The organism is Allofournierella sp. CML151 (genome assembly GCF_027853465.1).
Lineage (GTDB): Bacteria > Bacillota > Clostridia > Oscillospirales > Ruminococcaceae > Allofournierella.
Genome location: NZ_JAPNNW010000007.1, coordinates 55,405 through 113,075, shown reverse-complemented (window position 1 = coordinate 113,075; position 57,671 = coordinate 55,405). Strand labels below are relative to the sequence as shown.

The following is a 57,671-nucleotide window of genomic DNA, read 5'->3' as shown; positions in this document are numbered from 1 at the left end:
GCATCAACGCCTTTTCCGCGGCAGCACTGTTCAGTGTGGCGGTTCCACTGCTGTTTAATGCACTGATTCGGATGGACCGGCTGAACCTGAGCCCGGAAACGCTGAAAATGCTGGTGGCTTCCTATACCCACGGTGCGGTGGATGTATTCTTCTATTTCGCGTTGATCTATGTGGTGGTTGTGGCTGCGTTGGCCATTGCCTGGCGTGCGGGCCTCAAAAAATACCGTATGGTTTACCGCCGCGCAAAGGAAGAGCGGGAAGAAGCGTAAACAGATACGGGAAGAACACGGTATAAGGGGGGCAAACAATGCCGCACGAGATGAAATATTTTACTCCGGAAGAGGAGGAAAAAATGCAGCAGAGCGCTGCGCAGCCAACGGACCCGGCGCAAAAGGTTCGCTGGTCCGCCGAAGGAGGGCCGTCGCTGGAAAAAGGCGGTTCGGGTGGGCGCAAAGGCTGGATTATTGCCCTTGTGGTCATCGTGCTGGCAGTGGCAGCTCTGATTGTTGCTCTTGTTTGGGGTGGCGGTGCAGGACAGAAAGGTGAGGCGGATAGCCTCCCGGCTTCTTCGCAGGCAAGTGCTTCGGCACAGCCCACGGCGGAGCCCTCTCCCACGCCGGTGCCGGGTCCCGCAGTGACGGCAGAGGACTGGTTTGCGGTGCTGAACGGCCCGGGTAATCCGCTGCCGGAGGACTTTGACCCGCAGACGGATGCCATTGACGGCGCAGGCTATTATCTGGACAGCCGGGCGGTGGAGGATTTCTTTGCCATGCAGCAGGCGGCCCAGGAGGCGGGATTGCAGCTGAAGATCATCTCCGGCTTCCGCAGTACCCAGCGCCAGCAGCAGTTGTATGAACAGGAGGTCCAGGCGCTGCTCAGTCAGGGGCTGGACCAGGCTGCCGCAGAGGAGCAGGCCCAGCGTGTGGAACAGAAGGCTTACGAGTCGGACCACAACACCGGCCTAGCAGTGGATCTGGTACCCCAGTACCGTCAGACCAAGGATGCCGCGACCATCGTGCAGACTCCGGAATACCAGTGGCTCAGCGAGCACGCGGCGGAATACGGCTTCGTGCTGCGCTACCCGGAGGACAAGCAGGAGATCACCGGCGTGGAGTTCAAGCCCTGGCACTGGCGCTATGTGGGCAAGGAGCTGGCTTCCTTCCTGAAGGAACAGAATCTCACATTGGAAGAGTACTGGCAACAATATCTGAGCTGACAAATACAATTTGTAAACAGAATTCAAACAGGAAGAACGTCGAAAACCGTGTTCTTCCTGTTTTTTTGCAGGCAGGCAGCAAAAAAAGCTTGCATTTTGGAATTCGGCGTGATATACTATTTTGGCAATCGTTCCGACGGCCGCTCCATACGCACAGGATGGTGTATGCTGGTGGCCTCCTATTGAAGGTTGTGATGGGCGCATGTATCAAGCATGGCCCCTTTAGTCATTAACCAGAAAGAGGTGAAAAGAATGAAACAGGGCATCCATCCCAAGTATGTGGACTGCACCATCACCTGCGCTTGCGGCGAGGTCATCCACACCCGTTCCACTAAGCCTGAGATCCACGTTGAAGTTTGCTCCAAGTGCCATCCTTTCTACACTGGCAAGCAGAAACTGGTTGACACCGGCGGACGTGTTGATCGCTTCAACCGTCGTTTCGGTCTCAAGAAGTAAGATCCAAAAGCCAAAAAGGCGGTTTGTTTCAAACCGCCTTTTTTGTTGTCTGTAAATCACAAGAAAAGGAGCGCCGCCCATGCAGGATTACCGCACCATCCAGGGCACCGCCACGGCCGAGATTGAGGAAAAACGCAGCCGGTTCATTGCCAACGTGTCCTTTGCTGACACCGAGGAAAAGGCGGTGGAATTTTTGAACAGCATCCGCGCCCAGCACCGCACCGCACGCCACAACGTATATGCCTATATCCTGCGGGAGGGCGGCCGGATGCGCTATTCCGATGACGGCGAGCCCGCCAAGACCGCGGGCCTGCCGGTGCTGGAGAGCATCCAGCATGCCGGCCTTACCGATTGCATCGTGGTGGTAACCCGGTACTTTGGCGGCATTCTGCTGGGCACCGGTGGTTTGGTCCGGGCCTACACCGAAAGCGCCGCCAGCGGACTGCGGGCGGCGAAGATCGTCACGGTGCGCTCCTGCGTGAAGCTCACCGTGGAGGTGGATTACGCCCTCTATGAGCGGGCCATGCTGCTGCTCCAGGGGGCAGGAGCCCAGGTGGACGAGCCGGTCTTTGCGGATAAGGTCACCCTCACCGCCACCCTGCCCGCCGGGCAGGAGGTGGGTCTGCCCACAGCTTTCCAGGAGCTGAGCCGGGGCGCGGTGACGCCGCATATCTCCCAGCCTTTTTACACTCCCTTTTAAACGTTGCCCGCCTAAAGAAGCGTTGACGTAATTTTGGGGCTTTTGCAAAAAATTCACAAAATTCAAAGAGGGTTTTGTGCGTTTGTGTCGTATATATTATTACAGAGCGTATCCGCAAAAGGCGGATTGCGCACAGGGGAGGGATACGGCATGGATGAGATCCGCAAGCGTACAGAACAGATTGAGCGTCAGATTCTGGCACCGGAAGCGGCTCTCAGCGAGAACAGCCGGGGCCGGATACGGCCGGAGGAGCACTGCCCCATGCGCACCTGTTACCAGCAGGATCGTGACCGGGTGATCCATTGCAAATCCTTCCGGCGGCTTAAGCAGAAGACCCAGGTGTTCCTCTCCCCGGAGGGGGACCATTACCGCACCCGACTGACTCATACCCTGGAGGTGAGCCAGATTGCCCGCACCATTGCCCGGGCGCTGCGGCTCAATGAGGACCTGACTGAAGCCATTGCCCTGGGCCATGACCTGGGGCATACCCCCTTCGGTCACGCGGGGGAGCGGGCATTGAACCAGCTGAGCCCCCATGGCTTCCGCCATTACCAGCAGAGCCTGCGGGTGGTGGACCGCCTGGAGCGCCGTTTTGCCGGGCTGAACCTGACCTGGGAGGTGCGCAACGGTCTGGTGTGTCACACCAAGGGCACCTGGCCTGTCACCCTGGAGGGCTGTGCGGTGCGCTATGCGGACCGCATCGCCTATATGAACCACGATATCGAGGATGCCATCACCGCCGGTGTGCTGCGTCCGGAGCAGCTGCCCCGGGACGTGGTGGAGGTGCTGGGCGACACCAAGAGCCAGCGCATTTCCACCCTGATCGCCGATCTGGTGGCTCACAGCAGCCAGACCCAGCTGGCCTTCAGCCCGGAGGTGGGCGAAGCCTATGAGGCGCTTCACTCCTTCATGTATTCCACGGTTTATGTGGATAAAACCGCCAAGAAGGAGGAGGAAAAAGTGGAGCGGGTGATCGGCGCGCTGTACGAGCGGCTGTGCACCCACATCGACCTTCTGCCGGAGGGCTTTCTGCAGATTGCCTACCAGGAGGGCGTGGACCGGGCGGTGACCGATTATATCAGCGGCATGAGCGACGAGTTCGCCATCCGTACCTTTGAAGAATTCTTCGTGCCCCGCAAGTGGCACGTTCTGTAAGGGCAGCTTTGCCGCCCGATAGTTTGACTCGGAAAGGAGGGGCTGCCTGTGATTCCCCATGAATATGTGGAGGAAGTGGTGCGCCGCAACGACATCACCGACGTGGTGGCCAGCTATGTGCAGCTGCGCCACCGGGGCCGCACCCACACCGGGCTGTGCCCCTTCCACAGTGAAAAGACCCCCTCCTTCGTGGTCTACCCGGAGACCCAGAGTTTCTACTGTTTCGGCTGCGGAGCGGGCGGCGATGTGATCACCTTCATCAAGAAGATCAACAATCTGGACTATGTGGAGGCGGTCAAGTATCTGGCGGGCCGGGCGGGAATGCCCATGCCCGAGGAGGACGACAAGGTGGGCCGCCTGCGCAGCCGGGTGCTTTCGGTGAACAAGGAGACCGCCCGCTTTTTCTACGAGCAGTTGAACGCCCCCACTGAGGAGGCCGCTGCCGCCCGTGCTTATTGGCGGGGGCGCGGTCTGTCCGATTCCACCATCCGGCGGTTCGGTCTGGGTTATGCACCCAACGATTTCCGGGCGCTGCGCATGCATCTGCGGGCCAAGGGCTTCACCGAGGAGGAGATGCTCGCCGCAGGCGTGGAAAAGCGCAGCGAAAAGGGCAACGTGTACGATGCCTTCCGGGGCCGGGTAATGACCCCCATCTTCGATCTGCGGGGCAACGTGATTGCCTTCGGCGGGCGTGTGCTGGGCAACGAGAAGCCCAAGTACATCAACAGTCCCGAAACACTGGTCTACAAAAAGAGCAAGGCCATGTTTGCCTTGAGTATTGCCAAGAAGAGCACCAGCCGCCGTTACATTCTGTGCGAGGGCTATATGGATGTGATCAGCCTGCATCAGGCCGGATTTGATACGGCGGTGGCCGCCTGCGGCACCGCCCTCACCGCCGAGCAGGTGCGGCTGTTGGCTGAGTACGCCGACGAGGTGGTGCTCTGCTACGACTCGGACGAGGCGGGCCAGAAGGCTACCGCCCGCAGCTTGGGCCTGTTCAGCGAAAGCCCGGTGAAGGTGTCGGTGCTGAACATCCCCAACGCCAAGGACCCGGATGAGTTTATCAAAAAATTCGGGCGCGATGCCTTCGACCGGCTGCTCAACGGCACCAGCAACGCCATTGAGTACAAGATCCAGAAGGTGAAGAGCAAATACGACATCACCCGGGCGGCGGATCGGGTGGAATACATCAAGGAGGTTATCCGCATTCTGGCAGACGGCGTCTCGCCCACCGAGCGGGACATTTATGCCGGACGTCTGGCGGAGGAGACCGATGTGGCCAAGGCCGCAATCCTGAACCAGCTGGATGCAGCGGTGAAGGCGGGCCGCCGCCGCAAGCAGCGTCAGTTCGAGCGGGACCTGCTGAATCAGGGCCTGGGGTCGGACATCAAGCTGCCCTACAACACCATGAACAGCGAAAAGGCGCTGGGCGTGGCCAGTGCGGAGCAGCAGCTGGTGGCGGCCATGGTCAAGAACCCGGATTTCATTGCCACGGTGGAAAAACGTCTTGCCCCCGAGCAGTTCCTAATGGAGGATATGGGGGAAGCCTACCGGGCCATCCTGCGCTGCAAGGCCCAGGGCATCCGGCCGGACCTGACCGCCCTGACCACCCAGCTGCCGGAGGATACCGTGAACCGCATTTCCCACCTGCTGGCCCGCAACTACGATGTGGGCATCGGTCCCCGGGATGTGGAGATGTATCTGAACCGCATCGAGCAAAGCGCCCCAAAAAGCACCGAGGCCGCCCGCATGAGCGGCCAGGAACTGGAAGATTACCTTGCCGGGCTGCGCCGTCAAAAAGCGTAAACTTCGGCAGTATTACATATTACACAGGTCAAAAGTCCAAATGTATCCAAACCAGGAGGAAGTAAAAGTATGGCAGAAAAGAAAATCACCATCCGCGAACTGATCGAGACCGGCAAGCGCAACGGCAAGCTGACCACCAAGGAGATCAACGACGCCATTGAGGAAACCGGCTTCGACGTGGAGCAGATCGACAAGCTATATGAGACGCTGGAAGGCCACAATGTGGAGATCGTGGATGAGCCGGATGCCGATTCCGATAACTTCGCCCTCACCGAGGACAGTGTGGATATGTTCGAGACCGCCCTGTCTGCTGAGGGCGTTGCCATCGACGACCCGGTGAAGGTCTATCTGAAGGAGATCGGCCGGGTGCCTCTGCTCAGCGGCGACGAGGAAATCCGCCTGGCGCTGGACATTCTGGACGGCAACAAGGCCATTGAGGAAAAGAAGGAGAAGTTCGCCAAGATCTGTGAGATCGAGGACGACAAGGAGCTCTCCAGCGACGAGAAGCGCATCTGGCTGACCCAGACCAAGGACGCGCTGCCCACCGAGGAGCGCATCGAGCTGCGTAACCTGGAGACTGCCATCCGCAAGGGCGAGCGGGCAAAGCAGCGCCTGAGCGAGGCCAACCTGCGTCTGGTTGTTTCCATTGCCAAGCGGTATGTGGGCCGCGGCATGCAGTTCCTGGATCTGATTCAGGAGGGCAACCTGGGCCTGATCAAGGCGGTGGAGAAGTTCGACCACACCAAGGGCTTCAAGTTCTCCACCTACGCCACCTGGTGGATTCGTCAGGCCATCACCCGCGCCATTGCGGACCAGGCCCGTACCATCCGTATCCCGGTTCACATGGTGGAGACCATCAACAAGGTGAAGAAGGTTTCCAGCCAGCTGCTGCACCAGAACGGCCATGAGCCCACCGCTGACGAGATCAGCGAGGCACTGGACATGCCGGTGGAAAAGGTGCGCGAGATCATGCGGGTCGCTCAGGAGCCCGTGAGCCTGGAGACCCCCATCGGTGAGGAGGAGGACAGCCATCTGGGCGACTTCATCCCCGATGAGGATGCTCCCGTGCCCGCCGAGGCTGCCAGCCACACCCTGCTGAAGGAACAGCTGTCCACCGTGCTGGGCAGTCTGACTCCCCGTGAGGAGAAGGTGCTGCGCCTGCGCTTCGGCCTGGAGGACGGCCGTCCCCGTACTCTGGAGGAAGTGGGCCACGAGTTCGAGGTTACCCGTGAGCGTATCCGCCAGATCGAGGCCAAGGCCCTGCGCAAGCTGCGTCATCCCAGCCGCTCCAAGAAGCTGCGGGATTTCCTGGATTGATTGCCGGACAGGCAGAGAAACAGGCGGTAAAAGAGAAAAGGAGAACCGTATATGCTGGCGAACTGGAATGTGAACGAGGAACAGATCCGCAAACAGCAGGAAGAGCTGAAGGCGAAGATGAATTTTACCTATGTGGGCCATGGCCCCAAGGCCACCGGCTTTATGGCGAAGGAATTCAAGCGCAAGCCTGGCCTGTATGCCCGCTGCACCACCTGTGGCTACTACATGCCGCTGGATGGCAAGGGCGAGGAGACCTGCATCTGCGGCAACCTGAAGCGCACCGAGCGGGAATTCCGCCACGAGCTGCCCGCCACCGAGGTTGAGATCTTCAAGGCACAGAAGAAATAAACATAGAAAAAAGCCATCCGGGTATTTCGGACGGCTTTTTTGGATTTAAAAATAGGTGACCAGGTCAAGAGCGGTTTCCAGCAGATTGCGGCGCACGGTGTGCTGCCGGTCCCAGCCGCGGCTGTCCCAGGTGTCTGCGCTCAGATCGTCGCCCGCATAAAGCAGCTGGGCCAGCGGCAGGCCGTGGAACTGCGCCGCAGCAAAAAAGCCCGCGCACTCCATCTCCACAGTCAGGCAGCCCTCGGCGGCCCGGCGGGCAATCTTTTCTTCGGTTTCCCGGTACAGGGCGTCAGTGGTCCAGGTCTTGCCCTCCAGCACCGGAATCCCCAGCGAAGCAAGACCTCGGCGGGCAGCAGCAAGGCCTTCGGCCGGGCAGGCGGCTTCCCGCCCGGGCTCCAGATAATGATAGGAGGCCCCCTCATCCCGTACTGCGCTCACCGGCAGGATGATCCGCCCCAGTTCCAGCCCGGGAGTCAGGCAGCCTGCGCCGCCGCAGACCACGAATTTTTCCGCGCCCAGGGCGTGCAGCTCCTCCAGCGTGCAGACCGCGCCCGGCGAGGTGGCAAAGGGAAGAGCGACGCACACCGGCTCACCGTCCCGCTTCAGCCGGTAGATGGGAAGATCCGCAATTTCGGAATGGAGATAGGCGATGGGGTCCAGCTTCTGCTCCCGGACCAGTTCCTCTAGGGCCTCCCGGAAGAAGGTGATCACGCAGCGCTGGGGCAGCAGGGGAGTATCCGGATGTTCCGGGGTGAGCTTGGCCCGGCGGTCCGGGTCGAACTCCAGAATGGGAAAAGGGGGGTGGTTCACAGCAGTCGCCTCCGTTTCGTTTTCGCTGTAATATTTCTTTATTATAGAAGAAGGGGGAAGTGATGTCCAGAAAAAATACTTGCGAAGGTGCGAAAAATGTGGTACCATAATCGACGCTGCCCAAAAACGGACAGCGCGCAAAACGTTTGGTTTTATTGGAAACGACACCGGAGCAGCTGTGCTTTTTAAGAGGGCTGCGCGGCAAACGAACAACACAGCGTTGCGGACACAAACATCCGAGAAAACAATGTGAAGGAGTATTCGTTATGCCGAAAACCAAACTGGAAAATGTCATTTTTACCCTGCTGATGGCCTTTGTAATGGTCTATGCCATGATCTGCTACAACATCGCCCTGAATGTGGGCGGTATGAGCAATCAGGTCTTTGCCATGGCCTTTGGCGAGATGGTCATTATGTGGCCGGTGGCCTTCATCCTGGAGTTCTTCGTGGTGGAGCGTCTGTCCCAGAAGCTGGCTTTCCGCCTGGTTACGCCCGGCGTGGATAAGCCCGTCTTCGTGATTCTGGCCATCTCCTGCATGATCGTCTGCCTGATGTGCCCCATGATGAGCCTGGTGGCCACCATCCTGTTCAAAAACCCGGGCAGCCAGATCGTGGCCGTATGGCTGCAGACTGCGGTGATGAACTTCCCCATGGCCCTGTGCTGGCAGGTATTCTTCGCCGGTCCGCTGGTGCGCCTGGTGTTCCGGGTGCTGTTCCGCCGGGGCGAAAAGGCTGCGGCCAACGCGTAATCAAAAGAGCCCGGGTGGTTCCTTCTTGAGGAGCTGCCCGGGCTTTCTGTATGCGGTGAGATTTGACAAATTCACCCAAATCTGATATATTTAACTATATCATTAAAGTATAGTTATTGCGGGGTGTACCCGTGCGGCGGGCCCCGCGCCCGCGGGAAAGGAGAAGGCGTTATGCACATCACGCAGGAATCGGATTACGCCATCCGTATCATCTACTGTCTGGCAAAAAATCAAAAGCGGATGGACGCTCGTTCCATCAGCCAGGAGATGAGCGTTTCGCTGCGCTTTTCGCTGAAGATCCTGGGCAAGCTGGTGGCCAGCGGTCTGGTGGCCAGCTTCAAGGGCAACCGGGGCGGCTACGAGCTGGCGCGGCCCGCGGCCGAGATTACTATGCTGGATGTGATCCGCGCGGTGGAGGGACCCTATCAGCTTTCCCGCTGCCTGGAGGAATGCGGCGAGTGCAACCGGGGAGCCTCCGGCATCTGCGCCTTTCAGCAGGTCTTCCGGCGCATCAGCGAGCAGGTGAACCGGGAACTGGAGGCGGTGGACTTCGCCCGGATCGTGGCCAGCGAGGAGCAGTGCCGCTGAAAATCATCAAAAGCATAACACTGGCCCGGGCGTATCACGTCCGGGCCAGTGTTTTTGAAAAAAGCGAAAAAATGGCTTGACACCGGGCTTTTTGGCCATTATACTGTTCTGGTATACCATAATTGGATCAACACGCCCTAAAAAAGGCAGCATGTACAAAAAACTTGCAAAAGTTTGTGAAAGTTACACAAAATTCTGTGAGCGGACTTGTTGCCCCGGCGGGGTGTGCTCAATCATGTAAGTAGAAACAGGATAGGAGTGGAAGCTTTTTATGATGAAGGTCAAGCCCACAACCCTTGGCAAAACCGAACGCATGAGCTTTTCCCGCATCGATGAGGTTATCACCATGCCCAACCTCATCGAGGTGCAGAAGAACTCGTACCGCTGGTTTTTGGACGAGGGTCTGAAAGAGGTTTTCCGCGACATTGCCACCATTGAGGACTTCACCGGCAATCTGGCTTTGGAATTCGTGGATTACCATCTGGGAGAGCCCAAATACACCATCAAAGAGTGCAAGGAACGCGACACTACCTACGCGGCGCCTCTGCGCGTTACCGCCCGGCTGCTGAACAAGGAGACCGGCGAGGTAAAGGAGCAGGAGATCTTCATGGGCGATTTCCCGCTCATGACCGACGCAGGTACCTTCATCAACAACGGTGCGGAGCGTGTCATCGTCAGCCAGCTGGTTCGTAGCCCCGGCGTTTACTTCGGCGCCAGCTACGACAAGACCGGTAAGAAGCTGTACACCGCCACCATGAACCCCAACCGCGGTGCATGGCTGGAGTACGAGACCGACTCCAACGATGTGTTCTATGTGCGCATCGATAAGAACCGCAAGCTGCCCGTCACTGTGCTGCTGCGTGCTCTGGGCATGGGCAGCGACGCTCAGATCCGGGAGTTCTTCGGTGAGGACGAGCGCATCCTGGCCACTCTGGACAAGGATACCACCCACAACGAGGAAGAGGGCCTGCTGGAGACCTACCGCAAGCTGCGTCCCGGCGAGCCCCCGACGGTGGAGAGCGCCCAGACCCATCTGAACAACCTGTTCTTTGACCCCCGCCGGTACGATATGTCCCGGTTCGGCCGGTACAAGATGAACAAGAAGCTGGCTCTGGCCCGCCGCATCACCGGCTTTGTGGCCGCCCGCGACATCATCGCCCCCCTGACCGGCGAGCTGCTGATCGCCGCCGGCGAGAAGATCAGCCGTGAGGCCGCCGAGGCTGCCGAGGCCGCCGGTGTATCCGTGGCCTTCATCATGGCCGACGACCGGGAGCGCAAGGTTATCACCAACGGCACCGTGGATGCCCAGAACTTCTTCAACTTCGACGTTCTGGAGTGCGGCATCAACGAGCGCGTGACCTTCGCCGAGGTGAAGGCCATCCTGGATGCAACCAGCGACGAGGCCGAGCAGAAAGAGCTGCTGGTCAAGAACCATGACCGCCTCATCAGCAAGACCGTTACCCTGGATGACATCTTCTCCTCCATCAACTACCTGAACGGCCTGGACCACGGCATCGGCGTCACCGATGACATCGACCATCTGGGCAACCGCCGTATCCGCAGCGTGGGCGAGCTGCTGCAGAACCAGTTCCGCATCGGCTTCTCCCGTATGGAGCGCGTCATCCGCGAGCGCATGACCCTGCAGGCACAGGATATGAACGAGGCCACTCCCCAGAGCCTGATCAACATCCGTCCTGTGGTTGCCGCCATCAAGGAGTTCTTCGGTTCCAGCCCGCTGTCTCAGTTCATGGACCAGAACAACCCTCTGGCTGAGCTGACTCATAAGCGCCGTCTGTCTGCTCTGGGCCCCGGCGGTCTGAGCCGTGACCGCGCCGGTTTCGAGGTTCGAGACGTACACTACAGCCATTACGGCCGCATGTGCCCCATTGAGACCCCCGAAGGTCCCAACATCGGTCTGATCTCCTACCTGGCCAGCTTCGCCCGCATTAATGAGTACGGCTTCATCGAGGCTCCCTACCGCAAGGTGGACAAGGAGCGCGGTGTGGTCACCGACGAGGTGGTCTACATGACCGCCGACGTGGAAGACGAGTACGTGGTGGCCCAGGCCAACGAGCCTCTGGACGAGGAAGGCCACTTCACCAAGGCCCGCGTCAATGCCCGCCGCCGTGACGAGATTCTGGAAATCGAGCGCGAGCGTGTGGACTACATGGACGTAAGCCCCAAGATGGTTGTGTCCGTGGCTACCGCCATGATTCCCTTCCTGGAAAACGACGACGCCAACCGTGCTCTGATGGGCGCCAACATGCAGCGTCAGGCTGTGCCTCTGCTGGTCACCCAGCAGCCCATCGTGGCCACCGGCATGGAGTACAAGGCTGCCTGTGACTCCGGCGTCTGCGTTCTGGCCAAGAACGACGGTGTTGTGGAGCATGTGGACGCCGACAAGATCGTGATCCGCACCAGCAAGACCACCACCGACGAGTACGAGCTGATCAAGTTTATGCGCTCCAACCAGGGCACCTGCGTGAACCAGCGCCCCATCGTGGACAAGGGCGAAGAGGTGAAGGCCGGTCAGGTCATCGCCGACGGCCCCGCCACCAAGAACGGTGAGATCAGCCTGGGTAAGAATGCCCTGATCGGCTTCATGACCTGGGAGGGCTACAACTACGAGGACGCCGTTCTGATCAACGAGAAGATCGTTCGTGAAGACGTTTACACCTCCATCCACATCGAGGAGTATGAGACCGAGGCCCGCGAGACCAAGCTGGGACCCGAGGAGATCACCCGCGATATCCCCAACGTGGGCGAGGATGCCCTGAAGGATCTGGACGAGCGCGGCATCATCCGCATCGGCGCCGAGGTCAAGGCCGGCGACATTCTGGTCGGTAAGGTTACCCCGAAGGGCGAGACCGAGCTGACTGCTGAGGAGCGCCTGCTGCGCGCCATCTTCGGCGAGAAGGCCCGCGAGGTGCGCGACACCTCCCTGCGCGTTCCCCATGGCCAGTACGGCATCATCGTGGACGTGAAGGTCTTCACTCCCGACAACTGCGACGAGCTGCAGCCCGGCGTGCGCCAGGTTGTGCGCTGCTACATCGCTCAGAAGCGCAAGATCAGCGTGGGCGACAAGATGGCCGGCCGTCACGGTAACAAGGGTGTTGTATCCCGCATCCTGCCTCAGGAGGATATGCCCTTCCTGGCCGACGGTACCCCGCTGGATATCGTGCTGAACCCCCTGGGCGTTCCCTCCCGTATGAACATCGGTCAGGTACTGGAGGTCCATCTGGGCTACGCCGCCAAGGCGCTGGGCTGGAAGATCATGACCCCCGTATTCGACGGTGCCCACGAGCAGGACATCCGCGAATGCTACCACCTGGCCTATGAGACCAATCACGGTGAGAACGCTCCCGAATACCCCACCAAGCTGGACAAGATCATGCGCCCGGAGATCGGCCATGTGATCGACTTCTCCAAGATTGAGCTGGACGAGGACGGCAAGAGCACCGTTTACGACGGCCGCACCGGCGAGAAGTTCGACAACCGCGTCACCGTGGGCTACATGTACTACCTGAAGCTCCACCACCTGGTGGACGATAAGATCCATGCCCGTTCCACCGGCCCCTACAGCCTGGTTACCCAGCAGCCTCTGGGTGGTAAGGCTCAGTTCGGCGGCCAGCGCTTCGGCGAAATGGAGGTTTGGGCCCTGGAGGCTTACGGCGCAGCCTACACCCTGCAGGAGATCCTGACCGTCAAGTCCGACGACGTGGTCGGCCGTGTGAAGACCTACGAGGCCATCGTGAAGGGTCAGCCCGTTCCCAAGCCCGGCATCCCCGAAAGCTTCCGCGTGCTCATCAAGGAGCTGCAGAGCCTGGGTCTGGATGTGCGTGTGCAGGATTCCAATGGCGACGAGATCGATCTGAAGCAGAACTTCGACGACGAGGAGCCCGGCTTCGATACCCGCGATCTGCCCATGGGCGAGGACGTTCTGGTGGAGAACGAACTGAGCAACGATTACAGCATCGAGGACGCTGATCCCGATGCAGACGCCGGTTTCGATGAGCCGGAGGATGTTTTTGAGCCGGACGACAGCCTGTTTGCCGACGACGGCCTGGGCCTGGACGACGAATTCTGATCAAGCCGAGAGTGGAGTGCGGCGCGCGTAAGATGCGCCGCGCTCCCAAGCCCTCATTCATCGAAACATTAGAAAAGGAAGGGTTCGTTTAATGGAATATAACGATTTCGATTCGATCAAGATCGGCCTTGCTTCTCCCGACCAGATCCGCGCATGGAGCTACGGCGAGGTCAAAAAGCCGGAAACGATCAACTACCGCACCCTGAAGCCCGAGCGGGACGGCCTGTTCTGCGAGCGCATCTTCGGACCCACCAAGGACTGGGAGTGTCACTGCGGTAAGTATAAGCGCATCCGTTACAAGGGCAAGATCTGCGACCGCTGCGGCGTTGAGGTCACCAAGTCCAAGGTGCGCCGTGAGCGCATGGGCCACATCGAGCTGGCCGCGCCCGTTTCCCATATCTGGTACTTCAAGGGCATCCCCAGCCGCATCGGCCTGATGCTGGACATCAGCCCCCGTCAGCTGGAGAAGGTGTTGTACTTCGCCAGCTACATCGTAACCGATCCCGGCTACACCCCGCTGGAGAAGAAGCAGCTGCTCAGCGAGAAGGAATACCACGAGATGCGCGAGCGCTACGAGGATGAGTTCAAGGCTGCCATGGGCGCCGAGGCCATCAAGGAACTGCTGGCGGAGATCGATCTGGAAGAGCTGCGTACCCAGCTGCGCAACGAGCTGGAGGACGCCGGCGGCCAGAAGCGTGTTCGTATTCTGAAGCGCCTGGAGGTTGTGGAGGCGTTCCGCCTGTCCGGCAACCGCCCCGAGTGGATGATCATGGATGTTGTTCCCGTGATTCCGCCGGATATCCGTCCCATGGTTCAGCTGGACGGCGGCCGTTTCGCCACCAGCGACCTGAACGACCTGTATCGCCGGGTCATCAACCGTAACAACCGTCTGAAGCGTCTGTTGGAGCTGGGCGCTCCCGACATCATTGTGCGCAACGAGAAGCGCATGCTGCAGGAGGCTGTGGACGCCCTGATCGACAACGGCCGCCGCGGCCGTCCCGTCACCGGCCCCAACAACCGTCCTCTGAAGAGCCTGTCCGACATGCTGAAGGGCAAGCAGGGCCGCTTCCGTCAGAACCTGCTGGGTAAGCGTGTTGACTACTCCGGCCGTTCGGTTATCGTTGTCGGCCCCGAGCTGAAGATGTACCAGTGCGGTCTGCCCAAGGAGATGGCTCTGGAGCTGTTCAAGCCCTTCGTGATGAAGGACCTGGTGGAAAAGGGCCTGGCCAACAACATCAAGAGCGCCCGCAAGATGGTGGAGCGCGCCCGCACCGAAGTGTGGGACAGCCTGGAGACCGTGATCAAGGGTCACCCCGTCATGCTGAACCGTGCGCCTACTCTGCACCGTCTGGGCATCCAGGCCTTCGAGCCTGTGCTGGTTGAGGGCCACGCCATCAAGCTGCATCCTCTGGTATGTACCGCCTTCAACGCCGACTTCGACGGCGACCAGATGGCCGTGCACCTGCCCCTGAGCGTGGAGGCCCAGCGCGAGGCCCGCATGCTGATGCTGGCTTCCGGCAACCTGCTGAAGCCCTCTGATGGTGCTCCCGTTGCTGTGCCCACGCAGGATATGATCCTGGGCTCCTACTACCTGACCATGGTTAACGACGGCGACAAGGGCGAGGGTAAGATCTTCCGCGATGAGGAAGAGGCCATCATGGCTTACAGCGATAAGGTCATCACCCTGCAGGCCCGCATCAAGGTTCGCCGCACCCTGGAGGTGAACGGCGAGCTGAAGAGCAAGCTGGTGGACACCACCGTGGGCCGCATCATCTTCAACCAGCCCATCCCGCAGGATTTGGGTTACGTGGACCGCAACGATCCCGAGGCCATGTTCGGATACGAGGTTGATTTCCAGGTCACCAAGAAGAACCTGCCCGACATCATCAGCCGCTGCCTGGCGGTGCATGGCACCAAGGCCACCAGCGAGATGCTGGACCGCATCAAGGCCCAGGGCTACAAGTATTCCACCATCAGCGGCATCACCGTTGCTGTGTGCGACGCCGTGATCCCGCCCCAGAAGCCCGAGCTGCTGGCTGAGGCCGACGAGCGGGTTTCCAAAATCATCAAGCAGTTCAACCGAGGCCTGATCTCCAACGAGGAGCGCTACAACGGCGTGATTCAGATCTGGCAGGAGACCACCGATAAGGTTTCCAAGGCTCTGGCCGACAACCTGGAAGACCGCAACCCCATCTTCATGATGGCGGACTCCGGTGCCCGTGGTTCTATGAACCAGATCAAGCAGCTGGCCGGCATGCGCGGTCTTCTGGCCAACACCGCCGGTAAGACCATCGAGATGCCCATTCGCGCCAACTACCGTGAAGGCCTGAACATCTTGGAGTACTTCGTTTCCTGCCGTGGCGCCCGTAAGGGCATGGCGGATACCGCTCTGCGTACCGCCGACTCCGGTTACCTGACCCGCCGTCTGGTCGACGTTTCTCAGGACGTGATCGTCCGTGAGGAGGACTGCGGCGCCACCGAGGGTATCTGGGTATCCGATATCCGCGAGGGTAAGGAAGAGATCGAGAGCTTCCGCGAGCGTTTGATCGGCCGTTACGCCGTGGGCGATGTGTGCAACCCCGCCACCGGCGAGGTCATCGTGCCCGAGGGCAAGATGATGGACCTGTTCGACGCCGAGAAGATCGAGGCTGCCGGCATCACCGAGCTGCAGATCCGCAGCGTGCTGAACTGCCGCGCCAAGGTGGGCGTATGTGCTCACTGCTACGGCTCCAACCTGGCCAACGGCGATCCCGTACATGTGGGTGAGTCTGTTGGTATCATCGCTGCTCAGTCCATCGGTGAGCCCGGTACCCAGCTGACCATGCGTACCTTCCATACCGGCGGTATCGCATCTGCTGAGGATATCACTCAGGGTCTTCCCCGCGTTGAGGAGCTGTTCGAGAGCCGCCGTCCCAAGGCTCTGGCCATCATGACCGAGATTGCCGGTACCGCTCACATCGACGACAGCAAGAAGAACCGCCATGTGGTGGTTTCCGGTGTGGACGAGAACGGCGCTCCCGCTGAGAAGAGCTACCTAATTCCCTTCGGCCAGCGTATCCGCGTGACCGAGGGTCAGCAGCTGGAAAAGGGCGACATGATCACCGAGGGTCATGCTTATCCCCACGACATCCTGGCCATCAAGGGCCGTATCGCTGTTCAGAACTACCTGATTCAGGAAGTTCAGAAGGTATACCGCCTGCAGGGTGTAGAAATCAACGACAAGCACATCGAGGTTATTGTGCGTCAGATGATGCGCAAGGTCCGCGTGGACGACGCGGGCTCCACCACCCTGATTGGCGGCGCTCTGGCCGACAAGATGGAAGTGGAGCAGCAGAATGCCGCTCTGATGGAGCGCATCGCTGCCGGTGAGGAGGGCCTGAAGCTGGCTCAGTACACCGACGTGCTGCTGGGTATCACCAAGGCGTCTCTGTCCACCGATAGCTTCCTGTCTGCCGCTTCCTTCCAGGAGACCACCCGCGTGCTGACCGAAGCCGCCATCAAGGGCAAGGTCGACCCGCTGATGGGCCTGAAGGAGAACGTCATCATCGGTAAGCTGATCCCGGCCGGTACCGGTCTGGATGAGGTGGAAGCCGAGCTGATCCGCCGCGAGCAGGAGGAGAACGGCATCGTTCCCGCCGAGATCGCTGATCCTGCCGAGGAAGTGCTGGAGCCGGTGGCTGAGACTGCTGCCGAATAAGCCTTTCGCTGGCATCCGGTTCGTTTTTGCAAGTGCCGCCCCGTTTTGGGGCGGCACTTCTTTTGCGAAAATGGGTGTTTTGAAGCAGTGTGGGGCAGGGAATTGACCTTTACAGGCGCACAAAATAAAATTTCAGTGAATCAACCAAGTTTTTTTCGAAAATACTGTTGACATACACAAAGCTTGTGTGTAAAATAAAAACTGTTGCGCGGCTAAGGCGCAACTATGCCTGTTTGATGTTATGGCGGCTTGCCGCTTTAACATAAATAATTTGAAGAAAGGAGAACAAAATGCCTACTTTTAACCAGCTTGTACGCAAAGGCCGTGAGGTGTCTGTCCGCAAGTCTACCGCTCCTGCTCTGCAGAAGAGCTACAACTCTCTGGACAAGTCCTACAGCGACGCTAACAGCCCCCAGAAGCGTGGTGTATGCACCGCTGTTCGTACCATGACCCCCAAGAAGCCCAACTCTGCTCTGCGTAAGGTAGCCCGTGTAAAGCTCACGAATGGTATTGAGGTAACCTCTTACATTCCTGGCATCGGCCACAACCTGCAGGAGCACAGCGTAGTACTGATTCGTGGCGGCCGTGTTAAGGACCTGCCCGGTGTTCGTTACCACATTATCCGTGGTACTCTGGATACCCAGGGTGTGGCCAACCGTAACCAGGCCCGCTCCAAGTACGGCGCGAAGCGCCCCAAGGCCGGTGCTAAGAAGAAGTAATTAACGTTTACCCCGCCATCAAAGGCGTCTTAATATAAGGCCTCTTTGAATGGCACAACGGGAGTTTATTGCTTTCGAGTACCGATGATATCATTCTGTGAAGGAGGGAAGAAAGATGCCTAGAAGAGGTAACATTGCTAAGCGGGACGTTCTGGCTGACCCGCTGTACAATTCCAAGATGGTGACCCGCTTGATCAACAGCATCATGCTGGATGGCAAGAAGGGCGTCGCTCAGAAAATCGTTTACGATGCTTTCGAGATCGTAAAGGAGAAGTCCGGTAACGATCCCCTGGAGATGTTCGAAAAAGCTCTGGAGAACATCATGCCCAGCCTGGAAGTTAAGGCCCGCCGCGTTGGTGGTTCCACCTACCAGGTACCTGTTGAGGTTCGTGCCGAGCGCCGCGAGACCCTGGGTCTGCGCTGGCTCACCGCTTACTCTCGCGCCCGCAGCGAGCGCACCATGCGCGAGCGTCTGGCCAACGAGATCATGGATGCCGTGAACAACACCGGTAACGCCGTGAAGAAGCGTGAAGACACTCACAAGATGGCCGAGGCCAACAAGGCTTTCGCCCATTACCGTTATTGATCCGCCCTGTATATATAGGAGGTTAATATGCCAAGAGACGTTTCTCTGGAAATGACCAGAAACATCGGCATTATGGCGCACATCGACGCCGGCAAGACCACCACCACCGAGCGTATCCTGTATTACACTGGTGTTAACCACAAGATCGGTGAAACGCACGATGGCGCGGCTACCATGGACTGGATGGCGCAGGAGCAGGAGCGTGGTATTACCATCACCTCTGCTGCGACCACTTGCTACTGGAGCCACACTGAGCTGCTGGGCGATCCCGCCAAGGCCAAGAAGAACCGGCATCGGATCAACATCATCGACACCCCCGGCCACGTGGACTTCACCGTTGAGGTAGAACGTTCTCTGCGTGTTCTGGACGGTTCTGTTACCGTTCTGTGCGCCAAGGGCGGCGTTGAGCCCCAGTCCGAGACTGTTTGGCGCCAGGCCGACAAGTATCACGTACCCCGCATGGCTTACGTGAACAAGATGGACATCATGGGCGCGGACTTCTACCGCGTTGTGAAGATGATGCGTGAGCGTCTGAAGTGCAACGCTGTGCCCATCCAGCTGCCCATCGGCAAGGAAGACGAGTTCAAGGGCATCATCGATCTGATCGATATGCAGGCGGACGTCTATTACGACGATATGGGTAAGGATATCCGCGTGGAGCCCATCCCCGAGGATATGCGTGAGCTGGCCGAGCAGTATCGTGCCGAGATGCTGGAGGCGATTGCCGAAGGCGACGAAGAGCTGATGATGAAGTACCTGGACGGCGAGGAGCTGACCAAGGAAGAGATCAAGAAGGCTCTGCGTAGGGAAACCATCGCTAACACCGTGGTTCCCGTTACCTGCGGTACTTCCTACCGCAACAAGGGCGTTCAGAAGCTGCTGGACGCTATCGTGGATTACATGCCCGCGCCCACCGATATCGAGGATATCAAGGGCGTTGATCCCGAGACCGGCGAGGAGACCAGCCGTCCTTCCGACGACAACGCTCCCTTTGCTGCTCTGGCATTCAAGATTGCGACCGACCCGTTCGTTGGTAAGCTGTGCTTCTTCCGTGTATACTCCGGTATCGTGGAAGCCGGCACCACCGTTTACAACTCCGTAAAGGACAGCAACGAGCGTATGGGCCGCATCCTGCAGATGCATGCTAACCATCGTCAGGACATCGAGGTCTGCTATGCCGGTGATATCGCCGCCGCTGTTGGCCTGAAGAACACCACCACTGGTGACACCCTGTGCGATCCCAAGCATCCCGTCATCCTGGAGAGCATGGAGTTCCCCGAGCCCGTTATCCGCGTTGCCATCGAGCCCAAGACCAAGGCTGGTCAGGAGAAGATGGGCATTGCGCTGAACAAGCTGGCTGAAGAGGACCCCACCTTCCGTACCTGGACCGACGAGGAGACCGGCCAGACCATCATCGCTGGCATGGGCGAGCTGCATCTGGAGATCATTGTTGACCGTCTGCTGCGTGAGTTCAAGGTAGAAGCCAACGTGGGTGCTCCCCAGGTTGCTTACCGCGAGTGCATCCGCCGTGCGGCCAGCTCCAACACCAAGTACGCCCGTCAGTCCGGTGGTAAGGGTCAGTATGGTCATTGTATCATCGACATCGAGCCCAACGAGGCTGGCAAGGGCTACGAGTTCATCAACGCCGTTGTTGGCGGTGATGTTCCCAAGGAGTTCATCCCCGCGATCGATCAGGGTATCCAGGGCGCTATGAAGGCCGGTATCCTGGCCGGTTACCCGGTGGAGGACGTGAAGGTCACCCTGAAGGGCGGTTCTTACCATGAGGTCGACTCCTCTGAGATGGCCTTTAAGATTGCCGGTTCTATGGCGTTCAAGGACGCTATGGCCAAGGCAGACCCCGCTATCATGGAGCCCATCATGAAGGTTGCTGTTATCGTTCCCGACGAGTACATGGGCGACGTTATCGGCGATCTGAACTCCCGTCGCGGTCAGATCCAGGGCATGGAGGCTCTGTCTGGTTCTCAGCAGATCAACGCCTTCGTTCCCCTGTCCAACATGTTCGGTTACTCCACCGACCTGCGTTCCAAGACCCAGGGCCGCGGTCAGTATTCCATGGAGCCCAGCCACTACGCTGAGGTACCCAAGAATATTGCCGAGAGCATCATGGCTGGCCGCAACAAGGAGTAAATAAGACCAGAGATTTGCCGCATGGGCTGATCCATGCGGCAAATCATCAAAAATCTCTTGATTTTTGACGTTGGTTTTAGTATTATAACCTTAGGCTCTATGGTTTAAAAAAAGGAGGACAATTAAAATGGCAAAAGCTAAGTTTGAGCGTACTAAGCCTCATATTAACATTGGCACCATCGGTCACGTTGACCACGGCAAGACCACTCTGACCGCCGCTATCACCAAGGTTCTGGCGATGAAGGGCGACGCCGAGTTCACCGATTACGCCAACATCGATAAGGCTCCCGAGGAGCGCGAGCGTGGTATCACCATCAACACCTCTCACGTTGAGTACGAGACTGACAACCGTCACTACGCTCACGTGGACTGCCCGGGCCACGCCGACTACGTTAAGAACATGATCACCGGTGCTGCCCAGATGGACGGCGCTATCCTGGTGGTTTCTTCCGCTGACGGCCCCATGCCTCAGACCCGCGAGCACATCCTGCTGTCCCGTCAGGTTGGCGTTCCCTACATCGTTGTTTTCATGAACAAGGTTGACCAGGTGGACGATCCCGAGCTGCTGGATCTGGTTGAGATGGAGATTCGTGATCTGCTGAACGAGTACGATTTCCCCGGCGACGACACCCCCATCATCAAGGGTTCCGCTCTGGCCGTTCTGGAGAGCACCAGCACCGACATCAACGCTCCCGAGTACAAGTGCATTCTGGACCTGATGGACGCTGTTGACAACTACATCCCCACTCCCGATCGTATGGCCGACAAGCCCTTCCTGATGCCTGTTGAGGACGTGTTCACCATCACCGGCCGCGGCACCGTGGCTACCGGTCGTGTTGAGCAGGGCCAGATCAAGGTTGGCGAGGAAGTTGAGATCGTTGGTCTGAAGGACGAGAAGAGCAAGACCACCGTTACCGGTCTGGAGATGTTCCGCAAGCTGCTGGACTTCGCCGAGGCTGGCGACAACGTTGGTGCTCTGCTGCGTGGCGTTCAGCGCTCCGATATCGAGCGTGGCCAGGTTCTGGCTAAGCCCGGCAGCATTCATCCCCACACCAAGTTCCAGGGCCACGTTTACATCCTGAAGAAGGATGAAGGCGGCCGTCACACCCCCTTCTTCAACAACTACCGTCCTCAGTTCTACTTCCGTACCACCGACGTTACCGGCGTTATCACTCTGCCCGAAGGCGTTGAGATGTGCATGCCCGGCGACAACGTTGATATGAACGTTGAGCTGATCACCCCCATCGCCATGGACGAGGGCCTGCGTTTCGCTATCCGTGAGGGTGGCCGTACCGTTGGTTCCGGCGTTGTTTCCAAGATCTACGAGTAATCTTTGATTCTCTGATTTTGTGAGCTTTCAAAGCCCCCCGCTGTCAAAAGCGGGGGGCTTTTTTGTGCTGTTTTGCTGTCTTTGCTTTTGCTCAAAAAGAAAAATCCTCCCGTGCCGGTTGCGGCAGGGGAGGCGTTTTGAAATGTTGATGTTGCTTTAAGAAGAAACAGATTCGTAGGTATGGTCGCACACCTGGCTGATCTTTTCCCGCAGGGCCACAAAATCCCCGAAGGCCATGGGCTTCTGTTTGGGATTGCGCAGAAGGGCGGCCGGGTGAAGGGTAGCCATGAACCAGACGCCATTCTTTTCAAAGAACAGGCCATGGTCGCGGGTCACCGAGAACTTGGGATCAATCAGCCGCTGGGCTGCGATGCGTCCCAGGCAGACCACGATCTTTGGCCGGATCAGCCGGAACTGCTCCCGCAGCCAGGGAAGGCAGGCGTCCCATTCCTCCGGCAGAGGGTCCCGGTTCTGGGGTGGGCGGCACTTTACAATATTGGCGATGAAGACATTTTTATCCCGGGAAAGATCCACCGCTTCCAGATACTGATCCAGCAGCTTGCCGCTGCGGCCCACAAAGGGCAGGCCCTGTTCGTCCTCATTTTGGCCGGGACCTTCACCGATGAACATCACTTCGGCATTAGGGCTTCCCATACCGAATACCACATTATGGCGCGTCTCACACAGACCGCACTTGCGGCAGGTCAAACATTCCTGTTTCAAGGTCTCAAAATCCATCCGGGGCACCTCGCTTTGCTGGGTATCACTTGTTATAAAAATATTATAGCACAAAAGGCCGGTTTTTGTCTTGAAGTTTTAGTTTGCCCTTGTTACAATAAATATGAGCGGCCGGAACGTATCCGACCCAAGGGAGGAAATGACATATGAAATTCTTAGTTGAAACTTCTGCCCGTCACGTACATGTGACCAAAGAGACCTTGGAGACCCTGTTTGGCAAAGGCTTTGAGCTGACTGTGAAGAAGGAGCTGAGCCAGCCCGGCCAGTATGCTTCCGAGCAGCGCGTGACCGTTGTTGGCCCCAAGAAGGAGCTGCCCAACGTGTCCATCCTGGGCCCCTGCCGCAACGCGGATCAGGTGGAGCTGTCCGCTTCTGACGCCCGTTCCATCGGCATTGCTGCTCCTGTTCGTGAGTCCGGCGACATCGCTGGTTCCGGCGCCTGCAAGCTGGTTGGTCCCTGCGGCGAGGTTGAGCTGAAGGAAGGCGTAATCGTTGCGAAGCGTCACATCCATGTGACTCCTGAGGACGCCGAGAAGATGGGCGTGAAGGACAAGGAGATCGTGAAGGTAGCCTGCGGCAAGGAAGGCCGTAAGCTGGTATTCGACGATGTTGTGATCCGCGTGAGCGAGAAGTTCGCCACCGCTATGCACATCGACACCGACGAGTCCAACGCCTGCCTGGGCGCTAACGAGGGCGAGATCGTTAAGTAATCGTTCCCTGAAGCAGAAAGGCTGAAATTGCGAAAGGCAAAAGCCTGCCCTGACGAAAAACAACAAGACCCCCTGATGCAGAAGGCAGATGCCCTGTGTCAGGGGGTCTTGCTGTTTGGAAGAAAGCCATTCAGCCATTCAAAGAAAGAAAAAAGCGGTACAGCCACTGGCTGTACCGCTTTTTTATGAAATGATTTTCTGAGGATTTGATTTCCGCGAAGCGGGCCGATTCAAATCCTGCAGAGTGGAGAAGTAATCAGTCCAGGAAGGCCAGATCGTTCTCGTAGGGGCTTTCCACCGAGGTCTCGATGGGGGCTTCCTTCTTGTATTTGGCCAGAGCAGCGGCAGCCTTTACAGGATCTGCCAGGGTGCCGGCGCCGCCCATGCAGCCGCCGGGGCAGCCCATGCCCTCCAGCAGGTAGCCGTTGTACTTGCCGGCCTTGGCCATCATGAGCAGCTTCTTGCACTCGGCCAGGCCCTGGGCGCTGGCAACCTTGACCTCGCGGTCCGGGTCCATCTTCTTGATGGCGTTTACAACCGCCTGGGCAACGCCGCCGGTCACGGCGAAGCCGCGGCCATCTGCAGAAGCCTTGTTGAAGTCATCGGCGGGATCTACCTCCAGGCTGTCGAAGTCCACTTCGCGGGCCTCGAACATGCCCATCAGTTCCTCGAAGGTGAGCACGAAGTCCACGTCGCTGCGGATGCTGCGGCGGCTGGCCTCCAGCTTTTTGGCGGCGCAGGGGCCAACGAAGACCACCTTGCAGTCCTTGCCGTGATGCTTCTTTACCAGACGGGCGGTGAGCACCATGGGGGTCAGGGCCATGCTGATGTAGTCGGCCATCTCAGGGAAGAGCTTCTTGGCCATCACGCTCCAGCTAGGGCAGCAGCTGGTGGCCATGAAGGGCTGATGCTCGGGAACCTCACGCATGAAGTCCTTTGCTTCCTCGATGGTGCACAGGTCGGCGCCCACGGCAACCTCAAAGGTGTCCTCAAAGCCCAGCTGACGCATAGCAGCCTTCAGCTTGCCCACGGTCAGGCCGGGGAACTGGCTTACGAAAGCGGGAGCCATGATGGCATATACCCGGTCGCCCTGGCGAATGCTCTGGATCAGCTGGAAAATCTGACCCTTGTCCACGATGGCGCCGAAGGGGCAGTTGACCAGGCACATGCCGCAGGAAACGCACTTGTCCTGATCGATCTGAGCGCGGCCCAGGTCATCGGAGTGGATGGCGTTCATGCCGCAGGCAGCGGCGCAGGGACGCTCCATCTTCACGATGGCGTGGTAGGGGCACACATCCACGCACTTGCCGCATTTGATGCACTTGTCCTGATCGATCACGGTCTGACCGCCGGGGGTGAAGGTCAGCGCGTCCTTGGGGCAGACATCCACACAGGGATGAGCCAGGCAGCCGCGGCAGAGGTTGGTCACCTCAACCTTTTTCTCAGGACAGGCGTTGCAGGCGAACTTGATGATGTTCACCAGCGGGGGATCGTAATATTTCTGGGCGATCACGCTGTTTTCCATACCCGAATTGGTGGGCGCCTGCTCATCCATGGGACGCAGAGGCAGGCCCATGGCCAGACGGATGCGCTCGGAAACGATGGCGCGCTCCAGGAAAATGCTGTTGCGGAAGCTGTTGACCTCGCCCGGGATGATTTTATAGGGCAGGCGGGAAACTTCCTGTGCGTAGTTCTGCCCCTCATAGGAGAGGCGGGCCACTTCGGTGAAAACCCGACGGCGGATGTCGGTGACCGAGGTGTAGATACCGCGCATGTTGCTCATAATCACATAACTCCTTCCAAAATGCGTTGGTGTTCGCATACAATAAAAATATAACATACTCGCTCCCCGGGGGCAAGCGCCGCGGGAAAACAAGCACGGGAAAGAATGCGGATATTTTTTGTGTTTGTGATCAAAGCTGCACTGCAGCGGCCCGGCAGCGCTCACCGTCCCACTCGCCCAGGCGGCAGGACAGGATCTGGCCGGCCTCGGCGCCGGAGGCATTCACCACCACCGGCAGATACAGCCGGGTGTAGCCGGTGAACAGATTGGCACTGAGGGGCTTCTCCAGCAGGACGGTGTCCACCGAGCCGGACCATTCTTTGGCAAGCTGGCCTCGCACCTCATCTGCAGCAGTCTGCAGCACATGTACCCGGCGGGCCTTCTCCTCCTCGGGAATCTGATCCGGGAAGGTGGCGGCAGGGGTTCCCTCCCGGCGGGAATAGGGGAATACATGAACCTTCAAAAACTTCATTTCCTGCACAAAGCGTACGCTCTCGGCGAATTCCTCCTCGGTTTCGCCGGGGAAGCCAACGATTACGTCGGTGGTGAAACTGCAGGCTCCGCCATAGGCCTGGCGCAGCTTTTTCACCACGGCGGCATATTCCTCGGCAGTGTAGACCCGGCGCATCCGGCGCAGGGTAGAGGTGCAGCCGCTCTGCAGCGAAAGATGGAACTGGGGGCAGAGCTTTTCCGTGCGGGCCATGCGGGCGATGTCGTCGTCGCTCAGCAGATCCGGCTCCAGGCTGCCCAGGCGGATGCGCTCGATGCCCTCCACCTGGGCGCTGTGCTCGATGAGCTCGGTCAGATTGGTGCCGGTATCCTGGCCATAGCTGGGCAGGTTGATGCCGCTGAACACCACTTCCTTGTAGCCTGCGGCAGCCAGGGCCTCCAGCTCCTTCAGGATGCTTGCCTCGCTGCGGCTGCGCACCCGGCCACGGGCGCGGGGAATCACGCAGTAGGCGCACTGGCGGTTGCAGCCGTCCTGCACCTTGATGAAGGCCCGGGTGTGGCCCTCGAACCGCTCCATGGGCAGCTCCTCAAAGGCTTCGCCCTTTTCGTGGGCGGAAATGTCCACCACCCGTTCGCCCTCCAGGGCGCGGGCCACGTTGCGCAGAATGGCATGCCGGTTGGCATTGCCCATCACCACGTCCGCCTCCATGACCGCGGCGGCCTCCTCGGGAAAAGCCTGGGGATAGCAGCCGGTGAGCACTGTGACCGCGCCGGGATACTGGCGCTTGGCCCGCCGCAGCCACTGGCGGCTTTTCTTATCGCCCCCGGCGGTGACGGTGCAGCTGTTCACCACAAAGACATCGGCCTCCTCGTCGGGTTCGGCCAGGGTGTATCCGTTCTGACGGAAAAGCTGGGCAAGCGCGCCGGTCTCATTCTGATTGACCTTGCAGCCCAGTGTGTAAAAACTTACGCGCATGGATTCGCTCCTTTATCTGATAGGAAAATACTTCTCTTATATTATAGGGGAGAATGGCAAAAAGGCAAGCATATTCCCAGCGGGCGAACGCATAGAGATAAACGAAAGAACAACGCCCGCGGGCCGGCGAAAAGACCCCGGGAAGAAGGGGGGAGGTTTTATGGCAAAACGACGGGCGGCGGCGCTTGTTATGATGGTGCTCCTGTTTGTGGGGCTGGCGTTTCCGGCCCATGCGCAGGATGTGCAGGCAGGTCGGTTCGCGCTGGGGCAGTTTGACGTACCCTGCCGGGCGGCGATTCTGATCGACCAGGAAAGCGGCACTGTGCTGTATGAAAAGGAGGCGGACACCCAGATGTCCATCGCCTCCATCACCAAGGTAATGACTCTTTTGCTGGTGATGGAGGGGCTGGAGGAGGGGCGCTTCACCCTGGAGGACACTGTGCCGGTGACCGAGCATGCCTACAGCATGGGCGGCAGTCAGATCTGGCTGGAGCCGGGGGAGGAGTTTACCGTGGATGAGATGCTGCGGGCGGTGTGCGTGGCCAGCGCCAACGACGCGGCGGTGGCCCTGGCCGAGATGTTGGGGGGCAGCGAGCCGGTGTTTGTGGAGCAGATGAACCAGAAGGCCGCTCAGCTGGGCATGACCAATACCACCTTTCAGAACGCCTGCGGGCTGGACCAGGAAGAGCATCTTTCCACCGCGCGGGATGTGGCGATCATGAGCCGGGAGATTTTAAACAATCATCCCCAGATCCTGAACTACACCGGCATCTGGACCGACAGCCTGCGGGAGGGTCAGACTCAATTGGTGAATACCAACAAGCTGCTGCGCCGCTATCAGGGCATCACCGGGCTGAAGACCGGTACCACCGGCGGGGCAGGGGTCTGTCTTTCCGCTAGCGCCACCCGGGACGGTCTGTCACTGATCGCGGTGGTGCTGGGAGCCTCCAGCAGCGCCGAGCGGTTCGATGCGGCCACCACACTGCTGGATTATGGCTTTGCCAATTTTACCCGGGTACAGGCCCCTGCGCCGGAAAACGCACCGGGAAGCCTGCCGGTGACCGGCGGCGCACTGGAGGAGGTGACTCTGAATTACCAGACGCCGGGCACGGTGCTGCTGCAGAAGGGCGAGGAGCAGAGTCTGCGGGCAGAACTGGAGCTGAGCGAGAGCGCACAGGCTCCGGTGACTCTGGGCAGCGAGCTGGGCCGGGTGGTGCTGTATGCCGGGCAGACCGAGCTGGGAAGCTGGCCGGTGACCGCCGCCTCGGACGTGCCGGCCATGAGCTGGCAGCTGGCTATGGAGAGCCTGTGGCAGGGGCTTCTGACACACTGAAAAACAAAGCGCAAAGCCGCAGCACAGGCACTGCCGCCCGGGCTGCGGCTTTGCTGCGAAATATTTGTGCGGAATGTACGCTGCCCTTGACTTTTAGCAGGCAAAACGGTATAGTTATAACAAAGAAAACACATGGTGGGAGGCAGCGATATGAGCGTTAAATTTAACGGTAAGTATCTTGCAAAATTTGTAAAGGACTCTGAGTTTGAGGCGATCTGGCCGCAGGTGAAAACTGCTCACGAGATGCTGGAAGGCCGCACCGGCCCCGGCAACGATTTCCTGGGCTGGGTGGACCTGCCCGTAAATTACGACAAGGAGGAGTTCGCCCGCATCAAGGCCGCGGCCGAGAAGATCTGCTCGGATTCCGACGTGCTGGTGGTGATCGGTATCGGCGGCTCCTATCTGGGCGCCCGCGCCGCCATCGAGGCCATCAAGGGCCAGATGTACAACTGCACCTGCAAGAAGACTCCGCAGATCTTCTTCGCGGGCAATTCCATTTCTCCCGCCTACCTGCAGGACATCCTGGCCTGCTGTGAGGGCAAGGAGGTCAGCGTGAACGTGATCTCCAAGTCCGGCACCACCACCGAGCCTGCGCTGGCCTTCCGGGTCTTCAAGAAATACCTGGAAGAGCGTTACGGCAAGGAAGGTGCCTCCAAGCGCATCTACGCCACTACCGACCGCAGCCGCGGCACCCTGAAGAAGCAGGCCGACGAAGAAGGCTGGCCCACCTTCGTGGTACCCGACGACGTGGGCGGCCGTTACTCGGTGCTCACCGCTGTGGGTCTGCTGCCCATCGCCTGCGCCGGCTGTGACATCGACGCTCTGATGCAGGGCGCTGCCGATGCCCGTGCGGAGTACTCCAATTGCACTCCGGATAACGACTGCTACAAGTACGCTGCCGCCCGCAACATCCTGTACCGCAAGGGCAAGGCTGTTGAGCTGCTGGCCGCTTACGAGCCCAACTTCACCATGATGAACGAGTGGTACAAGCAGCTGTTCGGCGAGAGCGAAGGCAAGGACAACAAGGGCCTCATGCCCACCAGCGTTGTTTTCTCCACCGATCTGCACTCCATGGGCCAGTTCGTACAGGAAGGTGCCCGTGTGATGTTCGAGACCGTGGTTAACATCCACAAGCCCTCTCAGGACCTGTTCATCGAGGCTGATGAGGAGAATCTGGACGGCCTGAACTTCCTGGCCAACCAGAACATGAGCGTGGTCAACGAAAAGGCCATGCAGGGCACTATTCTGGCTCACACCGACGGCGATGTTCCCAACATCGTGCTGGAGACTCCCAGCCTGAACGAGTACGATCTGGGCTACCTGATCTACTTCTTCGAGCGGGCCTGCGCCATCAGCGGCTATCTGTTGAGCGTGAACCCCTTCGATCAGCCCGGTGTGGAGAGCTACAAGAAGAACATGTTCGCGCTGCTGGGCAAACCCGGCTACGAGGACCGCAAGGCTGAGCTGGAAGCCAAGCTGGGCTGAGCACCCCGCGCCCCGGCGGAAAACGGGGAATTACGTGAAGGGAAATCGCGGCATGCCGCGTTTCGCAAAATAGAAGGAGGTACCCTCTTATGATTAAACTGATCGTTGGCACGAAAGGCACCGGCAAAACCAAAGCGATGATCGAGGCCATCAACGCAGTTACCAAAACCACTACCGGCAACGTTGTTGTGCTGGAAAAGTCCATGAAGCTGACTTATGATATCGATCATGCTGCTCGCCTGATCGACCTGGATGAGTATCACATCACTGGCTACAATATGATGTATGGTTTTGTGGCAGGCGTTCTGGCCGGCAACTACGACATCACCGAGCTGTTTGTGGACGGTATCCTGAAGGTTGGCGACCACGATCTGAACGGTCTGGGCAAGTTCCTGGATGACGTACAGGCCATCGCAGGGGAGAACGTGAACGTTACCATCACCATTTCCGCCGCCCTCGAGACTCTGCCCGAGGATGTAAAGAAATACCTGTAATCGTTCCATAAGCGGGCGGGAGCCAAAAAAATTGGTTCCCGCCCGAAATTTGGTATTGACAAACCCTCTGGGATTCGGTATACTAGGTAGGCAGTCTTTTAGAGGTGTACTATGCAATTCGACCTGAAAAAGTTTTTTCAGACCGGCCGCGTGCCTTATCACGCGGAGTTGCAGCTGGACCTGAGTGATTATGACTTCCCGGGTTATCAGATTACGCAGCCGGTCACGGGCACCTTTGACGCCGCGCTGAATGGCGAGGGCGTTGTGCTGCGGCTCAGCTTGAACGCGCTGGCACAGGCGGAATGCGCCCGTTGCCTTGCGCCGGTGGAATATCCCTGTTCTCTGGAACAGGAATGGCTGGTGCGCGAGAGCGAACTGAGCAATGAATATCAGGAATTGCCCATCGACGAGGCAGGCAAGCTTTCGGTCAAGGAACTGGCTTGCGAGGAGCTGGTGATGGAAATTCCAACCGTACTGCTGTGCAGTGCGGATTGCCAAGGGCTATGCCATGTTTGCGGTAAACCCAAAGCAGCGGGATGCACCTGCTGTGAGGGGGGCTCCACTACCCCCGTAGACGAACGGCTTGCTATATTAAAACAACTGCTGAATTAACTTCATTCACATTGAGGAGGTGCTAAAATGGCAGTACCCAAGAGAAAGGTTTCCAAGGCACGGCGTGACAAGCGTCGCTCCTCTGTGTGGAAGCTGGAAGCCCCTGCACTGGTAAAGTGCAGCCAGTGTGGCGAGTACAAGCTCCCCCACCAGGTATGCGGCAATTGCGGCTACTACAAGGGCAAGGAAATCATCAAGAAGGAAGCGTAATCCGCTTTCCGTAAGAGCTAGGGGAGGGCTTACGCCTTCCCCTTTTTCTTGTGCGGTGCAAAACCTGTTAAAAAAGGAAGGTGCAAAACTGGCATGGCAGTACGCGTGAAAAGCGTGCAGAAAGGCTCGGCAGCCGAAGCGCTGGGCCTGAGCACCGGGTCGATGCTCTATTCGGCTGATGGCAACGAGATCAACGATATGCTGGATTACCAGTTCTACACCGCCGGCGAACGCTTCGAGCTGGCCGTGATGAAGGACGGCCAGCTGGATTATCTGAAGGTAGAAAAGGGCGAATACGAGCCGCTGGGCTGCGAGTTCGAGACCTATCTGATCGACCAGAAGCATTCCTGTGCAAACCACTGCATGTTCTGCTTTATCGATCAGCTGCCCAAGGGCCTGCGGGAAACCCTGTATTTCAAGGATGACGACGAACGCCTGTCGTTTTTGTTCGGCAACTATGTGACCCTGACCAATTTGAACGAGCACGAGGTGGAGCGCATCAAAAAGATGCACATTTCGCCCATCAACATCTCGGTTCACACCACCAATCCGGAGCTTCGTGTTCGGATGATGGCCAACAAGCGGGCGGGTGAGGTGCTCAAATATCTGGATGAATTCGCCGAAGCGGGCATTCAGATGAACTGCCAGCTGGTGCTGTGCCGGGGCGTGAACGACGGCGATGAGCTGCGCCGCACGCTGGACAAGCTCACCGGCATGTATCCGGCGGTGCAGAGCATTGCGGCAGTGCCCAGCGGCCTGACCGACTACCGCAAGGGCCTGTACAAGCTGGAGCCCTATGATGCGGCCACCAGCGCTGCCGTGCTGGACATCCTGGAGGAATACGGCGACCGCTGCAAGGCGCAGAATGGCTGCCGCATGGTCTACCCCGGCGACGAGTGGTACCTGTGTGCAGGGCGGCCCATTCCCGGCGGCGAGTTCTACGAGGATTTCCCCCAGCTGGAAAACGGCGTGGGCATGTGGCGGATGTTCCGGGATGAATTCCTGGCGGAGCTGACCTTCGCCCACCGGCGTATTCCCATTCCCCGGAATATCGACGTGGTCACCGGTACCCTGGCAGCGCCGCTGATCCAGGAAATGATGGACGAGCTGACCCGCCGTCACCGCAGTGTGAAGGTGAATGTGCATCCCATCAAAAACAATTTCTTCGGCGGCAACGTGAGCGTGGCCGGTCTGGTTACCGCCACCGACATCATCGACCAGTGCAGGGGCAAGCTGAAGAGCAAGCATCTGGGTGTGCCGGAAGTGATGCTGCGGGACGAGAAGGACCTGTTCCTGGATTCCAAGTCCATCGCAGATCTGGAAAATGCCCTGGGCGTAAAGGTACACATCCTGCCCAGTGGCGGCGGCGACCTGGTACGGGCGCTGCTTGCGCCCAAGCTGGCCTGACCGCCGGTATGGAACCCCCGTGCCCTGACGGGTGAAATGAACGGAGAAAAGGAGGCTCTTATGGCAAAACCAATCGTTGCAGTGGTGGGCCGCCCCAATGTGGGCAAATCCACCCTGTTCAATAAACTGATCGGCCAGCGGCTGGCCATCGTGGAGGATACTCCCGGTGTTACCCGCGACCGAATTTTCGGCGACTGCGAGTGGCAGAACCACACCTTCCTGCTGGTGGATACCGGCGGTATCGAGATGGGCGAGGACGACATTCAGACCCACATCCGCCATCAGGCACAGCTGGCCATCGACGCGGCGGAGTGTATCATCATGGTGGTGGATCTGCGGGCTGGCGTGACCGCCCAGGACCAGGACATCGCCAACCAGCTGATGCGCAGCGGCAAGCCCGTTGTGCTGGCGGTCAACAAGGTGGACCGGATCGGCGAGCCCCCCATGGAACTGTATGATTTCTACAGCCTGGGCCTGGGCGAGCTGTACCCCATCTCCAGCGTGCACGGTCATGGCACCGGTGATCTGCTGGACGCGGTGTGCGAGCACCTGAATTTTGAAGACGAGAACGACCAGGAAGATGAGCGCATCACCGTTGCGGTGATCGGCCGCCCCAATGTGGGCAAGTCCAGCCTGATCAACTATATCCTGGGCGAGAACCGGATGATTGTGGCCAACGAGGCCGGCACCACCCGTGACGCCATCGACTCCCAGGTGGACAACAAATACGGCAGCTTTGTCTTCACCGACACCGCAGGCCTGCGCAAGCGGGGTAAGGTGGAGGAAGGCGTGGAACGCTACAGCGTACTGCGCAGTCTGGCTGCCGTGGAGCGCAGCCGGGTGTGCGTCATCATGATCGACGCCACCGTGGGCTTCACCGAACAGGATTCCAAGGTGGCAGGCTACGCCCATGAGCAGGGCAAGGCCTGCATCATCGCCGTGAACAAGTGGGACGCGGTGGAAAAGGACGACAAGACCATGGATGTTCAGCGCAAGAAGCTGATGAATGATTTCAGCTTTATGAGCTACGCGCCCATCATCTTCATCAGTGCCAAGACCGGCCAGCGTGTGGACCGGCTGTTTGAGCTGATCAAGTATGTGGACAGCCAGAACGCCCTGCGGGTGACCACCGGTATGCTGAACGAGCTGCTGGCCCGCGCCACTGCTCGTGTGCAGCCTCCCAGCGACAAGGGCCGCCGCCTGAAGATCTACTACATGACCCAGATCTCCACCCGTCCGCCCACGTTCGTGTGCTTCGTGAACCGGAAGGATCTGTTCCACTTCTCTTATCAGCGCTATATCGAAAACCAGATCCGTGAGACCTTCGGCCTGGAAGGCACCCCCGTGCGCATGGTCGTGCGGGAGCGTGGCGACGGTAGCACCAAGTAAAAAAGCCGCAAAGCGGGAAACAACAAAGGAGCGTGTGAATCCATGACGTTAGAACAAGCGTTTATTCTGATGATGGCCGTCTCCGTTGTGATCGGTTATCTGCTGGGCAGCATCAATTTCGGCGTGGTGGTGAGCAAGGGCCTCTATCACGAGGACGTGCGCACCAAAGGCAGCGGCAACGCTGGCACCACAAACATCCTGCGCACCTATGGCAAAAAGGCCGCGGCTTTGACTCTGGCCGGTGATATGGCTAAGGGCACGGTAGCAGTGTGGCTGTGCCACTGGGGCGTGGCCGCACTTACCGGAGCGGATGTAAACGGCGTGTATGCCGGGTATCTGGCTGCCATCGGCGCGGTGTGCGGCCATCTGTGGCCGATCTGGTTCGGCTTCAAGGGCGGCAAGGGCATCGCGGTGGCCGCGGGTGCCATTCTGGCCAGTGAGCCGGTCGTTTTGCTGGCACTGCTGATTGTGTTCTTTGCCATTGCCCTGACCACTCGTATCGTGAGCCTGGCATCGGTCACCGTGGCGGTGCTGTACCCCATCCTCACGCTGCTCTGGTCCTGGTACACCCAGCGCAGTCTGCTGTTTACCGGCGTGTGCACCGTGCTGATGGCGGTGCTGGTGGTATGGATGCACCGGGCCAACATTCAGCGCCTGCTGAACGGCACGGAATACCGCTTCGGCGAAAAGAAAAAGGACGAATAAGCAAAATCTTTTTCAACCCTTCGGGAGAATCCTCCCGAAGGGTTGTTTTTTTGCTGGAAAATGCCGGTAAATTTTTCACGATTTTCAAAGAGCTTTTGCAGAATTTTCACAGCCTGACGATACACTCAAACTAGGGAAAGGCCTCGGGCGAAAGAAACTGAGGCCGCCTTTTTTATGTTGCAGCCGTTGTCCACCCGGGCGGCGGAACAAAAGGAGTGTGGCTTTTTTGATTCAAGTGGAGCATCTCACCAAGCGTTATGGCAGCCATCTTGCGGTGGATGACATCTCGTTTGAAGTGGAGGAGGGTATCGTATATGGATTGCTGGGCCCCAACGGCGCGGGCAAATCCACCACGATGAATATTCTGACCGGTTATCTTTCCGCCACCAGCGGCACCGTGTCCATCGACGGACACGACATTCTGGAGGAGGCCAGCGCGGCGAAGGCATGTGTGGGCTATCTGCCCGAGCAGCCGCCCCTGTATGTGGATATGACTCCCCGGGAGTATCTGATGTTCGTGGCCGAGCTGAAAAAGGTAAAGCGGGCCGACCGCGCCGCCCAGGTGGAGCAGGCCATGGACCGCACCGGTCTTGCGGAGATGGAGCACCGGCTGATCAAGAACCTGTCCAAGGGCTACCGTCAGCGCGTGGGCCTGGCCGCTGCGCTGCTGGGCAGTCCCAAGGTCATCATTCTGGATGAGCCCACCGTGGGCCTGGACCCGGCTCAGGTGATTGAGATCCGCAGCCTGATCAAGGAGCTGGGCAAGGATCATACCGTGATCCTCTCCAGCCACATCCTCAGCGAGGTGAGCACCCTGTGCGACAAGGTGCTGATTATCGCCAAGGGCAAGCTGGTGGCGCAGGGCACTCCCGAGGAGCTGGCCCAGCGGCTCACCGCCGGTTCGTCTTTGAATATTACCGCTCTGGGCGAGGCGGACGCGGTGATGAATGCGATGCTTACCGTGCCCGGTGTGAGTGAGGTTCAGATCACCGGCCAGCAGAATGGCGAGACCAGCGCGACCGTTCAGGTGCCTCAGGGCGAGGACCTGCGTGCAGCGGTCAGCGCCGCGCTGGCAGCGGCCGGATGCCCGGTTCTGGGGCTGACCACCGCCTCCATGAGCCTGGAGGATGTGTTCCTGCAGCTCACCGCACAGGCAGGCGACGAGGAGGCTCAGGAGGTTTTGGAAAACCAGGAGGAAGCGACTCTGCGCCCGGAGGATCTGGATTTTGTCCAGAATGCGGTGGAGAGCGGCGAATCCGGCGAAAAGCCCTGGCTGGAGGACAGCGAGCAGCCTGATGAGGAGGAGCTCCGGCAGGAAAACGCGTCCGCCCAGGCGGAAGAAGAGGAGGCGGACGAGAAATGATCGCGATTTTTAAACGGGAATTCAAAAGCTATTACAGCGGCATGATGGGCTGGCTGCTCACCGGTGTAATGCTTTTGTTCGGCGGTTTGTATTTTACCGCGGCCAACCTGCAGGGCGGCTATACCAACTTTACCATCTCTCTTTACAGCTTTGTAATCGTACTGTTGATCTTTATCCCGCTGCTGTGCATGCGCAGCTTTGCGGAGGAAAAACGCAGCAAGACCGACCAGCTGCTGCTCACCAGCCCGGTGAGCGTAAGCGGCATTGTATTGGGCAAATATCTGGCGCTGCTGGCCATGTTCGCCGTGCCGGTGGCTATCTTTTCCCTCTACCCGTTGATCATGCTGATGCTGGGTGGTGTGGACCTGGTGGCCAGCTACGCAGGCATTCTGGGCTATTTCTTCATGGGCGCGGCCTGCATTGCCGTGTGCATGTATCTTTCCACCCTCACTGAGAACCAGATCATCGCGGCGCTGTCCGGCTTTGGCGTGCTGCTGGTGGCCTATCTGCTGCCCAGCATCCAGACCCTGTTCACCACCGGCAGCGGCCTTGCCATGGCCGCCTTCGTGGTGATTTTGCTGGCAGTGAGCGTGATCGTGGGCTTGCGCAGCCGCAGCCTGACCCTGGGCGCCGGTGTATTTCTGGTGGGATTTGTGCTGCTGACCATCCTGTTCAATACCAAGAGCGCCGCGCTCACCAGTGCCTTCACCAGCGTGCTGGGTGCGTTGGCCCTGTTCGAGCCCTTCCTGGAATTTGTGAACGGGCTGTTCAGCGTTACGGCGCTGGTGTATTACCTGGGCGTGATCGTGCTGTTCCTGTTCCTCACAGGGCAGGCGCTGGAAAAGCGCCGCTGGAACTGAGAGGAGGAAACAAGCGATGAAGTTTTTCAAAAAGAAACAGGAAGAACCCGCCAAGGAAAAGCGCAGCCTCCGGCAGTGGGCGGCGCTGGCGGTATCCGCATTGAAGGGGCAGCCTGCCAGCAAGGCCGTGTTCCAGAACGGCGCCATGGCCAGTGTGCTTACTGCACTGGTTCTGGTGGCGGTGATTCTGGTGAACCTGATGGTGGGTATGCTGCCCAGCAAATATACCCAGTGGGACATGAGCCAGAACGGCATCTACTCCATTGGCGACACCACCAAGGACCTGCTGGCAGGCCTTGAGCAGGACGTGACCTTCTATTATCTGGCTCAGAGCGGCTACGAGAGCGAGAGCGTGGTCACCTTCCTGGACCGCTACACCCAGGAGAGCAAGCACCTGAGCTGGGAACAGAAGAACCCGGCGGTTTACCCCACCTTTGCCCAGCAGTACGGCGCGGAGACCGCCAGCGAGGGCAGCATTATCGTGGTGAGCGGCGACCGCAGCAAGGTGATTGATTCCGCCGACCTTTACACCTACGATTACAGCGACTACTACACCACCGGCTCCTACGATGTGCTGTTCGACGGTGAGCAGCAGCTGACCAGCGCGGTGTATTATGTGACCACCCAGGATCTGCCCAAGATCTACACTCTCACCGGCCACGGGGAGCAGCAGCTCACCAGCGACCAGGAGAGTGCCCTGAACATGCAGAACATCGAGGTGGAGGATCTTGCCCTGGTATCCAGTGAGGGAATCCCGGAGGATGCGGCGGCGGTGCTGATTGCAGGCCCCACCGTGGACTACACCACCGAAGACGTGCAGATTCTGCGGGATTACCTGAGCGGCGGCGGTAAGCTGATCCTGTTGAGCGACAGTGCCGCCAGCACCCCCAACCTGAATGCTCTGATGGCAGATTACGGCTTGAGCAAGCTGGACGGTCTGGTGGTGGAAGGCAACTCCTCCTACCATGCCCGGGGCTTCAATTACTATCTGCTGCCCCAGATTCAGAGCCACGAGGCCACCAGCGGCCTGGCCAACCTGTATGTGATGCTGCCCTATGCCCAGGCCATTCAGACCAGCGAGCTGGAGAATGTGACGGTGGACAGCCTGCTGACCACCAGCTCCTCGGCCTATAACAAGGCTGCCGGTTATGACATGACCACCACCGACAAGGAGGAGGGCGACCAGGAGGGCGCCTTCGACCTGGCGGTTGCAGCCACCAAAACCGAGAATGAGGACGAGGGCATTGAATCCCAGGTAATCTGGGTGAGCAGCGTGGCCCTGCTGGACCAGAATGTGAACGCTTCGGTGGGCGGCGGCAACGACCAGTTCCTGCTGGGCTGCGTCAGCTGGCTCAGCGGACAGGACAGCAGCATTCTGATCGCGGCCAAGAGCCTGAGCAGTGATATCCTCACCGTGAGCGCGGCAGATGCGGCCTTCTGGGGCAACCTGACCACCATTGTGCTGCCGGTGATCTGCCTGATTGCCGGTGCGGTCATCACCATCAAACGGAGGAGCCAATAATGAAAGCAAAGCGAAACCTGATGATCGGCCTGTTGATCCTGCTGGTGATCCTGGCCGCCGGAGTGTTCGCCGCCAAGACCATCAGTGACCGGGATGCGGCGGCCAGCGCTTCGGAGGACACCACCATCGCCCTCACCTCCATCACCGCATCCTCTGAAATTGAGAGCTTCGGCTATACCTTTGAGGGAGAGACGCTGAACTTTGAGCAGCGGCAGGAGGTCGTGGAGGACGAGAGCACGAGCGACAGCACCAGCGAAGCCGCCGATGAGTCTGCAAGCACTTCGACCTCGGAGGAAACCGAACCGGAGACCGAGACCGTCTGGTATCTGGCGGATGACCCGGAATACAATCTGGATCAGAGCAGTGTGAACAGTATGCTCACCGCATTTGTAAACCTGGAGGCCAGCCGCCAGCTGACCGAGACCAGCGAGGAATATGGTCTGGAAGAGCCCACCCTTACCTTCTGGATGACCGCAGACGGCGAGACCACCACCTGGATCTGCGGCGCCACCAATGATGTGACCGGCACCGTTTATCTGCAGAAGCAGGGCGAGGATACGGTCTATCTGGTGGACACCAACAAGGTGACCGTATTTGAAAAGAGCCGGATGGAGCTGGGCGATACCAGTGATGCCACCGGTGACATCACCACCAGCGAAGCAGCGTCCAGCGAGGCAGCTTCCAGTGAAGCCGCTTCCAGCGAGGCAGCTTCCAGTGAAGCCGCTTCCAGCGAGGCAGCTTCCAGTGAAGCCGCTTCCAGTGAGGCAGCCGCCAGTGAAACCGCTTCCAGTGAGGCAGCCGCCAGTGAAACTGCTTCCAGTGAGACAGTTTCCGGCGAATAATTTCAGAATGTAAACAAAGCCGCCGCAGGGGATTTCCTTGCGGCGGCTTTGTTGTTTATTCCGGTGGGGTGAGAAGAGTAAAACGGTTTTTCCGAAACCGGATCAAGCCGTCCTGTTCCATCTGGCGAAGCTCGTGAGAGAGCGCACTGCGGTTCACACACAGGTAGCTGGCCAGCTCCTCCCGGGAAAAGGGAATGGAAAAGCTGGCGCTTTTCCGGCGAGTGGCCTGCATGCTCAGGTAGGCCAGCACCCGCTGACGCAGTCCACGCTGGGAAAGAATGGTCAGCCGGTAGTGCTTTTTCATGTTATCATGAGAGAGAATCAGCAGTGCCTGACGCATCACCGCCATGCATTCCTCCGGAGTAAGCGGGCCCGGCCGGGTGAGCGGCGCGGCGGGCAGATACAGCACCCGGGTATCTTCACTGGCCACTGCGTGGTAGGGAGAGGCAAGGGTGCGGGTGAATACCAGATCCACTCCCAGCAGGCCGCCCGGACGCAGTACCGCCATCAGGCTGCTGGCTCCGCTGGGAAACAGCTGCAGAATCTGCACCCGCCCTTCCAGGATGAGACCCAGCCGCTCCTCGGTTTGCTGCGGCCGCAGCAGCACCTCCCCGGCGGCGTAATGGCGCTCCGCTGCCAGGGGCAGCAGCTTGTGGCGCAGGGCCTCTTCCCCCAGACTTCCGAAAAGCCGGTCCCGCTTCAAAGCTTCCAGCCATTCCTCCATAGTCGTTTCTCCGATTTTACACACTGCAACTTTTCTTTATTATAACAAAAAAGTTGGCGGGCCAACTTACTTTTGGGCCAAAGAATGTTAAAATCGAAAAAAGTGCCGGCGCAAACGCCGGAAAAGGAGCGTTTTGGTGATGAAAACAAAGAACAAGTTTCGCATGGCGGCCCTGTGCATGGGCCTGGTATTGGCACTGACGGGCTGCGGGTCCGCTGCTTCGGATTCCTCTTCCGCGTCTGCCGTATCTGCTGCGGATTCCACCGCCGCGTCCGCGGCCTCCTCACAGGCGGCGTCTTCGCAAGCGGCATCCGAAACGGCGCAGGACCTGACCGGCCAGACCCTGATGATTTACTGCGGTGCCGGAATGCATGAGCCCTTTGAGGAGATTGCTGCAGCGTTCTCGGAAGCGACCGGCTGCGAGATGAATGTGACCTATGCCAACGCGGCGCAGATTCAGACCCAGATCACCCAGTCCCAGGAGGGGGCATTCTTTATCGCCGGTTCGGCCGATGAGGTAAAGCCGGTGGAGGAATATGTGGTTTCCAGTACCGATCTGGTCAAGCACATCCCGGTGCTGGCAGTGGCAGAGGGCAATCCCAAGGGCATTACAGGCATCGCAGACCTGGCCCGGGAGGATGTGACCACCGTAACCGGTGATGCAGAGGCCACGCCCATCGGCAAGATTGCACAAAAGGCTTTCCAGGATTTCGGCGTAACCGATCAGGTCACTCTGGCGGCTACCACCACCACCGCGCCTCAGCTGGCCACCGTGATCGCACTGGGCGAGGCGGATGCGGCCATCATCTGGAAGGAAAATTGCAACACCGAGGGAGTGGAGGTCTGCCAGACCACGGATCTGGACGCTTATGTGAAAACCGTCCCGGCGGCCCGGCTGAGCTTTGCGGCCGATGACCCGGCGGCAGATGCCTTTGCGGAATATCTGGCAGGGCAGGAGGCGGCCGGTATCTGGGCGGAATACGGCTACGAGCAGGTGCAATGAACAGCGGACGCAGCGCGTTCCGGGTATTGTGCGGCTTGGCTGCTCTGGCGGCACTGGCGCTGATCGGTAGCAATGTGGCGATGATTCTGCTGCGTGGAGCCAAAAGCCTTCCGGAGGCACTGACACAGCCGGAGACTCTGTTTGCACTGGGAACCAGTTTGAAGACCGCCAGCATCTCCACCGTGCTCTGCTTTGTGCTGGCGGTGCCCACTGCTTATCTGCTTACCCGCACGGAATTTCCCGGCCGGGCAGCGGTGGAGATGCTGCTGGAGCTCACCATGTCGTTGCCCTACATCGTGTTGGGCGTGAGCTTGCTGATCTTGTTCTCCTCCCCGGCGGGCAAAGCGCTGAAGGCTGCCGGCCTGCCGGTGGTGTTCAGTCAGAACGGCATCGTGTTGGCCCAGCTCACGGTGAATCTGCCCTTCGCCGTTCAGTTGGCCTCCACGGCCTTTCGCCGGGCGGACCGGAAGCTGGAATATGTGGCGGGGCTGCTGGGGGCAGGTGAGGCGCGGCGTTTTTTTACCATTCTGCTTCCCCTGTGCCGTCACAGTCTGGCCGGGGCGCTGGTGCTGGTCTGGTCCCGGGCGCTGGGGGAGTTCGGCGCGACCCTGATGCTGGTGGGCGTGACCCGGATGAAGACAGAGACGCTGCCCGCAAACATCTATCTGAATGTGAGCGCCAACGATCTGGACGGCGCGCTGGCCAGCGCGTTCCTGCTGCTGGTCATCTCGGCGGCGTCGCTGGCGTGGCCTTCCGTTTTACCTGTGTGGACAAAAGGTGGGGGCGTTATGTGTGAACCGGTATTGCAGCTGAAGGATGTGACCCTGCGGCGAGGAAATTTCTCACTGGAGGGAGTAAAACTGGCACTGGCCGAAGGTGAGATCCTGGCTTTGCTGGGGCGTACCGGTGCGGGCAAGACCCTGCTGCTGGAAACCGCCGCGGGCTTCTGCCCTCCCTCCGGCGGGCAGGTGCTGCTCCAGGGGCGTGAGGTGCGTTCCATCCCGCTGCACCGGCGGAATATTGGCTACCTGTATCAGGAATACAGCCTGTTTCCCCATCTGACCGCGGCACAGAACATTGGCTATGGGCTGCGGATGCGACGCATGCGCCGGGAGGAGATACGCTGCCAGGTAGAGCAGCTGGCCGGGCGATTCGGTCTGGAACGGGTGCTGAATCAGTACCCGGGTACCCTGAGCGGTGGTGAGCAGCAGCGGGTGGCACTGGCCCGTGCTCTGGCGCTGCGGCCCGCGCTTTTGCTGCTGGATGAGCCCTTTGCTGCCCTGGACCCGGTGACCAAGCGGCAGCTGTATGGGCTGCTGCGCCAGGTGCGGCAGGAATTTGGCTGTGCGGTGCTGTTTGTGACCCACGATTTTGCCGAGGCACAGGGCCTTGCCGATCGGGTGGGTGTGCTTGCAGGAGGCGAGCTGTGCGGCATTACACCCGCCGAAGAACTATACAGCGCAGCCTGGCCTGCCCCGCCCCGGGAATTTTTGGGACTTGTGGAACAACAGGAAGGAGAGACGGCATATGACGCAAACCGAGTTATATGAACGGCTGAAAAAGGAATTTGCCCGCATTGTGAACGAAAATGAGCTGGCAGAGGAGCCGGTGGAGGTGAGCTGCCGTGCCCTGACCCCGGAGGAGGCCATCGGCCAGACCCGACGCACGGATTTCCCCATTCTGGAGGGCAAGGACGTGATGATCCAGGCGGAATACCGGGGCGGCAAGGGGCAGGCCTTTACCGATGCGCCCGCCGCCTTTTCCGGCACGCTGGCCCAGGTGCTGGACCTGGACATCCTGCACGACGCCCACGCCCGGGGCCTGTTCATCGCCTGCATGAACGCGGTGATGGCGCATCTGGGACGCTGCGTGGGAACGGTGCACTGCCGCACCCAGGGACCGGAGCAGTGCGCAGCAGATATGCATGCCTGGCTGGACCGGGAATACCCGGATGCCCGGCGGGTGGGGCTGGTGGGCTATCAGCCCGCCCTGCTGGAGATGCTGGCAGGCAGCGGCCGCCAGGTGCGGGTGTTAGACCTGAACCCGGAAAATGTGGGTGCCACCCGCTTCGGCACGTTGGTGGAGGACGGCGCCCGGGCAAAGGAAGACCTGGTGCAGTGGGCGGATCTGATCCTGTGCACTGGCAGCACGCTGTGTAACGGTACTATTGTGGACTACATGGAGCTGCCGGTACCGGTGGTGTTCTTCGGCATTACGCTGGCGGGCAGCGCGGAGATTCTGGGCCTGCGCCGAGTTTGTTTTGCGGACCGGTACGAATAAAGAGACAAACGGCGGCACGCTGGTTTTGCGAAGCTTTTGAAGCTTTCAGCAAGACCGGCGTGCCGCTGTTTTACGAAAATTACCGCCCGGCACATTGCAGCAAAAACAGCATGCCGCCCATGGTAGCATGGTGTCACCAACAAACAGAAAAGGGGAGTGAGACCATGGGAACGATCTTGTTGCTGGTGCTGCTGGGAGCGATGCTGGGCAGCGCGCTGGTATGCTATGCGGGGGCCTGTGTGTCCAGCCGGGAGGAGCGCCGGGAGGAGCGGCAGCGAAGACGGTGACCGGGCAAAGAGGGAAAAAGCGGCTCGGAATTTTGCAGATTCTGTGATACAATAAAAGGCAGTATGATCACAGGAGATAAACGCGATGAAACGAATTTGTGCTGGTCTGCTTGCCCACGTGGACGCAGGCAAGACCACCCTGTCCGAGGCGCTGCTGTATCGGGGTGGCTGCCTGAAAAAGCTGGGCCGGGTGGACCATAAGGATGCCTTTCTGGATACCAACGCCATGGAGCGGGAGCGGGGCATCACCATCTTTTCCAAGCAGGCGGTGCTCAGCCTGCCCGACGCCCAAATCACCTTGCTGGACACCCCCGGCCATGTGGACTTTTCCGGCGAGATGGAGCGCACCCTCTCGGTACTGGACTATGCGGTGCTGGTGGTGAGCGGCACCGACGGCGTGCAGAGCCACACCGAGACCGTATGGAAGCTGCTGCGCCGCTATGGGGTGCCGGTGTTTGTGTTCGTGAACAAGATGGATCTGGCCGGAGCGGACCGGCAGTCGGTACTGGAGCAACTGGCCCGCCTGGAGGAGGGCTTTGTGCCCTTTGACGGCTCGCTGGACCCGGGTGCCTTTGCGGAAGCACTGGCCATGCAGAGTGAGGAGGCCATGGACGCCTATTTGGAAAACGGCGAAGTGCCTGCTGATCTGATTACTGCCATGATTGCCCGGCGGCAGGTGTTTCCCTGTCTGTTCGGCTCGGCGCTGAAGCTTCAAGGGGTGGATGAGCTGCTGGAAGCACTGCAGGCCTATACCCGCCAGCCCAAGGCGGCCGAGGAGTTCGCTGCCCGGGTGTTCAAGATTTCCCGGGATGAGCAGGGCAACCGGCTCACCTGGCTCAAGGTCACCGGCGGAAGCCTGCGAGTGAAGGCGCTGCTCACCGGTGAGGGCCCGGATGGCCAGTCCTGGCAGGAAAAAGCGGACCAACTCCGGGTATATTCCGGTGCAAAATTCCAGATGGTAGAACAGGCCCCGGCGGGAACCGTGTGCGCGGTCACCGGTCTGACCCGCACCTGGGCGGGCCAGGGCCTGGGCGAGGAGACCATGGGCCGGGCCCCGGTGCTTCAGCCGGTGCAGAGCTGCCGCCTGCTGCTGCCCGAGGGCTGCGATGCCCACGCGGTGCTCCCCAAGCTGACCCAGCTGCAAGAGGAGGACCCCCAGCTGCGCATCGTGTGGAACGAGCGGTTGGCCGAGATTCATCTGCAGATGATGGGGGAGGTGCAGCTGGATGTGCTCAAGCGGCTGATCTGGGAACGGTTCGGCCTGGCTGTGGGCTTTGGTCCCGGCAGTATTGTGTATAAGGAGACCATCGCGGGCCCGGTGGAGGGTGTGGGCCATTTTGAACCCCTGCGCCATTATGCCGAGGTGCATCTGCTGCTGGAGCCGCTGCCTCGGGGCGCGGGTCTGCAATTTGATACGATTTGCAGCGAGGACGTGCTGGACCGGAACTGGCAGCGGCTGATCCTCACCCACCTGGAGGAGAAGGAGCATCTGGGGGTGCTCACCGGAAGCCCCATCACCGATATGAAGATCACCCTCACCGCGGGCAGGGCGCATTTGAAGCACACCGAGGGCGGCGATTTCCGCCAGGCCACCTACCGGGCGGTACGCCAGGGTTTGATGCAGGCGGACAGCATCCTGCTGGAGCCCTGGTATGAGTTCCGGCTGGAGGTGCCCGCCGAGCAGGTGGGCCGGGCCATGGCGGATGTGCAGCGGATGGGGGGCAGCTTTGATCCGCCCGAGCTGCTGGGCGAAACCTCGGTGCTCACCGGCAGCGTACCGGTGGCTGAGATGCGGGGCTATGCCATGGAGTTGGCCGGGTATACCCGGGGCAAGGGGCGGCTGGCCTGTACGCTGGCGGGCTACCGGCCCTGTCACGACGCCCCCGCCGTGATCGAGGCAATGGGTTACGATCCCGAGCGGGATACCGAAAATCCGCCGGATTCGGTGTTCTGCGCCCACGGCGCGGGTTATACCGTGAAGTGGGATGAGGTGCCCGCCCACGCCCATGTGGAAAGCGGCGTGCGCCTGAACGAGCCGGAACCGGAGGAGCAGCCCGCACCCCGGCAGACCAGACGGCAGAGCGCGCCTGTTTCCTCGCTGGAGGAGGACAAGCAGCTTGCAGCCATCTTCGAGCGCACCTACGGCCCTTCCAAGGGACGGGAGCTGTTCCGTCCCGCGCCGGTGAAGCAGGCGGAGTATCATTTTGAACCCAGCGGGTCGGAGTATCTGCTGGTGGACGGCTATAACCTGATCTTTGCCTGGGAGGAGCTGAAAAAGCTGGCGGCGGATAATCTGGCGGGCGCCCGTCAGGCGTTGGCGGACCTGCTGTGCAATTACCGGGGCTTCCATGATTGCCAGGTGATTCTGGTGTTCGACGCCTATAAGGTGCCCCATGGCACAGGCGAGGTGAGCCGGTATCATAATATCCACATCGTCTACACCAAGGAAGCAGAAACTGCCGATATGTACATCGAGAAAACCACCTATCAGCTGGCGAAAAAACGGCGGGTGCGGGTGGTTACATCGGACGGTGCGGAACAGCTGATTATCCTGGGCCATGGTGCGCTGCGCATTTCCGCCCGTTCCTTCCGGGAAGAGGTGGAGCGCACCAACGGTGAGATCCGGCGTATTCTGGAGGAAAACCGCCTGAAAAACGCCCGGCGGTAAAGGGCTGCAAGAAAAGAGAAAAGGGCAGGGAGAGGAAACGAAAACGGCGTCCCGGTTTTGCAAAAGCGCAAAGCCGGGACGCCGCTGCATACCGCGAAAAAAGGCTTGCTTTTTTGGCGGCGCTATAGTATAATAAACCCTGTTACAAATAAGCCGGTGTGTCGGAATGGCAGACGATGCGGACTCAAAATCCGTTGGTGGCAACACCGTGTGGGTTCAAGTCCCACCACCGGCACCACGTCGGAATGGACTACGCTCCATTCAAAAAGCCCAGCCATTCGGCTGGGCTTTTCTCATACCGCTCCGTCATTCCTCCTTTTCCCCACAAAACTTTGCTGTGCAAACTTTCGTGGGGACCCCGCCCTACGGGCCAAGGAGGGGAGCAGGCATCAATTTCATCACGCAAACGCACGTTAAAAGCTACATTTTGAGAAATCAAAGTGTAGCTTTTTTCTTATGCCATCATATAGTAAAAATTCCTCCATGCTATACTTCTGGCATGGAGGAATTTTTATGAGGCCGGAAATGAGCGCTTTTTCTCACAACAAAGAAAAATTGCGGGTTGCAGCTTACTGTCGAGTCAGCACGAAGCATACAGAACAACTGGAAAGTAGGGCTTATTGTATCTGGAAAGACTTGAGTCCAGAGGTTCTATCCGCTGATCATGCGATTGTAAAGAAGGGGGAGTTATACCGGCGAAGACGGCAGGGCATGTGTAGACGCCCGCCAAACCGGAGTTGTCTGAATATAGCAGCAGCGGTAGGGGAGATTGGGGCGCTGAATGCGGTCCAGCAAAATTCCTGCGGCGATGAAGCCCATCTCACTGCTGGGAATGTGCACGGTGGAAAGCTGGGGTTCCGCCACAGTCGCTTCCGGGGAATCGTCAAACCCCATCACCATCACATCCGAGGGAATCTGAAGCCCCATGTATTTCAAGGCTTTCATTAGGTTAATGGCCAGATAATCGTTGGCGCAGACGAAAGCATCCGGCAGATTAGGCATTGCACGCAGCTGTTCCACCAGCCAGGCGGCTTCCCCATAAGGCGAGCTGTTGGGCGCGACCACACACAGCTTCGGGTCCAGAGCCAGGCCGGCTCGGGCAAGTGCGGTGCGGAATCCGTTGAAGCGCTCATAGAAACTGTTGCAATGCGTGTGATCACCCACGAAGCCCAGCGTTCGTGCTCCCTGCTCAATCAGCTGCGTGGTGACCGCGATGGAACTGGTGGTGTTTTCCATCGAGATAAAATCCCCGGCCATAGCGGAAAAATCCGCCCGGGCATAGGTATCGGAGAAAAGGACCGGAAGCCCGAGCTGACAGATGAAGTCGGTATAGCGGCGGTCAAACATTTCGATACACAGGATACCGGCGGTGTTTTCCAAAACGAAGTTGGCGGGCAGGCGGCAGTCCTGATGCTCATCTGCCTGGATCTCGTAGATCATCAAGGTATAGCCCGCACGGCTCATCCGGTTTGCAAAACTGGAAATGAAATTGGAGCCGTAGTGGTTCCGGCCTGGCATGCACAGGGTCAGAAGTGCAATGCTGCGCCCCTGCGGTGCAGGCGTATTTTCCGGCACAGTCAATTGACGATAACCCATTTGGCGAGCCATGGTCAAAACTTGCTGGCGTGTGACTTCGGGTACGCTGCCCCGGTCGTTAAACACTTTTGATACGGTATTGCGCGAAAGGCCGCATGCAGCAGCAATATCCTGCATGGTGATCTTCTTTGTAGCCACGAACCATCCCTCCTGTGAGTTCCTTTCCTATTTATTATACCGCAAAAATGCAAAAGCACAAGAATGTAAATAAATGTAAAACTGTATTTCTCATTTGCACAATTCTTAAGAAACCCCTTTGTATATGCCTACAAATCCATAAAAAAGCCGGATTAGTGCGTTGACAAAGAAGAAAAGTTGGCGTATAGTAAACGCATAAGGTTACAAAATGTAAATCTTGAATGTGCAAATGTAAAACAGGAGATGAGGATCATGAGTCTACCAAAATTCCCGGATGCGCAGACCAGGCACCAAAAGCTGGTCTACGTGAAAAACAACTGGCAGCTTTATGTGTTTTTTGCAATGCCTGCCGTTCTGCTGACGCTCATCTTTAAGTATGTGCCCATGGGCGGCCTGGCGATTGCGTTTGAGGACTACAACAACCGCCTGGGCATTTTTGGAAGCGAATGGATCTGGTTTGAAAACTTCCAGCGGTTCCTTTCCTCCACGGAATTCCCGCGCCTGATGATGAACACACTGAAGCTCAGCGTTTACGGCTTGCTGTGGGGCTTTTTTCCGCCCATCATCCTGGCGATTCTGCTCTCCCGAGTACGGCGGGTGGGGCTGCGCAAAAAGATTCAGCTGCTGATCTATGCGCCCAACTTCATTTCGGTGATCGTAATGGCCGGTATGATCATTGCCTTCCTTTCTCCGGTCGGCCCCATCAATGCGGCGCTGGGTACGCAGTCCAACCTGATGACCGATCCGGGGGCATTCCGCTCCATCTACATCATCAGCGGAATCTGGCAGGGCGCCGGCTGGGCGTCCATCATCTACACGGCGGCCTTGTCCGGTGTGAGCGGGGATCTGATCGACGCCTGCAACATCGACGGCGCAAGCCTGCTGCAGCAGATCTGGAATGTGGACATTCCCACCCTGAAGCCCATCATGGTGATTCAGTTCATCCTGTCGGCGGGCCAGATCATGAACATCGGCTTTGAAAAAGCGCTCGCCCTTCAGACCGACCTGAACCGTGCCACATCGGAGATCATTCCCACCTATGTGTATCGGCTGGGTCTGGAAATCGGCGATTATGGCTATTCCACGGCGGTTGGCCTGTTCAATGCGGTGATCAACGTGGCACTGCTGCTTGCTGTGAATGCCATTGTGAGCCGCCTTAACGAAGGCGAAGGCCTGTAAGAAAGGGGTATCGTTCATGGAAACCAGACAGTTTTATACCCGCAAGGACAAAATCGTTCTTGCCTGCGGCAATGTGTTGCTGGCGCTGTTTGCGCTGGCCGTGCTGGTGCCTCTGGTCTATGTGGTGCTGGCATCCTTCATTGATCCGGTGGTTCTGACCAATCAGGGCATCAGCCTTCTGCCGAAGGACTGGACGCTGGAAGGCTACCGCCGGGTGTTCCAGGATAAGATGATCGCCCGCGGCTTCCTCAATTCGTTCCTGTATTCGTCTTCCTTTGCAGCATTTTCCACCGCCGTTTGTCTGCTGGCGGCCTATCCGCTGAGTCTGCCCAATTTTGTGGGTCGCAAGGCACTGAACACCTTCTTCCTCATCACCATGTTTTTCGGCGACGGTTTGATGCCCACTTATTTGTTGGTATCCAATCTGAACCTGATCAACAGCCCGCTGGCACTGATCCTGCCCGGCGCGGTGAATGTGTGGAACATCATTCTGGCGCGTACTTATTATAAGTCCATCCCGCAGGAGCTGCATGAAGCGGCAGCGCTGGACGGCGCCTCGGAGCTGCAATATTTCTTCCGGGTCCTGCTTCCGGTGTGCAAGCCCATCATTGCGGTGCTGGTGCTTTACCAGTTCGTTGGCATGTGGAACAGCTACTTTGATGCCATGATCTATTTGGAGGATCAGTCGCTGCAGCCGCTGCAGCTGGTGATCCGCTCGATCCTGGTGCAGAATACCCCGCGCCCCGGCATAGTAGCCGATGCCCAGAACGCTGCCATGATGGCCAAAATCGCCGAGCAGCTCAAGTATGCGACCATCGTGGTTTCCAGCGTGCCGCTGCTGGTCATGTATCCCTTCTTCCAGAAGTATTTCGAGAAGGGCGTCATGCTGGGCTCTGTAAAAGGCTGACCGACGTTCTGTAAGGACGTTCGATATGATGCAACACAGCGATTAAGAAAAGGAGAGAATCTGATGAATGTGATTTCCAAACGCGCACTGGCGCTGGCAGGCGCAGCCGCGCTGACCCTGACGGCCCTGACCGGGTGCGGCTCCGCGCAGGAGAGCGCTGCTGCTTCGGTGGACGCTGCAACTGCCAATTTTCCGCTGACTGAGACCGTTACCTTTACCGCACTGACTCATGAGCCCTCGTTTGCCGGACAGGAGATCAACGACCGGCTGATCGCCCAGCGTCTGGAGGAGGCAACCAACGTTCACATTGACTGGACGGTATATGTGGACGACCAGTTCGGCGAGAAAAAGCAGCTGGCTCTGGCCAAGAAGGAACTGCCGGACATTGTGTTCGATGCGCAGATGAGCCAGTATGATCTGCTGCGCTACGCGAAGGACGGCACCATCGTGGCAGTGGATGAGCTGATCGACCAGTACATGCCCAACCTGAAAAAGATTCTGGACGAAAACCCCGAGTACCGCGCCCTCATCACCGCACCGGACGGCCACATTTATTCCTTCCCCTGGATCGAGGAGCTGGGCAACGGCAAAGAAGCCATTCAGTCCATCGGTGGTATTCCCTGGATCAACAAGGCCTGGCTGGATGAGCTGGGCCTGGCAATGCCCACCACTCCCGAGGAACTGACCGAGGTGCTGCGTGCGTTCAAGCAGGCCCATCCGGACAGTCTGCCCCTTTCCTTCGTGATGAATGGCGGCAATGAGGACGTGGGCGTGCTGCTGAGCGCCTTTGGCTACGGCGACAATGCCGACCATTATGTGGTCAATAACGACAAGCAGGTGATCTACACCCTGGCCGACGAGGGTATCATCCCCGGTCTGGAGTGGCTGCACAGCCTCTATGCCGAAGGGCTCATCGACCCCGAGGTGTTCACCCAGGATTACAACACCTACGTGTCCAAGGCAGCCGGCGACCGTTATGGCCTGTTCCTTGCCTGGGATAACACCAGCGCCGGTACTCCCGATAACTATGTGGCGTTGCCCCCGCTGAAAAATGCGGACGGCGAGGCTGCGGTCACCCGGCAGAACGCAATGGGCTTCGAGATCGGCCGCTGCGTGATCACCGGTACCAACCCCAACCCCGCTCTCACCGCCAAGTGGATCGATCAGCTGTATGACCCCATTCAGTCGGTACAGGATAACTGGGGCACCTACGGCGACACCGTACAGGATAACATCTTCGAGATGAAAGAGGACGGCACCCTGCAGCATCTGCCTGTCCCGGCGGGTGTGGTTCCCTATGAGCTGCGCATGAAGACCAATCTGGGCGGCCCTCTGGCTGTGCTGGACAGCTACTACGGTGTTTACACCACCAAGCCGGACGACGCTGCTCTGCGCCTGGATACTATTTCGCAGCTGTTTGCCCCGGCAATGGAGAGCGAATATAACTATCCGCCCATCTTCTTTGACATCGACACCACCGACCGCATTACCCAGATCGAGACCGACCTGAAGCCCTACGCGGAAAGCCAGAAGGCGGCCTGGATCATGAATGGCGGCGCTGCCGAGGAATGGGATGCTTACATTGCCAAGCTTGACCAGATGAATCTGCAGGAGCTTCTGCAGCTCAAGCAAACCGGACTGGACAATTATTTTGCCAGCATGAACGGCTAAAAATAACTGCCTGCCGTGCGCCTGGCACGGCAGGCAAATTTTATTACGGAGAAAAACAATGCAACAAGCTAATACTCTTTGCAGGGCTCGCCAGTATGAGTCGGACCACCGCACTCCTCTGGAACAGCGCCCGGCATTTCATGCGGTACCCCCGGTGGGCTGGTGCAATGACCCCAACGGCTGGTCCTGCTACGAGGGACAGTACCATCTGTTCTATCAGTATCACCCCTATTCCAACTGCTGGGGCCCCATGCATTGGGGACATACCGTGACCACCGATTTCCTTCACTGGAACGACCAGCCCTGCGCGCTGGCTCCGGATTCGCCTTTTGATGAAAAGGGCTGTTTTTCCGGCGGAGCAGTGGAATGGCAGGGCAAGCAGCTGCTGCTTTACACCGGTGTTATGCCGGAAAACGATGGCGAGATCCAGCAGCAATGCATGGCTGTGGGCGATGGACGGGACTATACCAAGGCGTGCGCCCCGGTGCTGCCCTGTGAACAGCAGCCGGAGGGATATTCCCGCCGAGATTTCCGGGACCCCTTCCTGTTTACCCGGGATGGAATCCTGTATATGCTGCTGGGCGGCCGCGGAAAGAATGGCCACGGGCGGCTTCTGCTCTACCGAAACGCGGCACCGCTCGATGTAAATTCCCCTTGGGAGTTTGTGCAGATCCTTGCGGAGAACGATGGCAGTCTGGGCAGCATGTGGGAATGCCCGAACCTGTTTGAGCTGGAAGGCCGCGCGGTCGTGATTATTTCTCCCCAGTTTGTGCGCCAGACCGCAGACAACCGTTATCACTGCGGCAACGATACGGCAGCGCTGATCGGCAGCTGGGAGGGCCCCGGTACCCCCTTTGTACAGCAGGCGGACACCCCGCTGGACAGTGGCCTGGACTTTTACGCACCCCAGACGCTGGAAACGCCGGACGGGCGGCGGGTGCTCATTGGCTGGATGCAGAATTGGGATCATTGCTATCCGCCGGAGCATGCATGCTGGTATGGCCAGATGACGCTGCCCCGGGAACTGTTCTGGCAGGATGGAGCCCTGTGCCAGCGTCCGGTACGTGAGCTGGATGCGGCTCGTCGTCTGCGGACGGCATTCCGGGGTGTGGAGATTCAGGAGCAGCCGGTCCGGCTGAGCGGCGTTCACGGCCGTGTACTGGATTGTGAGCTTGAGGTGAATGTGACCGAAGCACGGCGCTTCGGCCTGCGCTTTGCCTGCGGCGCCGGGCGCTGGGCAGAGCTGCGTGTTGACCTAGAGGAAGGCCTGCTGCGCATCGACCGCCGTCATGGAGGCGGCTTCCGGGATGCGCTGGAGCTGCGGGAAGTACCTTTGACGGCAGTGGGGAACACTCTGAAGCTGCGCATGGTGCTGGACCGCTATTCGGCGGAGTTCTTTTTGCAGGATGGACGGCAGGCGGCCAGCCTGACGCTTTACGATATTCCGGCGGATGCGGATGGCATCGAATTCTTTGCCAGCGGAAAAGCGCGCATGGATCTGCAGCTCTATGATCTGGCTCTGTGAATGGAACACAGGAGGTATATGGGTATGAAAGATGTTGTGGCGCTGGGCGAACTGCTGATCGATTTTGCCCCCGTTTCCACCGATGAATCCGGTTATCCCACCCTGAAGGCACAGCCGGGTGGTGCGCCGGGCAATTTTCTGGCTGCTTTGCAGAAATATGGCTGCTCCACCGCGCTGATTGGCAAGGTGGGTGACGATGCGTTCGGGCATCTGCTTGTGGGCACACTGCAAGAGCTTGGTATCGGCACGGAGGGGATCACGCTTGACCCCAACGTGTTTACCACGCTGGCTTTTGTTACGCTGGACGGCACGGGAAACCGTTCCTTCAGCTTTGCACGCAAGCCCGGTGCTGATACCTGTCTGTGCGCAGAAGAGGTGGACCGTTCCCTGATCGACGATTGCCGGGTGTTCCATTTTGGCACGCTGAGTCTGACAAACGAACCGGCTCGCGGTGCCACCCAGGCGGCTGTTGCTTACGCAAAAGAGAAAGGAAAGTACATCAGCTTCGACCCCAACCTGCGCAAGCCGCTGTGGAACAGCGAGGAGGATGCAAAGGCACAGATCGAATGGGGCCTGCACCAGGCCGATATCGTGAAGATCAGCGATGAAGAAATCGAATTTCTGTGGGGCATTTCTCCGGAGGAAGGCGCGCAGAAGCTGCTGAATGAATACGGTGTTCGGCTGGTGTATGCCACTCTGGGGCCCAAAGGCTGCCATTTTGCCAGCAAACAGGGCTGCGGTCAGGTGGCTTCGCCCACTGGACTTCGTGTGGTGGATACCACTGGAGCAGGTGATATTTTTGGCGGCAGCGCCATGAGCCGATTCCTGCGTCTGAACAAGGCGCCGGAGGAGCTGACGGTGGAGGAGATGGCTGCTGTGACCCGGTTTGCCTGCTGTGCAGCCAGCCTGTCCACCCAGACCCATGGCGGTATCAACAGCGTGGTGCCGGAAGAAAAAGTGCGTATGGTGATGTAATAGGATTTGATTGCAACGGTGTACAAAGGGAACATTATAAAATTTAACAATGGACTGCCATAGCCTGCGCTTTTACTGTTTGGGAAACTCTTACAAGAAGAAGGTGGAGCATATCGGGCGCTGTCCGCAGTGGTCGCAGGACGATGTGTTGCTGCTGTAGCAGGTGCGAACATGAAGCGCACAGAAAAGCACTGGGAGCTTCGCACCAAAAGATAGCTGAAAAATGATGAAAAAGAACGCGAAACGGTTTTGATAGAACCAGAGAGTGTGTATTTAGTAATATCAGAACGACGAATTTTGTGTTTGTGCTGCAAAAGCAAACAATATTTTGTGAACTTTTGATGTCGCCCTCCACACGGAGGGCGTGGATAGAAATTTTGAGACTCTCGGACAAGGTACGCTGCGAAAGTGTCGCCCTCCACACGGAGGGCGTGGATAGAAATGAGGCCGTTCTGGGCAAAGCACAGCACCTGAACCGCGTCGCCCTCCACACGGAGGGCGTGGATAGAAATTTTTAGCAAGGTTGTTTGCTATCTTGCCAAAAAACGTCGCCCTCCACACGGAGGGCGTGGATAGAAATTTCGCCAGTATCGCATATCCGTAGTAGTCCCCCGTGTCGCCCTCCACACGGAGGGCGTGGATAGAAATAGTCTGGCCGCTGCCGCCGCTGTACCGGTAGTAGGCCGTCGCCCTCCACACGGAGGGCGTGGATAGAAATAATCATCGCAAAATACCCCCCATGATACGGATAAGTCGCCCTCCACACGGAGGGCGTGGATAGAAATCTGTTGTTGGCTCGAATGGTGATATATCTTTTCCTGTCGCCCTCCACACGGAGGGCGTGGATAGAAATAATCAAAATAAATCCGTATGCTCTGCCCCCCGCGTCGCCCTCCACACGGAGGGCGTGGATAGAAATTGTACATCCAGGTTATCCTCTACCGGTGTCACCAGTCGCCCTCCGCACGGAGGGCGTGGATAGAAACTTTTCGGAGCTGCGGGGCGGCACCGGGCGCTTCAAGTCGCTCTCCGCATGGAAAGTGTGGGTGAAAGTCTTATTTTGATAAGTTAGCCATGACTTGCAGTGCTGACCTTCTGTACGCAGTACGTATGTGGAGTTTGTGTGGTGGAGCCCCCGCCTATGGAACAAGAAGGGAATAAGGCATCAATTTCATCCCACAAACTCATGTTAAAAGCTACATTTTGAGAAATCAAAGTGTAGCTTTTTTCTTATGCCATCATATAGTAAAAATTCCTCCATGCTATACTTCTGGCATGGAGGAATTTTTATGAGGCCGGAAATGAGCGCTTTTTCTCACAACAAAGAAAAATTGCGGGTTGCAGCTTACTGTCGAGTCAGCACGAAGCATACAGAACAGCTGGAAAGTCTTGAAATTCAGAAATCTTACTTTGAAACCGTTATTCGGGAGAATCCAAACTGGAGCTTGGTGAAAATCTATTCTGATGTTGGTTCTGCTTTGAGAACAAAAACAGGCCTGGTTATCGGCAGATGATCCTGGACGGTAAAAAAGGCTTGTTTGACTTGGTTTTAGTGAAATCATTGAGCCGATTTGGACGTAATACGGTCGAAACCTTGGCACAGATAAGGGAGTGGAAGCAAATGGATATTGGGGTGTATGCCGAAATGGAAAATATTGATACCAGAAAGGTGAACGACAGTGCGCTCAGCATTTTTCTGGCTATGGCTCAGGAAGAAAGCTGCAGCAAAAGTGAGAATATCAAATTTGGGATTCGAGCACGGATGCGCAGTGGGAAGGCGATTCTCAACCACACTCAGTTTCTTGGCTATACAAAGGGCTCAGATGGGGTGTTAGTTGTTGTTCCTGAAGAGGCGGAGATCGTGCGGAAAATTTTTGACTTGTATTTGCAGGGGTATGGTATGCGAAAAATCAAGCGGTATCTGGAGGAGCACGGAATAAAGACAGCGACAGGGAAAGATATTTGGAGCACATCAACCATCGACCGTATGCTGAGCAATGAAAAGTACATTGGTAATGCGCTGATGCAGAAAATCTATACGCCTGATTTTTTAACGGGTAAGCAGGAAAAGAACGATGGGACTTTCAGTATGTTTTTCGTGGAGAATGCGCATGAAGCAATTGTTGATAAAGAAATATTCGAAAAGGTTCAAGAGAGGAAAAAAGCGCATTCAAAAAAACTTGAAATTTTTGTCTTGAGGCGTATGGTTAGATGGAGATTAGAAAAGATTGTTTTTACTCTAGTGCGAGTATGAAAAGAACATCAAAACCCAGGAGTCTTCGCACCAAAGAAGTGCCTTTTGAAATGTATAAAACGTTGAAAGGACTTTGACAAATCTCTAAAAATCGCGTATGGTAATGGTAATATAGCAAGTTTGACTACAAAAAGAACCGATTTTTTGTAGCATTTTGCTGTCGCTCTCCGCGAGGAGAGCGTGGATAGAAATCGCAATGGCAGGCCACAATGGTTGCTGCGCTGGCGTCGCTCTCCGCGAGGAGAGCGTGGATAGAAATTGGGAAAGCACCGAAACGATCCCTCTGCAACTGCGTCGCTCTCCGCGAGGAGAGCGTGGATAGAAATAAAATACCAAAAATACAATTTTCGCGGGAGGAGGTGTCGCTCTCCGCGAGGAGAGAATTCTAAGCAAAAGCGTAGTTTTCGGTTTAGCATTGTGCTGAAAACTACGCTTTTGTTTGTTTTGACGTAGTATTTAGGAACAGGTAATAATTTAAAAAGCTTTATGATAAGTAGGTTGGAATGGGAAAATCAGGAAATAAATCCGTACTATTGGACATTCAGCGTGTTATACTTTAGAAAAGAGTTACAGTTGAATGCGGAGGTGAAAACATGAACTCCATGGCTGAATCCCACAGATTGGCACATGTTTCCGAGGATGGGCTACGCCAGCAAACGGTTTTGGAACATTTGAATGGAACGGCAAACTTGGCTGCCGGTTTTGCGGAACCCTTTGGTGCTGCGGCACAGGCGTATCTGGCGGGGATGCTGCACGATATCGGCAAATACAGCGATGCGTTTCAAAAACGACTGGCTGGTGGGGAAAAAATAGATCATTCCACTGCCGGGGCGCAGGAGGCCTTTTCCATGAGACAGCTGGAGGTGGCTTTTGCAGTGGCAGGACACCATGGCGGCTTGCCGGATGGCGGAGCCAAAAGTAATACAGAAAGCTCTACCTTATTTGGCCGTATCAAGAAAACTGCAATTCCTGATTATAGTGAATGGAAGCAGGAGATAAAACTTCCGGATGCGACGGAAAGAAAATACTTTCCGGATGGCTTTTCCACTGCTTTTTATACGAGAATGCTGTATTCCTGTCTGGTGGACGCAGACTATCTGGATACAGAGACCTTTATGAATGGAGGCCCTGTACCGCGCGGGGGAACTCAGCCGCCGGAACGATTGTTCGCTCGATTGCAGGAATATGTTGCTCCTTGGTGGAATGCGAAAAATGAACTGAACAAAAAGCGATGTGAAATTCTTCGCACCTGTTTTGAAAAAGGCGAGACGGAGCAGCCGGGGCTTTTTACCCTGACGGTACCCACAGGCGGAGGAAAGACTGTCTCCTCGCTGGCCTTCTCACTGTCTCATGCGGTGGCACATGGAAAACGGCGGATTGTTTATGTGATTCCTTATACATCTATCATTGACCAGACTGCTGAGGTGTTTACCAACATTTTAGGCGCAGAAAATGTGTTGGAACATCATTCGGGCAGTGATGCGGTGATGGAGGAAAGCCAATCAGACCCGGATACTTATCGAAAGGTACTTGCGACGGAAAACTGGGATGTACCGGTGATCGTGACGACCGCAGTACAGTTTTTTGAATCACTGTTTGCCAACCGTTCTTCCCGCTGTCGTAAGCTGCACAATCTGGCCGATAGTGTGATTGTATTTGATGAGGCGCAGACGCTTCCACTGGCTTATCTGCGCCCCTGTGTGGCGGCTATTGGGCAACTGGTGCGTTATTATGGGGCCAGCGCTGTTTTATGCACAGCTACTCAGCCGGCGTTGGAACCATTGTTCCGGGAACTGGCTCCGGGGCTGATACTACGGGAGATTTGTAACGATACAGCCGACTTGTACCATTTCTTTCACCGTACAAATCTGCG

Annotated in this window: 48 protein-coding genes, 1 tRNA gene and 1 CRISPR repeat array (2 of these 50 only partly in view); of the genes, 43 read left to right on the top strand and 6 right to left on the bottom strand. The window is 58.1% G+C overall.

Annotated elements, in window-relative coordinates:
* The 8 genes from PH256_RS07225 to PH256_RS07190 form a co-directional block, all read left to right on the top strand.
* Positions 1 to 269, top strand: partial view of a hypothetical protein gene (locus tag PH256_RS07225; protein WP_270913574.1) — the 3' end only. It extends 619 nt beyond the left edge of the window; 269 of the gene's 888 nt are visible here — the last part of the coding sequence; its start codon lies off the left edge, out of view; the stop codon is at positions 267 to 269.
* Positions 270 to 319: 50 nt separating this feature from the next.
* Positions 320 to 1,216, top strand: a complete 897-nt coding sequence (locus PH256_RS07220) for a M15 family metallopeptidase (RefSeq protein ID WP_270913573.1) — start codon at positions 320 to 322, stop codon at positions 1,214 to 1,216.
* 252 nt (positions 1,217 to 1,468) lie between these two features.
* Positions 1,469 to 1,672 (top strand): 50S ribosomal protein L31, encoded by a 204-nt coding sequence (gene rpmE, locus PH256_RS07215; RefSeq protein WP_087180370.1) that lies wholly within the window; start codon positions 1,469 to 1,471, stop codon positions 1,670 to 1,672.
* A gap of 79 nt (positions 1,673 to 1,751) precedes the next feature.
* On the top strand, positions 1,752 to 2,372 hold the full coding sequence (locus tag PH256_RS07210; RefSeq protein ID WP_270913571.1) for an IMPACT family protein: 621 nt from the start codon (positions 1,752 to 1,754) through the stop codon (positions 2,370 to 2,372).
* A gap of 150 nt (positions 2,373 to 2,522) precedes the next feature.
* The gene (locus tag PH256_RS07205) at positions 2,523 to 3,527 is read left to right on the top strand and encodes a deoxyguanosinetriphosphate triphosphohydrolase (protein WP_270913570.1); all 1,005 of its coding nucleotides are present in this window, start codon (positions 2,523 to 2,525) and stop codon (positions 3,525 to 3,527) included.
* Positions 3,528 to 3,575: 48 nt separating this feature from the next.
* On the top strand, positions 3,576 to 5,333 hold the full coding sequence (dnaG, locus tag PH256_RS07200) for a DNA primase (RefSeq protein WP_087180367.1): 1,758 nt from the start codon (positions 3,576 to 3,578) through the stop codon (positions 5,331 to 5,333).
* Between the two features lie 69 nt (positions 5,334 to 5,402).
* Entirely contained in the window at positions 5,403 to 6,650 is a 1,248-nt protein-coding gene (gene rpoD, locus PH256_RS07195) for an RNA polymerase sigma factor RpoD (protein WP_270913569.1), read from the top strand.
* Between the two features lie 51 nt (positions 6,651 to 6,701).
* Positions 6,702 to 6,998 carry a hypothetical protein gene (locus PH256_RS07190; RefSeq protein ID WP_270913568.1) on the top strand — a complete coding sequence of 99 codons (297 nt, stop codon included), beginning with the start codon at positions 6,702 to 6,704 and terminating at the stop codon, positions 6,996 to 6,998.
* Positions 6,999 to 7,043: 45 nt separating this feature from the next.
* Here PH256_RS07190 and PH256_RS07185 read toward each other — a convergent pair whose 3' ends face one another.
* Positions 7,044 to 7,808, bottom strand: coding sequence for a nucleoside phosphorylase (locus PH256_RS07185; protein ID WP_270913567.1), 765 nt, complete (start codon positions 7,806 to 7,808; stop codon positions 7,044 to 7,046).
* Positions 7,809 to 8,074: 266 nt separating this feature from the next.
* Between PH256_RS07185 and PH256_RS07180 the strand changes: the two genes are divergently transcribed.
* The 8 genes from PH256_RS07180 (at position 8,075) to tuf (ending at position 21,712) form a co-directional block, all read left to right on the top strand.
* Positions 8,075 to 8,557, top strand: coding sequence for a DUF2798 domain-containing protein (locus PH256_RS07180; protein WP_270913566.1), 483 nt, complete (start codon positions 8,075 to 8,077; stop codon positions 8,555 to 8,557).
* Between the two features lie 171 nt (positions 8,558 to 8,728).
* Positions 8,729 to 9,145 (top strand): RrF2 family transcriptional regulator, encoded by a 417-nt coding sequence (locus tag PH256_RS07175; protein ID WP_087183573.1) that lies wholly within the window; start codon positions 8,729 to 8,731, stop codon positions 9,143 to 9,145.
* Between the two features lie 271 nt (positions 9,146 to 9,416).
* Positions 9,417 to 13,232: a DNA-directed RNA polymerase subunit beta gene (gene rpoB, locus PH256_RS07170; protein WP_087183574.1), complete on the top strand. Its 3,816-nt coding sequence runs from the start codon at positions 9,417 to 9,419 to the stop codon at positions 13,230 to 13,232.
* 91 nt (positions 13,233 to 13,323) lie between these two features.
* The gene (rpoC, locus tag PH256_RS07165) at positions 13,324 to 16,929 is read left to right on the top strand and encodes a DNA-directed RNA polymerase subunit beta' (protein WP_087183575.1); all 3,606 of its coding nucleotides are present in this window, start codon (positions 13,324 to 13,326) and stop codon (positions 16,927 to 16,929) included.
* A gap of 290 nt (positions 16,930 to 17,219) precedes the next feature.
* The gene (gene rpsL, locus PH256_RS07160) at positions 17,220 to 17,648 is read left to right on the top strand and encodes a 30S ribosomal protein S12 (RefSeq protein ID WP_058965808.1); all 429 of its coding nucleotides are present in this window, start codon (positions 17,220 to 17,222) and stop codon (positions 17,646 to 17,648) included.
* A gap of 115 nt (positions 17,649 to 17,763) precedes the next feature.
* Entirely contained in the window at positions 17,764 to 18,234 is a 471-nt protein-coding gene (gene rpsG / locus PH256_RS07155; protein ID WP_140401627.1) for a 30S ribosomal protein S7, read from the top strand.
* Positions 18,235 to 18,261: 27 nt separating this feature from the next.
* On the top strand, positions 18,262 to 20,382 hold the full coding sequence (gene fusA / locus PH256_RS07150; protein WP_270913564.1) for an elongation factor G: 2,121 nt from the start codon (positions 18,262 to 18,264) through the stop codon (positions 20,380 to 20,382).
* Positions 20,383 to 20,509: 127 nt separating this feature from the next.
* Entirely contained in the window at positions 20,510 to 21,712 is a 1,203-nt protein-coding gene (tuf, locus tag PH256_RS07145; protein ID WP_087183576.1) for an elongation factor Tu, read from the top strand.
* A 156-nt stretch (positions 21,713 to 21,868) separates the two neighbouring features.
* Here the strand turns inward: tuf and PH256_RS07140 are convergent, their stop codons facing one another.
* On the bottom strand, positions 21,869 to 22,450 hold the full coding sequence (locus tag PH256_RS07140; protein WP_087183577.1) for a uracil-DNA glycosylase: 582 nt from the start codon (positions 22,448 to 22,450) through the stop codon (positions 21,869 to 21,871).
* Positions 22,451 to 22,596: 146 nt separating this feature from the next.
* Between PH256_RS07140 and PH256_RS07135 the strand changes: the two genes are divergently transcribed.
* Positions 22,597 to 23,160, top strand: a complete 564-nt coding sequence (locus PH256_RS07135) for a PduL/EutD family phosphate acyltransferase (protein WP_087183578.1) — start codon at positions 22,597 to 22,599, stop codon at positions 23,158 to 23,160.
* Positions 23,161 to 23,416: 256 nt separating this feature from the next.
* On the opposite strand, the gene PH256_RS07130 is transcribed toward PH256_RS07135, so the two are convergent.
* Positions 23,417 to 24,934: a 4Fe-4S dicluster domain-containing protein gene (locus PH256_RS07130; protein ID WP_087183628.1), complete on the bottom strand. Its 1,518-nt coding sequence runs from the start codon at positions 24,932 to 24,934 to the stop codon at positions 23,417 to 23,419.
* 139 nt (positions 24,935 to 25,073) lie between these two features.
* Positions 25,074 to 26,369 carry a tRNA (N(6)-L-threonylcarbamoyladenosine(37)-C(2))-methylthiotransferase MtaB gene (mtaB, locus tag PH256_RS07125; protein WP_270913563.1) on the bottom strand — a complete coding sequence of 432 codons (1,296 nt, stop codon included), beginning with the start codon at positions 26,367 to 26,369 and terminating at the stop codon, positions 25,074 to 25,076.
* Between the two features lie 160 nt (positions 26,370 to 26,529).
* Here mtaB and PH256_RS07120 point away from each other — a divergent pair, with 160 nt between their 5' ends.
* The 12 genes from PH256_RS07120 (at position 26,530) to PH256_RS07065 (ending at position 38,591) form a co-directional block, all read left to right on the top strand.
* Positions 26,530 to 27,702 (top strand): D-alanyl-D-alanine carboxypeptidase family protein, encoded by a 1,173-nt coding sequence (locus PH256_RS07120; RefSeq protein WP_270913562.1) that lies wholly within the window; start codon positions 26,530 to 26,532, stop codon positions 27,700 to 27,702.
* 150 nt (positions 27,703 to 27,852) lie between these two features.
* Complete coding sequence (locus PH256_RS07115; RefSeq protein WP_087180422.1) at positions 27,853 to 29,187, top strand: glucose-6-phosphate isomerase; 1,335 nt, start codon at positions 27,853 to 27,855, stop codon at positions 29,185 to 29,187.
* 89 nt (positions 29,188 to 29,276) lie between these two features.
* Positions 29,277 to 29,681 (top strand): hypothetical protein, encoded by a 405-nt coding sequence (locus tag PH256_RS07110; protein WP_087183581.1) that lies wholly within the window; start codon positions 29,277 to 29,279, stop codon positions 29,679 to 29,681.
* 111 nt (positions 29,682 to 29,792) lie between these two features.
* Positions 29,793 to 30,293: a YceD family protein gene (locus tag PH256_RS07105; RefSeq protein ID WP_270913561.1), complete on the top strand. Its 501-nt coding sequence runs from the start codon at positions 29,793 to 29,795 to the stop codon at positions 30,291 to 30,293.
* Between the two features lie 27 nt (positions 30,294 to 30,320).
* Positions 30,321 to 30,503, top strand: a complete 183-nt coding sequence (gene rpmF, locus PH256_RS07100; protein ID WP_058967140.1) for a 50S ribosomal protein L32 — start codon at positions 30,321 to 30,323, stop codon at positions 30,501 to 30,503.
* 93 nt (positions 30,504 to 30,596) lie between these two features.
* Positions 30,597 to 31,910, top strand: coding sequence for a DUF512 domain-containing protein (locus PH256_RS07095; RefSeq protein WP_270913560.1), 1,314 nt, complete (start codon positions 30,597 to 30,599; stop codon positions 31,908 to 31,910).
* A 60-nt stretch (positions 31,911 to 31,970) separates the two neighbouring features.
* Entirely contained in the window at positions 31,971 to 33,299 is a 1,329-nt protein-coding gene (gene der / locus PH256_RS07090; protein WP_087183584.1) for a ribosome biogenesis GTPase Der, read from the top strand.
* Positions 33,300 to 33,341: 42 nt separating this feature from the next.
* A complete protein-coding gene (plsY, locus tag PH256_RS07085) occupies positions 33,342 to 34,004 on the top strand; it encodes a glycerol-3-phosphate 1-O-acyltransferase PlsY (RefSeq protein ID WP_270913559.1) in 663 nt (220 codons plus the stop codon).
* Positions 34,005 to 34,239: 235 nt separating this feature from the next.
* Positions 34,240 to 35,367 carry an ABC transporter ATP-binding protein gene (locus tag PH256_RS07080; RefSeq protein ID WP_242956110.1) on the top strand — a complete coding sequence of 376 codons (1,128 nt, stop codon included), beginning with the start codon at positions 34,240 to 34,242 and terminating at the stop codon, positions 35,365 to 35,367.
* Complete coding sequence (locus tag PH256_RS07075; protein WP_270913558.1) at positions 35,364 to 36,227, top strand: ABC transporter permease; 864 nt, start codon at positions 35,364 to 35,366, stop codon at positions 36,225 to 36,227. The genes PH256_RS07080 and PH256_RS07075 overlap by 4 nt, the downstream gene beginning before the upstream one ends.
* A gap of 16 nt (positions 36,228 to 36,243) precedes the next feature.
* Positions 36,244 to 37,749 carry a GldG family protein gene (locus PH256_RS07070; protein WP_270913557.1) on the top strand — a complete coding sequence of 502 codons (1,506 nt, stop codon included), beginning with the start codon at positions 36,244 to 36,246 and terminating at the stop codon, positions 37,747 to 37,749.
* A complete protein-coding gene (locus PH256_RS07065) occupies positions 37,749 to 38,591 on the top strand; it encodes a DUF4340 domain-containing protein (protein ID WP_270913556.1) in 843 nt (280 codons plus the stop codon). The genes PH256_RS07070 and PH256_RS07065 overlap by 1 nt, the downstream gene beginning before the upstream one ends.
* Positions 38,592 to 38,646: 55 nt before the next feature.
* On the opposite strand, the gene PH256_RS07060 is transcribed toward PH256_RS07065, so the two are convergent.
* The gene (locus tag PH256_RS07060; RefSeq protein ID WP_270913555.1) at positions 38,647 to 39,315 is read right to left on the bottom strand and encodes a Crp/Fnr family transcriptional regulator; all 669 of its coding nucleotides are present in this window, start codon (positions 39,313 to 39,315) and stop codon (positions 38,647 to 38,649) included.
* Positions 39,316 to 39,454: 139 nt separating this feature from the next.
* Between PH256_RS07060 and modA the strand changes: the two genes are divergently transcribed.
* From modA to PH256_RS07030, 6 genes are all read left to right on the top strand, one after another.
* Positions 39,455 to 40,318 carry a molybdate ABC transporter substrate-binding protein gene (gene modA / locus PH256_RS07055; RefSeq protein ID WP_270913554.1) on the top strand — a complete coding sequence of 288 codons (864 nt, stop codon included), beginning with the start codon at positions 39,455 to 39,457 and terminating at the stop codon, positions 40,316 to 40,318.
* Positions 40,315 to 41,868 (top strand): ATP-binding cassette domain-containing protein, encoded by a 1,554-nt coding sequence (locus PH256_RS07050; protein ID WP_270913553.1) that lies wholly within the window; start codon positions 40,315 to 40,317, stop codon positions 41,866 to 41,868. Before modA ends, PH256_RS07050 begins: the two co-directional genes overlap by 4 nt.
* Positions 41,846 to 42,598, top strand: a complete 753-nt coding sequence (locus PH256_RS07045; RefSeq protein WP_270913552.1) for a Rossmann-like domain-containing protein — start codon at positions 41,846 to 41,848, stop codon at positions 42,596 to 42,598. The genes PH256_RS07050 and PH256_RS07045 overlap by 23 nt, the downstream gene beginning before the upstream one ends.
* A gap of 164 nt (positions 42,599 to 42,762) precedes the next feature.
* Positions 42,763 to 42,885, top strand: a complete 123-nt coding sequence (locus tag PH256_RS07040) for a hypothetical protein (protein WP_270913551.1) — start codon at positions 42,763 to 42,765, stop codon at positions 42,883 to 42,885.
* Positions 42,886 to 42,970: 85 nt separating this feature from the next.
* Positions 42,971 to 45,553 (top strand): translation factor GTPase family protein, encoded by a 2,583-nt coding sequence (locus PH256_RS07035; protein ID WP_270913550.1) that lies wholly within the window; start codon positions 42,971 to 42,973, stop codon positions 45,551 to 45,553.
* 152 nt (positions 45,554 to 45,705) lie between these two features.
* Positions 45,706 to 45,791: transfer RNA gene (locus PH256_RS07030), tRNA-Leu, on the top strand.
* A gap of 449 nt (positions 45,792 to 46,240) precedes the next feature.
* Here PH256_RS07030 and PH256_RS07025 read toward each other — a convergent pair.
* Positions 46,241 to 47,287, bottom strand: coding sequence for a LacI family DNA-binding transcriptional regulator (locus tag PH256_RS07025; protein ID WP_270913549.1), 1,047 nt, complete (start codon positions 47,285 to 47,287; stop codon positions 46,241 to 46,243).
* A 252-nt stretch (positions 47,288 to 47,539) separates the two neighbouring features.
* Here PH256_RS07025 and PH256_RS07020 point away from each other — a divergent pair, with 252 nt between their 5' ends.
* The 8 genes from PH256_RS07020 to PH256_RS06985 all read left to right on the top strand — a co-directional run.
* Positions 47,540 to 48,466: an ABC transporter permease gene (locus PH256_RS07020; RefSeq protein ID WP_270913548.1), complete on the top strand. Its 927-nt coding sequence runs from the start codon at positions 47,540 to 47,542 to the stop codon at positions 48,464 to 48,466.
* Positions 48,467 to 48,482: 16 nt separating this feature from the next.
* A complete protein-coding gene (locus PH256_RS07015; protein ID WP_270913547.1) occupies positions 48,483 to 49,373 on the top strand; it encodes a carbohydrate ABC transporter permease in 891 nt (296 codons plus the stop codon).
* 63 nt (positions 49,374 to 49,436) lie between these two features.
* Entirely contained in the window at positions 49,437 to 51,044 is a 1,608-nt protein-coding gene (locus PH256_RS07010) for an extracellular solute-binding protein (RefSeq protein ID WP_270913546.1), read from the top strand.
* Positions 51,045 to 51,102: 58 nt separating this feature from the next.
* Positions 51,103 to 52,569 (top strand): glycoside hydrolase family 32 protein, encoded by a 1,467-nt coding sequence (locus PH256_RS07005; protein ID WP_270913545.1) that lies wholly within the window; start codon positions 51,103 to 51,105, stop codon positions 52,567 to 52,569.
* A gap of 24 nt (positions 52,570 to 52,593) precedes the next feature.
* Positions 52,594 to 53,544, top strand: coding sequence for a carbohydrate kinase family protein (locus tag PH256_RS07000; RefSeq protein WP_270913544.1), 951 nt, complete (start codon positions 52,594 to 52,596; stop codon positions 53,542 to 53,544).
* Positions 53,545 to 53,887: 343 nt separating this feature from the next.
* Positions 53,888 to 54,530: a CRISPR direct-repeat array (repeat unit 33 nt; unit sequence GTCGCCCTCCACACGGAGGGCGTGGATAGAAAT).
* Positions 54,531 to 54,833: 303 nt separating this feature from the next.
* Positions 54,834 to 55,058 carry a recombinase family protein gene (locus PH256_RS06995; RefSeq protein ID WP_270913543.1) on the top strand — a complete coding sequence of 75 codons (225 nt, stop codon included), beginning with the start codon at positions 54,834 to 54,836 and terminating at the stop codon, positions 55,056 to 55,058.
* The gene (locus tag PH256_RS06990) at positions 55,055 to 55,798 is read left to right on the top strand and encodes a recombinase family protein (protein WP_270913542.1); all 744 of its coding nucleotides are present in this window, start codon (positions 55,055 to 55,057) and stop codon (positions 55,796 to 55,798) included. Before PH256_RS06995 ends, PH256_RS06990 begins: the two co-directional genes overlap by 4 nt.
* 593 nt (positions 55,799 to 56,391) lie before the next feature.
* Positions 56,392 to 57,671: the 5' portion of a CRISPR-associated endonuclease Cas3'' gene (locus tag PH256_RS06985; protein WP_270913541.1), read on the top strand. The gene runs 880 nt beyond the window's last position; 1,280 of the gene's 2,160 nt are visible here — the first part of the coding sequence; it begins with the start codon at positions 56,392 to 56,394; the stop codon falls past the right edge of the window.

Coding starts and splice junctions, on each gene's coding strand:
- PH256_RS07005 (WP_270913545.1), top strand. CDS start 51,103: ATGCAACAAGCTAATACTCTTTGCAGGGCTCGCCAGTATGAGTCGGAC.
- PH256_RS07115 (WP_087180422.1), top strand. CDS start 27,853: ATGAGCGTTAAATTTAACGGTAAGTATCTTGCAAAATTTGTAAAGGAC.
- PH256_RS07000 (WP_270913544.1), top strand. CDS start 52,594: ATGAAAGATGTTGTGGCGCTGGGCGAACTGCTGATCGATTTTGCCCCC.
- PH256_RS07130 (WP_087183628.1), bottom strand. CDS start 24,934: ATGCGCGGTATCTACACCTCGGTCACCGACATCCGCCGTCGGGTTTTC.
- PH256_RS07045 (WP_270913552.1), top strand. CDS start 41,846: ATGACGCAAACCGAGTTATATGAACGGCTGAAAAAGGAATTTGCCCGC.
- PH256_RS07075 (WP_270913558.1), top strand. CDS start 35,364: ATGATCGCGATTTTTAAACGGGAATTCAAAAGCTATTACAGCGGCATG.
- PH256_RS07020 (WP_270913548.1), top strand. CDS start 47,540: ATGAGTCTACCAAAATTCCCGGATGCGCAGACCAGGCACCAAAAGCTG.
- PH256_RS07065 (WP_270913556.1), top strand. CDS start 37,749: ATGAAAGCAAAGCGAAACCTGATGATCGGCCTGTTGATCCTGCTGGTG.
- rpmE (WP_087180370.1), top strand. CDS start 1,469: ATGAAACAGGGCATCCATCCCAAGTATGTGGACTGCACCATCACCTGC.
- PH256_RS07210 (WP_270913571.1), top strand. CDS start 1,752: ATGCAGGATTACCGCACCATCCAGGGCACCGCCACGGCCGAGATTGAG.
- PH256_RS07015 (WP_270913547.1), top strand. CDS start 48,483: ATGGAAACCAGACAGTTTTATACCCGCAAGGACAAAATCGTTCTTGCC.
- PH256_RS07190 (WP_270913568.1), top strand. CDS start 6,702: ATGCTGGCGAACTGGAATGTGAACGAGGAACAGATCCGCAAACAGCAG.
- rpoB (WP_087183574.1), top strand. CDS start 9,417: ATGATGAAGGTCAAGCCCACAACCCTTGGCAAAACCGAACGCATGAGC.
- rpoC (WP_087183575.1), top strand. CDS start 13,324: ATGGAATATAACGATTTCGATTCGATCAAGATCGGCCTTGCTTCTCCC.
- rpsL (WP_058965808.1), top strand. CDS start 17,220: ATGCCTACTTTTAACCAGCTTGTACGCAAAGGCCGTGAGGTGTCTGTC.
- PH256_RS07120 (WP_270913562.1), top strand. CDS start 26,530: ATGGCAAAACGACGGGCGGCGGCGCTTGTTATGATGGTGCTCCTGTTT.
- fusA (WP_270913564.1), top strand. CDS start 18,262: ATGCCAAGAGACGTTTCTCTGGAAATGACCAGAAACATCGGCATTATG.
- PH256_RS07095 (WP_270913560.1), top strand. CDS start 30,597: ATGGCAGTACGCGTGAAAAGCGTGCAGAAAGGCTCGGCAGCCGAAGCG.
- PH256_RS07070 (WP_270913557.1), top strand. CDS start 36,244: ATGAAGTTTTTCAAAAAGAAACAGGAAGAACCCGCCAAGGAAAAGCGC.
- tuf (WP_087183576.1), top strand. CDS start 20,510: ATGGCAAAAGCTAAGTTTGAGCGTACTAAGCCTCATATTAACATTGGC.
- PH256_RS06990 (WP_270913542.1), top strand. CDS start 55,055: ATGATCCTGGACGGTAAAAAAGGCTTGTTTGACTTGGTTTTAGTGAAA.
- PH256_RS07050 (WP_270913553.1), top strand. CDS start 40,315: ATGAACAGCGGACGCAGCGCGTTCCGGGTATTGTGCGGCTTGGCTGCT.
- PH256_RS07220 (WP_270913573.1), top strand. CDS start 320: ATGAAATATTTTACTCCGGAAGAGGAGGAAAAAATGCAGCAGAGCGCT.
- PH256_RS07140 (WP_087183577.1), bottom strand. CDS start 22,450: ATGGATTTTGAGACCTTGAAACAGGAATGTTTGACCTGCCGCAAGTGC.
- PH256_RS07135 (WP_087183578.1), top strand. CDS start 22,597: ATGAAATTCTTAGTTGAAACTTCTGCCCGTCACGTACATGTGACCAAA.
- rpmF (WP_058967140.1), top strand. CDS start 30,321: ATGGCAGTACCCAAGAGAAAGGTTTCCAAGGCACGGCGTGACAAGCGT.
- PH256_RS07040 (WP_270913551.1), top strand. CDS start 42,763: ATGGGAACGATCTTGTTGCTGGTGCTGCTGGGAGCGATGCTGGGCAGC.
- PH256_RS07105 (WP_270913561.1), top strand. CDS start 29,793: ATGCAATTCGACCTGAAAAAGTTTTTTCAGACCGGCCGCGTGCCTTAT.
- PH256_RS07175 (WP_087183573.1), top strand. CDS start 8,729: ATGCACATCACGCAGGAATCGGATTACGCCATCCGTATCATCTACTGT.
- PH256_RS07035 (WP_270913550.1), top strand. CDS start 42,971: ATGAAACGAATTTGTGCTGGTCTGCTTGCCCACGTGGACGCAGGCAAG.
- rpsG (WP_140401627.1), top strand. CDS start 17,764: ATGCCTAGAAGAGGTAACATTGCTAAGCGGGACGTTCTGGCTGACCCG.
- der (WP_087183584.1), top strand. CDS start 31,971: ATGGCAAAACCAATCGTTGCAGTGGTGGGCCGCCCCAATGTGGGCAAA.
- modA (WP_270913554.1), top strand. CDS start 39,455: ATGAAAACAAAGAACAAGTTTCGCATGGCGGCCCTGTGCATGGGCCTG.
- plsY (WP_270913559.1), top strand. CDS start 33,342: ATGACGTTAGAACAAGCGTTTATTCTGATGATGGCCGTCTCCGTTGTG.
- PH256_RS07060 (WP_270913555.1), bottom strand. CDS start 39,315: ATGGAGGAATGGCTGGAAGCTTTGAAGCGGGACCGGCTTTTCGGAAGT.
- PH256_RS07205 (WP_270913570.1), top strand. CDS start 2,523: ATGGATGAGATCCGCAAGCGTACAGAACAGATTGAGCGTCAGATTCTG.
- PH256_RS06995 (WP_270913543.1), top strand. CDS start 54,834: ATGAGGCCGGAAATGAGCGCTTTTTCTCACAACAAAGAAAAATTGCGG.
- PH256_RS07010 (WP_270913546.1), top strand. CDS start 49,437: ATGAATGTGATTTCCAAACGCGCACTGGCGCTGGCAGGCGCAGCCGCG.
- PH256_RS07180 (WP_270913566.1), top strand. CDS start 8,075: ATGCCGAAAACCAAACTGGAAAATGTCATTTTTACCCTGCTGATGGCC.
- mtaB (WP_270913563.1), bottom strand. CDS start 26,369: ATGCGCGTAAGTTTTTACACACTGGGCTGCAAGGTCAATCAGAATGAG.
- PH256_RS07110 (WP_087183581.1), top strand. CDS start 29,277: ATGATTAAACTGATCGTTGGCACGAAAGGCACCGGCAAAACCAAAGCG.
- rpoD (WP_270913569.1), top strand. CDS start 5,403: ATGGCAGAAAAGAAAATCACCATCCGCGAACTGATCGAGACCGGCAAG.